Origin of the sequence: Streptomyces sp. NPDC005195 (assembly GCF_040608315.1) — a bacterium.
GTDB classification, from domain to species: Bacteria; Actinomycetota; Actinomycetes; order Streptomycetales; family Streptomycetaceae; genus Streptomyces; species Streptomyces kaempferi.
Window position 1 is genome coordinate 1 of sequence record NZ_JBEXHZ010000011.1, and the last position, 57671, is coordinate 57671.

The 57671-nt window shown below is 72.1% G+C and carries 46 protein-coding genes and 1 pseudogene; 23 read left to right on the forward strand and 24 right to left on the reverse strand.

Going from position 1 to position 57671, the window contains the following annotated elements; translation table 11 throughout:
• Positions 1 to 193: 193 nt before the first annotated feature.
• The 3 genes from ABZV34_RS14805 to ABZV34_RS14815 are packed head-to-tail and all read right to left on the reverse strand — an operon-like array spanning position 194 to position 3016.
• Positions 194 to 1153, reverse strand: coding sequence for a M56 family metallopeptidase (locus ABZV34_RS14805; protein ID WP_356275265.1), 960 nt, complete (start codon positions 1151 to 1153; stop codon positions 194 to 196).
• 6 nt (positions 1154 to 1159) lie between these two features.
• Complete coding sequence (locus ABZV34_RS14810) at positions 1160 to 1588, reverse strand: BlaI/MecI/CopY family transcriptional regulator (RefSeq protein ID WP_356275268.1); 429 nt, start codon at positions 1586 to 1588, stop codon at positions 1160 to 1162.
• Between the two features lie 36 nt (positions 1589 to 1624).
• Positions 1625 to 3016, reverse strand: a complete 1392-nt coding sequence (locus ABZV34_RS14815; protein WP_356275271.1) for a PepSY domain-containing protein — start codon at positions 3014 to 3016, stop codon at positions 1625 to 1627.
• Between the two features lie 203 nt (positions 3017 to 3219).
• Here ABZV34_RS14815 and ABZV34_RS14820 point away from each other — a divergent pair, with 203 nt between their 5' ends.
• Positions 3220 to 3873 carry a peptide deformylase gene (locus ABZV34_RS14820; protein ID WP_356275274.1) on the forward strand — a complete coding sequence of 218 codons (654 nt, stop codon included), beginning with the start codon at positions 3220 to 3222 and terminating at the stop codon, positions 3871 to 3873.
• A gap of 157 nt (positions 3874 to 4030) precedes the next feature.
• Positions 4031 to 4612, forward strand: a pseudogene (locus ABZV34_RS14825) (ATP-binding cassette domain-containing protein); the annotation flags it as partial.
• A 148-nt stretch (positions 4613 to 4760) separates the two neighbouring features.
• On the opposite strand, the gene ABZV34_RS14830 reads toward ABZV34_RS14825, so the two are convergent.
• A complete protein-coding gene (locus tag ABZV34_RS14830) occupies positions 4761 to 6194 on the reverse strand; it encodes an NAD(P)/FAD-dependent oxidoreductase (RefSeq protein ID WP_356275277.1) in 1434 nt (477 codons plus the stop codon).
• A 128-nt stretch (positions 6195 to 6322) separates the two neighbouring features.
• Here ABZV34_RS14830 and trxA point away from each other — a divergent pair, with 128 nt between their 5' ends.
• Positions 6323 to 6703 (forward strand): thioredoxin, encoded by a 381-nt coding sequence (gene trxA, locus ABZV34_RS14835; protein WP_356275280.1) that lies wholly within the window; start codon positions 6323 to 6325, stop codon positions 6701 to 6703.
• Positions 6704 to 6793: 90 nt separating this feature from the next.
• On the opposite strand, the gene ABZV34_RS14840 is transcribed toward trxA, so the two are convergent.
• The 3 genes from ABZV34_RS14840 to ABZV34_RS14850 form a co-directional block, all read right to left on the reverse strand.
• The gene (locus tag ABZV34_RS14840; RefSeq protein WP_356275283.1) at positions 6794 to 8230 is read right to left on the reverse strand and encodes an aldehyde dehydrogenase family protein; all 1437 of its coding nucleotides are present in this window, start codon (positions 8228 to 8230) and stop codon (positions 6794 to 6796) included.
• 38 nt (positions 8231 to 8268) lie between these two features.
• Positions 8269 to 9447 (reverse strand): 4-hydroxybenzoate 3-monooxygenase, encoded by a 1179-nt coding sequence (locus ABZV34_RS14845; RefSeq protein ID WP_356275286.1) that lies wholly within the window; start codon positions 9445 to 9447, stop codon positions 8269 to 8271.
• A gap of 63 nt (positions 9448 to 9510) precedes the next feature.
• The gene (locus tag ABZV34_RS14850; RefSeq protein ID WP_356275289.1) at positions 9511 to 10545 is read right to left on the reverse strand and encodes a LacI family DNA-binding transcriptional regulator; all 1035 of its coding nucleotides are present in this window, start codon (positions 10543 to 10545) and stop codon (positions 9511 to 9513) included.
• 171 nt (positions 10546 to 10716) lie between these two features.
• On the opposite strand from ABZV34_RS14850, the gene ABZV34_RS14855 reads away from it, so the two are divergent.
• The 4 genes from ABZV34_RS14855 (at position 10717) to ABZV34_RS14870 (ending at position 14617) form a co-directional block, all read left to right on the forward strand.
• Positions 10717 to 12141: an amidase gene (locus ABZV34_RS14855; RefSeq protein WP_356275292.1), complete on the forward strand. Its 1425-nt coding sequence runs from the start codon at positions 10717 to 10719 to the stop codon at positions 12139 to 12141.
• A 26-nt stretch (positions 12142 to 12167) separates the two neighbouring features.
• The gene (locus tag ABZV34_RS14860; protein WP_153287454.1) at positions 12168 to 12386 is read left to right on the forward strand and encodes a hypothetical protein; all 219 of its coding nucleotides are present in this window, start codon (positions 12168 to 12170) and stop codon (positions 12384 to 12386) included.
• A gap of 145 nt (positions 12387 to 12531) precedes the next feature.
• Positions 12532 to 14019 carry an SPFH domain-containing protein gene (locus ABZV34_RS14865; RefSeq protein ID WP_356275295.1) on the forward strand — a complete coding sequence of 496 codons (1488 nt, stop codon included), beginning with the start codon at positions 12532 to 12534 and terminating at the stop codon, positions 14017 to 14019.
• Between the two features lie 142 nt (positions 14020 to 14161).
• Positions 14162 to 14617, forward strand: coding sequence for a type II toxin-antitoxin system PemK/MazF family toxin (locus ABZV34_RS14870; protein WP_356275298.1), 456 nt, complete (start codon positions 14162 to 14164; stop codon positions 14615 to 14617).
• A gap of 78 nt (positions 14618 to 14695) precedes the next feature.
• On the opposite strand, the gene ABZV34_RS14875 is transcribed toward ABZV34_RS14870, so the two are convergent.
• Positions 14696 to 15562, reverse strand: a complete 867-nt coding sequence (locus tag ABZV34_RS14875; protein WP_356275300.1) for a TIGR02452 family protein — start codon at positions 15560 to 15562, stop codon at positions 14696 to 14698.
• A 280-nt stretch (positions 15563 to 15842) separates the two neighbouring features.
• On the opposite strand from ABZV34_RS14875, the gene egtA reads away from it, so the two are divergent.
• The 5 genes from egtA to secY all read left to right on the forward strand — a co-directional run bounded on the left by egtA (position 15843) and on the right by secY (position 21999).
• Positions 15843 to 17201 carry an ergothioneine biosynthesis glutamate--cysteine ligase EgtA gene (gene egtA / locus ABZV34_RS14880; RefSeq protein ID WP_356275303.1) on the forward strand — a complete coding sequence of 453 codons (1359 nt, stop codon included), beginning with the start codon at positions 15843 to 15845 and terminating at the stop codon, positions 17199 to 17201.
• Positions 17198 to 18520, forward strand: coding sequence for an ergothioneine biosynthesis protein EgtB (egtB, locus tag ABZV34_RS14885; protein WP_356275306.1), 1323 nt, complete (start codon positions 17198 to 17200; stop codon positions 18518 to 18520). Before egtA ends, egtB begins: the two co-directional genes overlap by 4 nt.
• Positions 18520 to 19347, forward strand: coding sequence for an ergothioneine biosynthesis protein EgtC (gene egtC, locus ABZV34_RS14890; protein ID WP_356275309.1), 828 nt, complete (start codon positions 18520 to 18522; stop codon positions 19345 to 19347). Before egtB ends, egtC begins: the two co-directional genes overlap by 1 nt.
• Positions 19344 to 20306, forward strand: coding sequence for an L-histidine N(alpha)-methyltransferase (gene egtD, locus ABZV34_RS14895; protein ID WP_356275312.1), 963 nt, complete (start codon positions 19344 to 19346; stop codon positions 20304 to 20306). The genes egtC and egtD overlap by 4 nt, the downstream gene beginning before the upstream one ends.
• Positions 20307 to 20691: 385 nt before the next feature.
• Positions 20692 to 21999: a preprotein translocase subunit SecY gene (secY, locus tag ABZV34_RS14900; protein ID WP_356275315.1), complete on the forward strand. Its 1308-nt coding sequence runs from the start codon at positions 20692 to 20694 to the stop codon at positions 21997 to 21999.
• Between the two features lie 31 nt (positions 22000 to 22030).
• On the opposite strand, the gene ABZV34_RS14905 is transcribed toward secY, so the two are convergent.
• The gene (locus tag ABZV34_RS14905) at positions 22031 to 23290 is read right to left on the reverse strand and encodes an extracellular solute-binding protein (protein WP_356275318.1); all 1260 of its coding nucleotides are present in this window, start codon (positions 23288 to 23290) and stop codon (positions 22031 to 22033) included.
• A 217-nt stretch (positions 23291 to 23507) separates the two neighbouring features.
• On the opposite strand from ABZV34_RS14905, the gene ABZV34_RS14910 reads away from it, so the two are divergent.
• A complete protein-coding gene (locus ABZV34_RS14910) occupies positions 23508 to 23723 on the forward strand; it encodes a dodecin (RefSeq protein ID WP_356275321.1) in 216 nt (71 codons plus the stop codon).
• Between the two features lie 516 nt (positions 23724 to 24239).
• Here ABZV34_RS14910 and ABZV34_RS14915 read toward each other — a convergent pair.
• Positions 24240 to 24731 (reverse strand): hypothetical protein, encoded by a 492-nt coding sequence (locus ABZV34_RS14915; RefSeq protein WP_356275324.1) that lies wholly within the window; start codon positions 24729 to 24731, stop codon positions 24240 to 24242.
• A gap of 193 nt (positions 24732 to 24924) precedes the next feature.
• Positions 24925 to 25476 (reverse strand): RNA polymerase sigma factor, encoded by a 552-nt coding sequence (locus ABZV34_RS14920; protein WP_356275327.1) that lies wholly within the window; start codon positions 25474 to 25476, stop codon positions 24925 to 24927.
• 46 nt (positions 25477 to 25522) lie between these two features.
• Between ABZV34_RS14920 and ABZV34_RS14925 the strand changes: the two genes are divergently transcribed.
• The 3 genes from ABZV34_RS14925 (at position 25523) to ABZV34_RS14935 (ending at position 29230) form a co-directional block, all read left to right on the forward strand.
• Positions 25523 to 26905 carry a serine/threonine-protein kinase gene (locus ABZV34_RS14925; RefSeq protein ID WP_356275330.1) on the forward strand — a complete coding sequence of 461 codons (1383 nt, stop codon included), beginning with the start codon at positions 25523 to 25525 and terminating at the stop codon, positions 26903 to 26905.
• Between the two features lie 119 nt (positions 26906 to 27024).
• Positions 27025 to 27735 carry a DUF4232 domain-containing protein gene (locus ABZV34_RS14930; RefSeq protein WP_356275333.1) on the forward strand — a complete coding sequence of 237 codons (711 nt, stop codon included), beginning with the start codon at positions 27025 to 27027 and terminating at the stop codon, positions 27733 to 27735.
• Positions 27736 to 27970: 235 nt separating this feature from the next.
• Positions 27971 to 29230 (forward strand): hypothetical protein, encoded by a 1260-nt coding sequence (locus ABZV34_RS14935; protein ID WP_356275336.1) that lies wholly within the window; start codon positions 27971 to 27973, stop codon positions 29228 to 29230.
• Between the two features lie 83 nt (positions 29231 to 29313).
• On the opposite strand, the gene ABZV34_RS14940 is transcribed toward ABZV34_RS14935, so the two are convergent.
• From ABZV34_RS14940 to ABZV34_RS14950, 3 genes are all read right to left on the reverse strand, one after another.
• Positions 29314 to 31236: an RICIN domain-containing protein gene (locus ABZV34_RS14940; RefSeq protein ID WP_356275339.1), complete on the reverse strand. Its 1923-nt coding sequence runs from the start codon at positions 31234 to 31236 to the stop codon at positions 29314 to 29316.
• Positions 31237 to 31804: 568 nt separating this feature from the next.
• Positions 31805 to 32773 (reverse strand): aldo/keto reductase, encoded by a 969-nt coding sequence (locus ABZV34_RS14945; RefSeq protein ID WP_356275342.1) that lies wholly within the window; start codon positions 32771 to 32773, stop codon positions 31805 to 31807.
• 366 nt (positions 32774 to 33139) lie between these two features.
• Positions 33140 to 34921, reverse strand: a complete 1782-nt coding sequence (locus tag ABZV34_RS14950; RefSeq protein ID WP_356275345.1) for an FAD-binding dehydrogenase — start codon at positions 34919 to 34921, stop codon at positions 33140 to 33142.
• 295 nt (positions 34922 to 35216) lie between these two features.
• Between ABZV34_RS14950 and ABZV34_RS14955 the strand changes: the two genes are divergently transcribed.
• The 3 genes from ABZV34_RS14955 (at position 35217) to ABZV34_RS14965 (ending at position 41468) form a co-directional block, all read left to right on the forward strand.
• Positions 35217 to 36257 carry an LLM class flavin-dependent oxidoreductase gene (locus ABZV34_RS14955; RefSeq protein WP_356275680.1) on the forward strand — a complete coding sequence of 347 codons (1041 nt, stop codon included), beginning with the start codon at positions 35217 to 35219 and terminating at the stop codon, positions 36255 to 36257.
• 134 nt (positions 36258 to 36391) lie between these two features.
• Positions 36392 to 38782, forward strand: a complete 2391-nt coding sequence (locus ABZV34_RS14960) for an excinuclease ABC subunit UvrA (protein WP_356275348.1) — start codon at positions 36392 to 36394, stop codon at positions 38780 to 38782.
• Between the two features lie 319 nt (positions 38783 to 39101).
• Positions 39102 to 41468, forward strand: a complete 2367-nt coding sequence (locus ABZV34_RS14965; RefSeq protein WP_356275350.1) for a glycoside hydrolase N-terminal domain-containing protein — start codon at positions 39102 to 39104, stop codon at positions 41466 to 41468.
• Between the two features lie 480 nt (positions 41469 to 41948).
• Here ABZV34_RS14965 and ABZV34_RS14970 read toward each other — a convergent pair whose 3' ends face one another.
• The 5 genes from ABZV34_RS14970 to ABZV34_RS14990 all read right to left on the reverse strand — a co-directional run bounded on the left by ABZV34_RS14970 (position 41949) and on the right by ABZV34_RS14990 (position 47176).
• Positions 41949 to 42782: a lysophospholipid acyltransferase family protein gene (locus tag ABZV34_RS14970; RefSeq protein WP_356275353.1), complete on the reverse strand. Its 834-nt coding sequence runs from the start codon at positions 42780 to 42782 to the stop codon at positions 41949 to 41951.
• Positions 42782 to 43552: a GNAT family N-acyltransferase gene (locus tag ABZV34_RS14975; protein WP_329292070.1), complete on the reverse strand. Its 771-nt coding sequence runs from the start codon at positions 43550 to 43552 to the stop codon at positions 42782 to 42784. The genes ABZV34_RS14970 and ABZV34_RS14975 overlap by 1 nt, the downstream gene beginning before the upstream one ends.
• 245 nt (positions 43553 to 43797) lie before the next feature.
• Complete coding sequence (locus ABZV34_RS14980; RefSeq protein ID WP_356275356.1) at positions 43798 to 44547, reverse strand: succinate dehydrogenase/fumarate reductase iron-sulfur subunit; 750 nt, start codon at positions 44545 to 44547, stop codon at positions 43798 to 43800.
• Complete coding sequence (locus tag ABZV34_RS14985) at positions 44544 to 46502, reverse strand: fumarate reductase/succinate dehydrogenase flavoprotein subunit (protein WP_356275359.1); 1959 nt, start codon at positions 46500 to 46502, stop codon at positions 44544 to 44546. The genes ABZV34_RS14980 and ABZV34_RS14985 overlap by 4 nt, the downstream gene beginning before the upstream one ends.
• Positions 46503 to 46504: 2 nt before the next feature.
• A complete protein-coding gene (locus ABZV34_RS14990) occupies positions 46505 to 47176 on the reverse strand; it encodes a succinate dehydrogenase (protein WP_356275362.1) in 672 nt (223 codons plus the stop codon).
• Positions 47177 to 47296: 120 nt separating this feature from the next.
• Here ABZV34_RS14990 and ABZV34_RS14995 point away from each other — a divergent pair, with 120 nt between their 5' ends.
• Positions 47297 to 48178, forward strand: coding sequence for a LysR substrate-binding domain-containing protein (locus ABZV34_RS14995; RefSeq protein ID WP_356275365.1), 882 nt, complete (start codon positions 47297 to 47299; stop codon positions 48176 to 48178).
• A gap of 50 nt (positions 48179 to 48228) precedes the next feature.
• Here ABZV34_RS14995 and ABZV34_RS15000 read toward each other — a convergent pair whose 3' ends face one another.
• The 4 genes from ABZV34_RS15000 to ABZV34_RS15015 all read right to left on the reverse strand — a co-directional run bounded on the left by ABZV34_RS15000 (position 48229) and on the right by ABZV34_RS15015 (position 53994).
• Positions 48229 to 49008: an oxidoreductase gene (locus ABZV34_RS15000; protein WP_356275368.1), complete on the reverse strand. Its 780-nt coding sequence runs from the start codon at positions 49006 to 49008 to the stop codon at positions 48229 to 48231.
• A gap of 605 nt (positions 49009 to 49613) precedes the next feature.
• On the reverse strand, positions 49614 to 51749 hold the full coding sequence (locus ABZV34_RS15005; RefSeq protein WP_356275371.1) for an EAL domain-containing protein: 2136 nt from the start codon (positions 51747 to 51749) through the stop codon (positions 49614 to 49616).
• The gene (locus ABZV34_RS15010) at positions 51746 to 52558 is read right to left on the reverse strand and encodes an SAM-dependent methyltransferase (protein WP_356275374.1); all 813 of its coding nucleotides are present in this window, start codon (positions 52556 to 52558) and stop codon (positions 51746 to 51748) included. Before ABZV34_RS15010 ends, ABZV34_RS15005 begins: the two co-directional genes overlap by 4 nt.
• A gap of 494 nt (positions 52559 to 53052) precedes the next feature.
• Positions 53053 to 53994 carry an SCO0930 family lipoprotein gene (locus ABZV34_RS15015; protein WP_356275377.1) on the reverse strand — a complete coding sequence of 314 codons (942 nt, stop codon included), beginning with the start codon at positions 53992 to 53994 and terminating at the stop codon, positions 53053 to 53055.
• Positions 53995 to 54308: 314 nt separating this feature from the next.
• Here ABZV34_RS15015 and ABZV34_RS15020 point away from each other — a divergent pair, with 314 nt between their 5' ends.
• Positions 54309 to 54896: a hypothetical protein gene (locus ABZV34_RS15020; protein WP_356275380.1), complete on the forward strand. Its 588-nt coding sequence runs from the start codon at positions 54309 to 54311 to the stop codon at positions 54894 to 54896.
• Between the two features lie 15 nt (positions 54897 to 54911).
• A complete protein-coding gene (locus tag ABZV34_RS15025; protein WP_356275383.1) occupies positions 54912 to 55676 on the forward strand; it encodes a hypothetical protein in 765 nt (254 codons plus the stop codon).
• A 151-nt stretch (positions 55677 to 55827) separates the two neighbouring features.
• Here ABZV34_RS15025 and ABZV34_RS15030 read toward each other — a convergent pair whose 3' ends face one another.
• Positions 55828 to 56490, reverse strand: a complete 663-nt coding sequence (locus ABZV34_RS15030) for a hypothetical protein (protein ID WP_356275386.1) — start codon at positions 56488 to 56490, stop codon at positions 55828 to 55830.
• Positions 56491 to 56822: 332 nt separating this feature from the next.
• Here ABZV34_RS15030 and ABZV34_RS15035 point away from each other — a divergent pair, with 332 nt between their 5' ends.
• The gene (locus tag ABZV34_RS15035; protein WP_356275388.1) at positions 56823 to 57488 is read left to right on the forward strand and encodes a class F sortase; all 666 of its coding nucleotides are present in this window, start codon (positions 56823 to 56825) and stop codon (positions 57486 to 57488) included.
• The last annotated feature ends 183 nt before the right edge of the window (positions 57489 to 57671 follow it).

Genomic DNA, 57671 nt, shown 5'->3' on the forward strand with positions numbered 1-57671 from the left:
GCGCGCGGGCCGCACCCCGCGGGGCCCGGCCCGCGTCGTGGTGTCCGGCCTCTTCCGTCCGCACCGGCCCCCGACCTGTTGCGGCGCCCGGGTCTCGCGCGGGGCATCGGGCACCGGACGCCCGGCGCTTGCGGACAACACCCGTGCCGCCCGGCGGAAGGCAAGCCCGGACGGGACGGCCAGTGCCGCGGCACTAGAACGGCGTGGCCGCGTGCAGGATCAGGAACATCGTCACGGCCGAGTTCGCGGAGGACATCGCGGAGACCAGCGTGCCGACCGCGGCACCCCAGGCGGCCAGCCCCACGGAGGTGAACACCGGCGGCCAGGTGCGGGCCACGGGCGCGGGCCCCAGCAGGGCGGCGACCCTGCGCGGCACGGGACCCGCGGACGCGAACCCCGAGAGTCCCGGCGATGCGGAGAACCCGGCGAACGCGGGCGCCGCGCCCGCGCCGGACAGCAGCGCGGCCTTGCCGATCGCCCGCGCCACCACCGGGCGGCTTCCCACCGACCGTGCCGCGTCCTCGTCCGCCCACCGCTCCGTGGTGTAGGTGACGGCCGTACGCAGCGGGCGCAGGAAGGGGTTGGCGCGTGCCGCGAGTCGTACGGCGAGCAGATACCGGTGGTGACGGGCGGTCAGGTGGGCCCGCTCGTGCGCGAAGAGGGCGCGGCGCTCGGGCGGGATCAGACCCCGCAGCAGGGCGGTGGTGACCACGACCCGACCGCGGGGCCTGCCGGGCAGGGCGTAGGCGTAGGGCCTCTCCTCCGGGAGCACGACCACCGTCGAGGAGGGCAGTCCGGCGAGCGCCCGGCGGGCGCGGCGGGTGATCCGGTGGTGACGCCACAGGGTCCGCGCGCAGACCGCCAGGACGAGCGCCAGGGCCGGGATCGCCGCCTTGCCCGCGATCTCGTCGTACGGCACGGCCGCGCGCACCTCGGGGTCCGACCAGCCGTCCGGCAGCGGGTTGCCGGGCAGTTGCGCGGTGCCGACGATCATCAGCAGGGCCAGGCAGAGCGTGCTGCACACGGCCATGACGGTGGCGAAGGCCGTCAGCAGGCGGGTGGCCGTGCGCGGGTGCAGATGCGGTTCGGCGAGGCGTGCGACCGGCCAGGCGCTCAGCGGCAGGACCAGCGGCAGAAAGACGAAGACCCCCATGGGACGTCAGTCTTCCGTACCGCCGGCCACTCCTGTCGCGTCGGTCGCGTGCGCCGACTCCAGGAGCGTGCGCAGCACCTGTTCGTCGTCCGGCGGCAGCGCGGTGACGAAGCTGGCGAGGACGGCCTCGCGGTCGCTCTCGCCGTCGAGGAGCCGGCGCATCTTGAGCGCGGCCAGACTCGCGACGTCGGCGGTGGGACGCCAGACGAAGGAGCGTCCCCGCCGTTCGCGGGCCACCGCGTCCTTGGCGAGCAGCCGGGTCAGGATGGTGACGACGGTCGTGTAGGCGAGGTCCCCGCCGAGGCTCTCCTGCACCCAGGCGGCCGTCACCGGGGCGTCCGCCTCGCGCAGCGCGCCGAGGACCTGGCCCTCCAGCTCGCCCTGCCCGCGGCGCCTCGAAGGCCGGTCCGGGACCTCGCGGTTGCGCTGCGCCATGTCCGTCTCCCTCCGGCGTTCGCGTCCACGATCACGCTACCTGGCGACGGGCACGCCCCGGCCCCGCCGGTGGGCGATCTCGCCGAGCGCGACGTCGACGGCGACGAACGCCACCAGCGGGATACCGAGCAGCGGAACGAAGTAGCCGAGAACGGCGACGGCCGCCGTCAGCGGGACGAGGACCAGGGGCGGTACGTGCTGCCAGGCACCGCGCGGGACAGGACGGCCGAACGCCGAGGCGCGGCCGCGCTGCCACCACATGCGGTAACCCCACACGATCAGCAGGATCAGGCAGAGCGCGAGCGCCATGAGGGCGATCTGGTTGGCGAGGCCGAAGAGGACGCCGGTGTGGGCGTCGATGCCCCAGCGGGTCAGCTTGGCGAGCACCGGGTGGTCGGCGAACCGCAGCACGTCGGTGACCTCCCCGGTCGCCGGGTCCACCGCGACCGCGTCCTGCTTCTCCGGCCAGCTCCGCTGGATCTGCCTCACCACGTACGCGGAGGAGGCGTCGGCGGGCGGGACGATCTCCACGGGGTCTCCGAGGCCCTCGGAACGGGCGGCCCCGAGAATCCTGTCGACGTCGGCGGGCCGGGGCGAGACGCTCCCGCGGGCCCCCGTGCCGCCATGGCCCGTGTGCTCACCGCCGGCCGCCGCCGACACGGACGGTGTCGCCTGCCCGAGGGAGGTCCTCAGTTCGTCGATGTGCGCGCCGGCGTACGTGGACCAGGTCAGCCCGGTCGCGGAGAGGAAGAAGAACCCGGCGGCCGCCCAGACGCCGACGGTGCCGTGCAGGCCCAGCGTGCGGCGGCGCCCGGACGTGCCCCGCACCTTGCGCCGGGCGCGCCTGCGTCCGAACCACAGCACGAGGCCGCCGCCCGAGATCACCCACAGCCAACTGGCCGCGAGTTCGCTGTACAGACGCCCTGTCTCGCCGAGCAGGAGGTTGGCGTGGAGCCCGTCGATCCAGGTGCGCAGCGGGAGCGCGCCGGTGGCACCGTACTGTTCGAGGGCTCCGCGCACCTTCGCGGTGTACGGGTCGACGAACACCGCGAGGGTGTGGTCCGGGTCGACGCCCGGCACGCCGGAGAGCAGCACCCGCGTCGTCGCGTCGGCCGCGGGCGAGGGCCGCACGGCGGAGACCGTGCCCTGCGGATGGGCCTTGCGGGCGGCGGCCACCTGTTCGGAGACCGGCAGTCGGCGGTCGCCCACCGGGACGGTCAGTTCGTGCGCGTACACGATCTTCTCGGCCTGGACCGAGGCGGCGTAGAGCAGTCCGGTCACGGCGGCGACCAGGAGGAACGGGGCGACGAGCACTCCGGCGTAGAAGTGCAGGCGCAGTATCAGGGGGCGCAGGGGCGCTTTTCGCGCGGAGGTCGGGGCGACGGGGCGCGGGGTGTCGTCCGTCGTGAGGGTGGGAGCGGTGGGCATCGGCGGGCATCTCCGGTGGGGCTGGGGACGGACTCGGGCCGTGGGCCGCGGAGTTGGGCTCCCCGGCCGGTGGTGGTCCAGTAGTCGGGACAGGAGGCCGCCGAGTTCCCGGGCCGTGGTGTGGTGTGGGTCACAGGCGGGGATCCGCGGGGTGCGGCTCGCGCCGCCTCGCACGGCGCGTTCCCTCTTGGCATGCTGGAGCGATGGCATCCGAACGTGACCGCGCCGCCCGCCCGCTGAACGACCTGGTCGAGGAACTCCTGGACCGGGAAGGCCCGTTGCCCATCGTGACGGCCGGGGACCCGGTGCTGCGCCGCCCCGCCGAGCCGTTCGACGGTCAGCTGGGTCCGGGACTGCTGAGCCGGTTCGTCGCCGCGTTGCGCGCGACCATGCACGCGGCCCCGGGAGTTGGCCTCGCGGCGCCCCAGGTCGGCGTACCGCTGCGGATCGCGGTCATCGAGGATCCGGCGCCGGTGTCCGAGGAGGTGCGGGTCGTACGCGGACGGGTCCCGCAGCCGTTCCGGGTGCTGGTGAATCCGGTGTACGAGGGGGTCGGCACGGCTCGGGCGGCGTTCTTCGAGGGATGCCTGAGCGTGCCGGGGTGGCAGGCGGTGGTGGGCCGGCACGCCGGGGTGCGGCTGACGGCGCTGGACGAGCTGGGCCGTCCGGTCGACGAGGTGTTCACGGGCTGGCCCGCGCGGATCGTGCAGCACGAGACGGACCATCTGGACGGTGTGCTGTACCTCGACCGCGCGGAGATGCGCTCGCTGTCCTCGAACCAGGCGATGGCGGACCGCTGGACACAACCGGACCCGGCGGAGGCGGCGGAGGTCCTGGGCTTCACGCTGCCGGACTGAGGCTCCGCGGTCGCGCCGCGGGTCCTGCGGGGTCCGGGCCTGCCGGGGGTCGAGCGCCCGGAGTTCACCTCCGTCGGCCCCGCTTGACGTCGGGCCCGCCTCACGTCGGCCCCGAGCCTGTCGGGCTCCCGGTGCCGGCCGAAGGTCCGTCCCCCGCGTCCTGGGCGGCGTCGACCTGGCCGTCGACCGGGGCAGCCGTCTGGTGATCCTCGGCCCCAACGGCGCGGGCAAGACGACACTGCTGCGGCTGCTCGCCGGGCGGGAGACCCCGGACGACGGCCGCGTGGTCCGCGGTCACGGGCTGCGGACCGGCTACTTCGCGCAGGAGCACGACACACTCGACGGGACCGACACCGTCCGCGGTCACCTGGCCGCGGCCGCGCCGCACCTCACCGACGGGGAGGTGCGGCGCGTGCTCGGCGCGTTCCTGTTCACCGGGGACGACGCCGACAAACGCGTCGACGTCCTGTCCGGCGGCGAGAAGACCCGCCTCGCCCTGGCGGGGCTGGTCCACTCCGGCGCCAACGTCCTGCTGCTCGACGAGCCCACCAACCACCTGGACCCGGCCTCCCGCGCCGAGGTGCTGACCGCGGTGGGCACGTATCCGGGCGCGATCGTCATGGTCACCCACGACGAGGGCGCGCTCCGGGCCCTGCGCCCGGACCGGGTGCTGCTGCTCCCGGACGCGGACGAGGACCTGTGGAGCGACGAGTACCTGGAGCTGGTGGCACTGGCGTGACCCCGGTGCCACCGGTGTGGCGGCCGGGGCCGGCGCCTGTCCGTCGGATCCGGTGGCGCCGGGACGCGATGCCTTGCCGGCCGGGCCCCGCGTCCCGCGTCCCGCGTCCCGCGTCCCGCGTCCCGCCGCATGATCCGCACGACAGGGCCTACATGTCCCGGTACGCCTCCAGCAGCCGCAGCCACACCTCGCTCACCGTCGGATAGGAGGGCACGGCGTGCCACAGGCGGCTGACCGGGACCTCGCCGGCGACCGCGACCGTCGCCGAGTGGATGAGTTCACCCACTCCGGGTCCGGCGAGGGTGAGGCCGACCACGATCTCGCGGTTGACGTCGACGACCATGCGGGCCTTGCCGCGGTAGCCGTCGGCGTACAGTCCGGCGCCCGCCACGGAGGACATGTCGACGTCGACGGCGCGGACCCGCAGACCGGCGCTCTCGGCCTCGGCGAGGGAGAGGCCCACGGCGGCGACCTCCGGGTCGGTGAAGACGACCTGGGGGACGGCCGCGTGGTCGGCGGTCGCGGCGTGCGCGCCCCAGAGGTCGGTCTCCAGGAGCGGGACGCCGGCGGCGCGCGCGGCGATGGCGGCGCCCGCGATCCTCGCCTGGTATTTGCCCTGGTGGGTGAGGAGCGCGCGGTGGTTGACGTCTCCGACGGCGTACAGCCACTCGCTGCCGGTCACCCGCAGGCTGTCGTCGACGTCGAGCCACGAGCCCGGCTCCAGGCCGACCGTGTCGAGCCCGATGTCCTCGGTGTGGGGCACCCGCCCGGTGGCGAAGAGGATCTCGTCCGCCTCGATGCGGTCGCCGGTGTCCGTCAGGGCCACCACGGTCGCGCCCTCACGCGTCACCCCGGTCACCGCGGTACCGGTGCGGACGTCGGCGCCCGCCTCCTTCAGCGCGTCGGCGACCAGCTCACCGGCGAAGGGCTCCATCCTGGGCAGCAGCGCGTGACCGCGGACGAGGACGGTGACCCGGGAACCGAGCGCCTGCCAGGCCGTGGCCATCTCGACGGCGACCACACCGCCGCCGACCACGATGAGCCGGTCCGGCACCGCGTGGGCGCTGGTGGCCTCGCGGCTGGTCCAGGGCTTGACCCCGGCGAGTCCGGGCAGGCCGGGCAGCAGCGCGCGGGTGCCGGTGCACACGGCGACGGCGTGCCGCGCGGTGAGGAACCGCAGCTCACCGTCCGGGCCCTCGACGCTCACCCGGCGCGGCCCGGCGAGACGCCCGTGTCCGCGGTAGAGATCGGCTCCGATGCCGTTGAGCCAGGCGACCTGTCCGTCGTCCTTCCAGTTCGAGGTGTAGTAGTCACGGTGGGCGAGGACCGCGGGAGCGTCGAGCGGGCCCTGCACGGCCCCGCTCAGGCCGGGCACGCGGCGGGCGTCGGCGCGGGCGATGGCCGGACGCAGGAGGGCCTTGCTGGGCATGCAGGCCCAGTACGAGCACTCGCCTCCGACCAGCTCGTTCTCCACGATCGCGGTGGAGAGGCCGGCCGCGCGGGCGCGGTCGGCGACGTTCTCCCCCACGGGGCCGGCACCGAGCACCACTACGTCGTAGGCGATGGATTCCGTTTCCGTCATGGGCACAGTCTGGTTGTTGGTGTGCGCCGTGGCCACACGGGTACGCGCGCGGAATACGCTGCCGGGGGAAGGTGTTGAGCACACCGGCTTCGCCCCGAGGCCCGAGAGCAGGGAGAGGTAGTCACGCCATGAGCAGGACGATGGAGCTGACCAAGGAGAACTTCGACCAGACGGTCACGGACAACGAGTTCGTCCTGATCGACTTCTGGGCCTCGTGGTGCGGGCCGTGCCGCCAGTTCGCCCCGGTCTACGAGAAGGCCGCCGAGGCCAACCCGGACCTGGTCTTCGCCAAGGTGGACACGGAGGCGCAGCCGGAGCTGGCCGCGGCCTTCGAGATCCAGTCCATCCCGACCCTGATGATCGTCCGCGACCAGGTCGCGATCTTCTCCCAGCCCGGAGCGCTGCCCGAGGCCGCCCTGGAGGACGTCATCGGCCAGGCCCGCAAGCTGGACATGGACGAGGTCCGCAAGTCCGTCGCGGAGCAGCAGCAGGCCCAGCAGGGCGAGTGACCTCGGGGAGGACCCGTGGGCCCCGGCCGGTACGGCTCGGGACGCCGGCCGACAGCATCGCGGCCGTTCCGGCCGGGGCCTTCGCGTGGATCAGAACGGGTACGGTGCCACGTCCCCGCGCACGGTCGTCCAGCGCACCTCGGTGAAGGCCTCCAGGTTGGCCTCGCCGCCGAAGCGGGCGCCGGTGCCGGAGGCGCCCGTGCCGCCGAACGGGGCGACCGCCTCGTCGTTGACGGTCTGGTCGTTGATGTGGGCGATCCCGGTCGGGATGCGCTCCGCCAGGTCCAGGCCGCGCGCGGTGTCCCGGGTGACGATGCCCAGCGAGAGGCCGTACGGGCCCGCCGAGGCGAGGGCCACGGCCTCGTCCGTGTCCGCGAAGGACCGGACCGGCGCGACCGGGCCGAAGACCTCCTCGGTGTACGCGGGGCTCGTGTCGTCGACGCCCGCGAGCACGGTCGGCCGGTAGAACAGCCTCTCGTGCGTGCCGCCCGCCGCGAGCTTCGCCCCGCGCGCCGTACTGGACTCCACCAGCCCCTGGATCTTGGAGAGTTGGGCGCTGTCGATGACGGGCCCGAGGTGCACCTGTTCGCGGTGCGGGTCGCCCACGGCGAGTGAGTCGGCCTTGGCGGCGAGCCGCTCGACGTACTCCTCGTACAGGGAGGCGTGGACCAGGTGGCGGCCTGTCGTCATGCAGATCTGGCCCTGGTGGAAGAACGAGCCCCAGGCCGCCGTCGAGATGACCGCGTCGATGTCGGCGTCCTCCAGGACGACGAGGGCCGAGTTGCCGCCCAGTTCCAGATGCGCGCGCTTGAGGAGCCGGCCGGCCGCCTCGCCGACCGCGCGTCCGGCGGCCGTCGAGCCGGTGAAGGAGATCACCGGGACCAGCGGGTCTTCCACCAGCGCCCGGCCCGTCCCGGCCCCGCCGGGCAGGATGTGCAGCAGTCCTTCCGGGAGGCCCGCCTCGGTGAGGACGGCCGCGAGCGCGAGGCCTCCGCAGACCGCGGTGCGCGGGTCCGGCTTCAGCACCACGGCGTTGCCGAGCGCGAGCGCCGGGGCGACCGAGCGGATGGAGAGGATGAGCGGGGCGTTGAACGGGGCGATCACGCCCACGACGCCGACCGGGACGCGCCGGGTGTATGACAGGCGCGGTGCCTCCGAGGGCAGGATCTGGCCCGTGGGGCGGGAGGCGAGGGCCGCGGCCTCGTAGCACTCCTGGGCGGCGACGTGCAGTTCGAAGTCGGCCTTGCCGGGAACGGATCCGGACTCACGCACGATCCATTCGCGCAGTTCGTCGGCGTGCGCGGCGAACAGGTCGCCGGCCCTGCGCAGGACCGCGGCGCGGACGAAGTGCGGTGTGCCGGCCCACGCGGACCGGGCCGCGTGGGCCTCCCGCGCGGCCGTCGTGACGTCCTCGGCGGCGGCGAGGGTGACGGTCGCGAGCGTCTCGCCGGTGGCGGGTTCGGTGACGGCGTGCTCACCTCCCGCCAGAGTGCGGGACTGCCAGGTCCTGGGGTCGAGCAGCGTCATGTCGGGGCTCCGATCGTTCGCTGATCAGCACGCGGGGCTCACCGTCCCAACGGCAGTCCCGTGTAGTTCGCGGCCAGTTCGGCGGCCGCCGGGCGGGATGTCGTGATCCGTCGGAGCCGGGCGAGCTGGATCCGGTGGTCGAACGCATCCCCGTCTGGTTGAGCATGCAACATCCTAGTCATGTCGTACGAGAAACGTGTGGCCTGCCAGACCCGGTCGAGACACAACTGCGAGTAGCGGTCGAGGAGTTGGGTGGAGCCCGTGCGGTGCAGCTCGATGAGGCCGCGGGCCAGCACCCGTACGTCGGAGACGGCGAGGTTGAGTCCTTTGGCGCCGGTCGGCGGCACGATGTGGGCGGCGTCGCCGGCGAGGAGGAGCCGGCCGTGGCGCATCGGTTCGTGGACACGACTGCGCAACGACGTCACGGACTTGGCCGTGATGGTGCCGCGGTTCAGCCGCCAGTCCCCGTCGACCGCGAAGCGCGCGGCGAGCTCGCCCCAGACTCGCTCGTCGGACCAGTCGTCGGGGTCGGTGCCGTTCGGGACCTGGAGGTAGAGCCGCGAGACCGTGGGCGAGCGCATGCTGTGCAGGGCGAAGCCGGTCGCACCGCGCGCGTAGACCAACTCCCCTCCGGAGGTGGGTACATCGGCGAGGATCCCGAGCCAGGAGTACGGGTAGTCGTGGGCGTAGGTGCGGAACGAACCGGCGGGGAAGGCCTCGCGGGAGACGCCGTGGTCACCGTCGCAGCCCACCACGTAGGCGCAGTCCAGAGTCTGTTCGCGGCCCTCGTGCACAAAACGCACGACGGGCGAGTCGCTCAGCGGACTCTCGACGGCGAGCGCCTCGGCCTCGAACAACAGCGGTGGTCCGCACGCCAGTTGGAGAGAAATCAGGTCCTTCACGATCTCCGTCTGCGGGTAGATCATGACGCCGCGTCCGCCGGTCAGGGCGGGGAAGTCGATGTGGTGGCGCTCACGCTCGAAGCGCAGCTCGATGCCGCGGTGCGGCAGACCCTCGACGTCGAGACGGTCGCCCGCACCGCATTCCCGCAGCGCGTCGACCGTGCCCGGCTCCAGCATTCCGGCGCGCTGGCGGCGTTCGACGTAGGCGCGCGGCCTGCTCTCCAGGACGACGCAGCCGATACCCGCGCGGTGCAGCAGCCGGGCCAGCAGGAGCCCGGCGGGGCCGCCGCCCACGATGCCGACCGTGGTCCGCATGACGCGCCTCCCGTCTCCGGTCCGGTCCGCCTCGCCGCGGTCGGCGACCAGCTACAGCCTCTCTCAGCTCGAGTCGCGGTGCACGACCCGCGCTCCCAGCACCTCGTGGGTCTCGGGCGGCGCGCCGGGTTCACGCACGGCGCGGTCGACCAGCTCCGCGAGGTCCCGACCGGACGGCAGTTCGATGTGGACGGTGCTGAGCCGGGGCCGCAGCAGCCGCCCGAGCATCAGGTCGTCCGCGCCGATGACGGCCGTCTCGTCCGGGACGGCGATGCCCGCGTCCTGGAGCGCCCTCATCAGCAGCATGGCGTACTCGTCGTTGTAGGCGAACACACCGTCCAGGCCGAGCGCCCGCCAGCGGGCCGCGAGCGAGGCCGCGGCCTCCTCCTCGTACGCCAGCGGCAGCTCGGTCGTCGTGGCGCCGGTGCCGAGCAGGGCACGGCGCACACCTTCGAGGCGGGGCTTGGAGAAGATCTCCAGGCCGGGTTCCTCGGGCACCACGACTCCGACGCGCTGCCGGCCGCGGGCCGCCAGATGGGCCCCCGCGCTGTGGCCGACCCGGTCGTGGTCCATCAGGAGCGCGTGCGCGCCCTCGACCCGCTCGGGGCCCAGCGTGACCACGGCGCGGGCCCCGGAGCGCTTGAGGACGGCCACGCCCTCCGGGCCGAGACCACTGCCGGGCACCAGCACGGCGACCGGCCGCAGTTCCGCCCAGGCACGGGCCGCCTCGTCCCCGTGCAGACCGACGCTGCCGTACTGGACGACGGTGTAGTCCAAACGGCCCAGCGCCCACTGGAGCTCGTTGAAGAACTGACCGTAGAGCGGACCCACGGGCACGGTCGGGGCGGGCATCAGGACCATCCGGCTGTGCCCGGCCCGCAGGCTGCGGGCCGCCGCGTGCGGGACGTACCCGAGGTCCTTGGCCGCCTCGTGGACGCGGCGGCGGGTGGGCTCGCTGATCCGGACGGCGCTGGTGTTGTTCAGAACGTACGAGACGGTGGCCCGGGAGACGCCCGCCAGGCGGGCCACATCGGCGCTCGTCGGCACGGGCCGTTGTGCGGGCGACGGCGGGACGGGCTGATTCGGTATCTGCACCATGACGCCCCGCATCCTTGCAGAAGCCCCGCGCACCGCTCGGCGCCGGGGGAACCCCCGGGGCCCGCGGGCCCCGGAACACCCGCTTGCACGAAGGAACTTCCGCCCCTCGTGCGGGATGCCTTCCCGGGCGGTTACGGTGCGGTGGACGACGTGCCTTCGGAGGTGTCCCGTATGGATGACGACCGTGCCGCAGGTCTGGCGGAGTGTGCCCGTGCCCTGGCCGCGGGCGAGGTGAGCTCGCGTGAACTGGTCGAACGGGCGCTGGCCCGCATCGACGCGACCCAGCCCTCGCTGAACGCCTTCCGTGTGGTGCGCGCCGAGGCCGCGCTCGCCGAGGCGGACGCGGCGGACAGGGAACTCGCGGCGGGACACCGCCGGCCGCTGCTGGGGGTGCCGGTGGCGGTGAAGGACGACATGGACGTGGCCGGGGAGCCGACCGCGTTCGGCTGCCGGGGGGTCTTCCCGCCCGTGGCCAAGGACGGGGAGGCGGTGCGCCGGCTGCGCGCCGCCGGAGCGATCGTCATCGGCAAGACCAACACCTGTGAACTCGGCCAGTGGCCGTTCACCGAGGGCCCGGCCTTCGGCGCCACCCGCAATCCCTGGCACGCCGACCACACCCCCGGCGGCTCCTCCGGCGGCTCCGCGGCGGCGGTCGCGGCGGGTCTCGTCCCGGCGGCGCTGGGCTCGGACGGCGCGGGCTCCGTCCGTATCCCGGCCTCCTGGACCCATCTGATCGGGATCAAGCCGCAGCGCGGCCGGATCTCCACCTGGCCGCGCCCGGAGTCCTTCCAGGGCATCACGGTCAACGGCACCCTCGCCCGCTCGGTGGCGGACGCGGCGCTGCTCCTGGACGCGGCGAGCGGCAACCACGACGGCGATCTGCACCGGCCGCCCGTGCTGCGGGTGTCCGACGCGGTGGGCCGCGAGCCGGGCCGGCTGCGGATCGCCCTGTCGCTGAAGCCGCCGTTCACGGCGGTGCCCGCGCGGCTCGACCCGGTCGTACGGGCGAAGGTGGTGGCGCTCGCGGAGCGGATCGCGGCGCTCGGTCACACCGTGGAGGAGGCCGAGCCGCGCTACGGGCGCATCGGGCTCACGTTCGTCCCGCGCGCGACGGCGGGTATCGCCGAACGGGTCCGCGACGCTCCCCACCCGCACCTCCTGGACCCGCGCACCCGGGAAGCGGCCCGCCTCGGCCGGCTGCTCGGGGGCGCGCCCCTGCGGGTCGCCCGGCGCGCCGAGGCGACCCTGCACCGCCGGATCGGCGCCCTCTTCGACACCTACGACGTGCTGCTCGCGCCCACCACGGCCGCTCCCCCGCCACGCGTCGGCTCGATGGCCAACATGAGCGGGCTGGACACCGACCGGGCCATGATCGCCGCCTGTCCGTACGCCTGGCCGTGGAACATCCTGGGGTGGCCGGGTGTGAACGTGCCCGCCGGTTTCGTCGGTGAGGGGCTGCCGGTCGGTGCCCAGCTCCTCGGCCCCGCGCACAGCGAGCCGTTGCTCGTCTCGCTGGCCTCCCAGCTGGAGGACGACCAGCGCTGGCACGAGAGGTGGCCGCCGTACGAGGCGGCGGCGGATTCTCCCGCTGTGTAACCGACTTCGCGCCGTACGCTGGGGTCATGGACGATGCGTCGATGGTCGGATTGATGGGGCGGGTGACCGGGACGGTCGGGCCCGGGCTCGTCGGTGAGGTGATCGTCCGCGTGCGCGGCGGTGCCGAGCACTTCCTCGCGTACCCCGCCGTCGCGCGGGAGCGGATCGAGCGCGGCACGGTGGTGATGGTCGTCGAGTACCTGGCGCCGCGCACGGTGTACGTGTCGGCCGCATACGACAGTTGACAGCTCGTCTGGGCGCGCTCCACCCCAGGTGAGAGCGGTGTGCGTCAAGATTGCAACAAGGAACCGTCAGTGTCTTCACCCCGGTCCCGCACAGGAGCACACTCCCTTCGTTCGGTGCCGACAGGGCACCATCAAAAGGGGGCGTATGCCGATGGTCATCGGCGTCGTGGCGGGGACGGTTGTCCTCGCGCTGATTTTCGTGATCGTGGTCTTCAAGCTCATGTGGCGGGTGGCGGAGCCCAACGAGGCTCTGATCATCTCCGGTTCGAAGCATCGGACCGAGGGCCTCGAAGAGGGCATGGGTTTCCGTATCGTGACGGGACGCGGCACGCTGGTGATTCCGGGCGTGCAGGCGGTACGGAAGATCTCGCTGGACCTCAACGAGACCGAGCTGCACGTGGACTGCGTGACCACCCAGGGCATTCCGCTGAAGGTGCGGGGCGTCGTCATCTTCAAGGTGGGCGACGACTTCGTGTCGATCGCCAACGCGGGACGCCGGTTCCTCGACCAGCAGAAGATGATGTCGGAGCGGGTGCACAACGTGTTCGCCGGTCATCTGCGGTCCATCGTCGGCGGGTTGACCGTCGAGGAGATGATCCGCGACCGGGAGAAACTGACCGGTCAGACGCGGGCCGCGTGCGGGACCGAGATGGAGAAGCTGGGTCTGATCGTCGACTCGCTGCAGATCCACGAGATCGAGGACCCGACCGGCTACATCAAGAACCTCGCGATGCCGCACGCCGCCGCCGTACAGCGCGACGCGCGCATCGCGCAGGCCGAGGCGAACCGTCTCGCCACCGAGGCCGAGCAGAAGGCGGCGGCCCGGATGTCGGAGGCGACCCGGGACAGCGAGATCCTGCAGGCCGGTTACCAGGCCGAGCGCGACAAGGCCGGGGCGAAGGCACAGCAGGCGGGACCGCTCGCCGCGGCCGCCGCCCGGCAGGATGTCGTCGTGCAGGAGACCCGGATCGCCGAACTCGAGGCACAGCGCCGGGAACAGCAGCTTCAGGCGGACGTCCGCAAGCCGGCGGACGCCCAGGCCTACGAGACCCGCGCGCGGGCCGAGGCGGAGCGCGACGCGCGGATCTCCGCCGCGCAGGCCAAGGCCAAGGAGACCGAACTCGCGGCGGCGGCCGAGGCGAACCGGGTGAAGTCCGCCGCGAACGCCGAGGCCGAGGCGACCAAGGCGCGGGGTGCCGCGGCCGCCATGGCCACCAGGGCCACCGGTGAGGCCGAGGCCGCCGCGGCCCAGGCCAAGGGCCTCGCTACCGCCGAGGCGACCCGTGCGCAGGGTCTCGCGGAGGCGGAGACGATCAAGGCGAGGGCCGCGGCCCTCGCCGAGAACCAGGAGGCCGTGGTCGCCCAGCAACTCGCGGAGAACTGGCCGGAGATCGTCCGGGCGGGCGCGAGCGCGTTCGGCAACGTCGACCACATGGTGCTGCTCAACGGCGCCGACGGCATGTCGGACATGTTCGCCAAGGCGCTCACCATGGGCGGCACGGGCCTGGGTCTGGCCCGGCAGTTGCTCTCGTCGATGAACCAGGACGGGGCTGCCGCGGGCAACGGCGCCGCGGGCAACGGATTCGTGCCGCCGCGTGCGGAGAAGGTGCCGGTGGAGGGGGACGGCAAGTGACCGCATGAAGCCTCGGGCGTCCGGGAGTTGCCTCCCGGGCGCCCGAAGTGCTGTCGGCGCGGGAGGCCCTGTGTTCCGCGCCGGGGTCCTCCCGTGGGCCCCGTCGACGAGCCGCGGGCGCGGGGGCTCTAACGTGGCCCGCGTGAACGCCTTTACCGATGAGACCGACGAGCATGTCCCCGGCCGCTACGGCCCTTCGGCCACCACGGAGGCCGAGCCCCGCGAGGTGGGCCGGGTGCGCACGGAGTACTCGCCCGCGCACGACGGCGATCCCGATCCCGGCGAGATCGTCTGGACCTGGGTGCCCTTCGAGGAGAACGACGGACGGGGCAAGGACCGCCCGGTGCTCGTCGTCGCGCGCGAGGACGCGGGCACCCTGCTCGCCGTCCAGTTGTCGAGCAAGCGGCACGACGGCGACCGGGAGTGGGTACCGATAGGCAGCGGTCCGTGGGACCGCACGGGCCGGGACTCGTGGGTGGCCGTGGACCGGGTGCTGCGGCTGCACGAGGACGGCATGCGCCGCGAGGCGTGCGCGCTGGACCGGATGCGGTTCAACCTGGTGGTGCACCGCCTGCGCGAGCGGTACGGCTGGAGCTGACCGCCCGGGACACCTGCGCGGGCCGTGCGGGTGGGGAGCCACGCGGTTCCTCACCCGATCGGCGGAGCGTCCGTGTCCCTACACCGTGGACGCGAACGTCCGTTCGAACACCGCTCGTGTCGCCGCGCCCCGGGTGCGGTCCAGGACACCGAACACCACCTGGTCGAAGTACCCCTCGAAGCGGCCCCCGACCAGCAGGTCACGGAAGGCCGCGGCGACCTGTGCCGGGTCGTTGCGGAAGACGCCGCAGCCCCAGGCCCCCAGGACCAGGCGCCGGTACCCCTCGGCCGCGGCGGTCTCCAGGACCCGCTCGGCGCGGACGGCCAGGGCGCGCGACAGCTCGTCCGCGCGCTCGGGGACCGTGCGCAGCACGACTGAGGCGTTCGGGGCCGCGGCGGTCAGGAATCCGGCGGTGTACGGCTCGTCGAGCAGCTCGCCGCGGCCGTCGCGGATGACGGGCACGGCGGGCGAATGGATGACCCGGTCGGTGTAGAACGGGTCCGGGTGGGCGCGGTGGTGGTCGTAGAACTCGCGGACCCGCAGCAGGCAGGCGTAGAGCGCCGACGCCCGGCACAGGTCCTCCTCCTGCGCCTGCGCGCCCCTCAGATAGCCACCGCCGGGGTTGCGCGCCGAGGCGAAGTTCAGCACGGCGACGGGGCCCGACGGGCCCTGGACCCCCTGGGCGCCCTCGCCCGTCAGCCGTCCCGCGGCCTGCGTGCTGCTCTCGCCCGTGACCTCGAACGACGTGCCGGCGAAGCCCGTGCCGGAGGCCGCCGGACCACCGGCCGGTACCCCGACCGGGCCCGGACCGTACATCCGCGTCCCGGCCCGCGCGGCCTCGACCGCCTCGGCGATCGACACCACCCGTCCGTGCGATCCGCGGTACGAACCCGCCGCCACGGCCTCCTCGGTCTGCCGCGCGATCGCGCGCAGGCGTGCGCTCATGGCGTCACCCCCGTACACGCCATGCGAACGCCCCGCGCGATCTCCCCCGTCGTGCCCACGGACGCATCGTGAGCGATGCTGGTCGTGCGGCGCAACAGGTTTTCGCGGCCCCGCGCGGACGACCGTGCTGGGCCGCCTCCGCGGTGCCCCCGAACCCCGGGCATGACGATTTGCACCCTTGTGCGAACCGGCGAGAGGGTCTTGGGTGGGACGAGCAATGCCGGTCCGGCACCACAGACGTCGGGCCGGCGGCATGGTGGAATCTCAGGAGGATCCCTACATGTCCGATTCGGTGAGTGACTGTACGGAGCGACGCTCCGCCGTCACCGAGGCCGAGGTGGAAGCGCTGGTCCGAGGCATATGCTTCAAGACCGGCCCTCCCCGCACCCTCGGTGTCGAAGTGGAATGGCTCGTCCACGAGCTGCGGCAGCCGCAGCTCCCCGCAACACCAGAACAGCTCGAAGCGGCGTACGCCGCTCTGCGGACCCTGTCCCTGCGTTCGGCGCTCACCGTCGAACCGGGCGGCCAGCTGGAGCTCAGCTCCGCACCCGCCGGCTCCCTGATGGAGTGCGTCGGGTCCGTGTCGGCCGATCTCGACGCGGTGCGCGCGGTACTGCGCGAGGCCGGACTGGGCCTCAGTGGCAACGGCCACGAACCCTGGAACCCCCCGAGCCGATACCTCCGTGAGCCGCGCTACGACGCCATGGAGCGCTACCTGGACCGCACGGGCCCCGAGGGCCGGGCCATGATGTGCTCCTCCGCCTCGGTCCAGGTGTGCCTGGACGCCGGATACGAGGAGCCCGGCCCGCTCGGCCACGGGCGCCGCTGGTGGCTGGCGAACCAGTTGGGCGCGGTCCTGGTGGCCGCGTTCGCGCACTCCCCGCTCGCCCAGGGCCGCTACACCGGCTGGCGCTCCACGCGGCAGTCGCTGTGGACGGCCATGGACCCGGGCCGGTCCGCCGCGCCTCCACTGGACGGCGATCCACGCGCCGCCTGGGCCCGGCACGTCCTGGACGCGCCGGTGATGTGCGTCCGGGCGGACGAAGGCCCCTGGGAGGTACCCGAGGGCCTGACCTTCCGGGAGTGGACCCGGTCCGGCACACCGCCGAACCGGGCGGATCTGGACTACCACCTCACGACCCTGTTCCCGCCGGTCCGCCCCCGCGGCCATCTGGAACTGCGCATGATCGACGCGCAGCCGGGCGAGGACGGGTGGATCGTGCCACTGGCGGTGACGGCGGCGCTGTTCGACGACCCGGAGGCGGCGGAGATCGCCTACCGGACCGTCAAGCCCCTCGCGGAGCGGGCGGAAGGACTGCCGGCTCCGTGCAATCCGCTGTGGATCGGCGCCGCCCGGCACGGCCTGACCGACCCCGAGCTGCGCGAGGCGGCCGTCATCTGCTTCGCGGCCGCCGCCGAGGCGCTTCCCCGCCTCGGTGCGACCACCGAGGTGCTGGAGGCCGTCGCGGAGTTCACGGACCGCTATGTGGCCCGCGGGCGCTGCCCCGCCGACGACCTGCTGAGCCAGTTCCACCGTCAATTCCACGGTCGTCTCCACGACCGGCCCCACGGCCTGTCCGACGACCGGTCCGACGACCGCTCCCAGGACCGGTCACACGGGAAGGACATCCGCACATGACCGCCCCCACCTCACCCACGGACCCCGAGTCGCTCAGGGAGCGCGCGCTCGACGCACTGACCACGGCCCGTGACCGCACCGCGCTCCTCACGTCCTGCGTGGAGGAGCCCGAGCTGACCGCGCAGCACTCGCCGTTGATGTCCCCGCTGGTCTGGGACCTCGCGCACATCGGCAACCAGGAGGAGCTGTGGCTGCTGCGCGCGGTCGCCGGGCGTGACGCCATGCGGCCCGAGATAGACGGGCTGTACGACGCCTTCGAGCATCCGCGCGCCGAGCGGCCCTCACTGCCGCTGCTTCCGCCCGCGGAGGCCCGGCGGTACGCCGCCGAGGTACGCGGCCGCGCGCTGGACGTCCTGGAGGGCACCGCCTTCCGGGGCACTCCGCTGACCGAGGCGGGCTTCGCCTTCGGCATGATCGCGCAGCACGAACAGCAGCACGACGAGACCATGCTGATCACCCATCAGCTGCGCACGGGACCGGCGGCCCTCACCGCGCCGGAGCCCGATCCCGCCCCACCGTTCACGGGACCGGCCGAAGTCCTCGTCCCCGGCGGCCCGTTCACGATGGGCACGTCCACCGAGCCGTGGGCGCTGGACAACGAGCGGCCGGCGCACCGGCGCGAGGTGGCGGCGTTCTTCATCGACACCACCCCGGTGACCAACGCCGCGTACCAGGCCTTCATCGCGGACGGGGGCTACGACTCCGAACGCTGGTGGAGCCCGGAGGGCTGGGCCCACATCCGCACCCACGGCATCGAGGCGCCGCTGTTCTGGCGCCGGGAGGGCGCGCAGTGGCTGCGGCGCCGCTTCGGCGTCACCGAACTCGTACCGCCGGACGAGCCGGTGCTGCACGTGTGCTGGTACGAGGCCGACGCGTACGCCCGCTGGGCGGGACGCCGGCTGCCCACCGAGGCCGAGTGGGAGAAGGCCGCCCGCCACGACCCGGCCACCGGCCGCTCCACCCGCTACCCCTGGGGCGACGCCGACCCCACCCCCGAGCACGCCAATCTCGGCCAGCGCCATCTGCGCCCGGCCCCGGCCGGCAGCTATCCGTCCGGTGAGTCCCCGCTCGGCGTACGGCAGTTGATCGGCGACGTGTGGGAGTGGACGTCGAGCGACCTGCAGCCCTATCCCGGCTTCGCCGCCTTCCCGTACAAGGAGTACTCGGAGGTCTTCTTCGGGCCGGAGCACAAGGTGCTGCGCGGCGGCTCGTTCGCCGTGGACAAGGTCGCCTGCCGGGGCACCTTCCGCAACTGGGACTACCCGATCCGGCGGCAGATCTTCTCCGGGTTCCGCACGGCCCGTGACGGACAAGCCTGATGTGCCGCCATCTGGCCTATGTGGGCCCCGAAGCACCGATCGGCCGGCTGCTGGCGGACCCGCCGCACAGCCTGTTCCGGCAGTCGTGGGCACCCCGGCGGCAGCGGTACGGGACGGTCAACGCCGATGGTTTCGGGATCGGCTGGTACGCCGAGGGGGATCCGGTGCCCGCCCGGTACCGGCGCGCCGGACCCATCTGGGGCGACCAGTCCTTCGCGGACCTGTCCCGTGTCGTACGGACCGGGGCGCTGCTGGGCGCCGTACGGGACGCCACCCGGGCGGGAGCGGACGGGGAGGCCGCGGCGGCGCCGTTCGCCGCGGGCACCTGGCTGTTCAGCCACAACGGTGCCGTCCTCGGCTGGCCGCACTCCCTCGCACCCCTGACCCGCGGCCTGCCCGCCGCGGAGTTGCTGTCCCTGGAGGCCCGTTGCGACTCGGCGCTCGTCTGGGCGCTGGTCCTGCGGCGGCTGCGTACCGGGGACGACGAGAGCCGGGCGCTGGCCGACACCGTCCTGGAGGTCTCCGAGGCCGCCCCGGGCTCCCGGCTCAACCTGCTGCTCACCGACGGCGCCACGATCACCGCGACGGCCTGGGGCGACACCCTGTGGTACCTCGCCGAACCCGGCCGCGGCACCGTCGTGGCCTCCGAGCCGTACGACGACGACCCACGGTGGCAGGAGGTGCCGGACCGCACGCTGCTCGTGGCGACCCGCACCGACGTCCTGCTCACCCCGCTCAAGGACCCGCACGACCGCCAAGGCGTGCCCGACCACGAGGACCCCCACCACCCCATGGCATCCGCACGTCCGAAGGAGCCCAGCACGTGAGTCCGTTCCTTCTCACCCGCACCCTGCCCGAGGACGCCACGGACGCCGCGCTGCGCGCCGACGTCCTGCACGGCCTGTCCCACACGCCCAAGACGCTGCCGCCGAAGTGGTTCTACGACGCGCACGGCAGCGAGCTCTTCGACCAGATCACGGAACTGCCCGAGTACTACCCCACCCGGGCGGAGCGCGAGATCCTGGCCGCCCGGGCCGGCGAGATCGCCCGGGCGACCGGTGCGCGCACCCTCGTCGAACTCGGCTCGGGCTCGTCCGAGAAGACCCGTCATCTGCTCGACGCGCTGCCCGCCCTGCACACGTACGTGCCGGTCGACGTCAGCGAGAGCGCCCTGACCCAGGCCGGGCACGCGCTGATCGCCGAGCGCCCGGAGCTCGGCGTGCACGCGCTGATCGCCGATTTCACGGGCGGCCTCGCGCTTCCGGGTACGCCCGGACCGCGGCTGGTGGCGTTCCTCGGCGGCACCGTCGGCAACCTGCTGCCCACCGAGCGCGCCGCGTTCCTGGCCTCCGTACGGGACCTGCTCTCCCCCGGTGACGCCCTGCTGCTCGGCACGGACCTGGTCAAGGACGAGTCGGTGCTCGTCGCCGCGTACGACGACGCGGCGGGGGTGACGGCCGAGTTCAACAAGAACGTGCTGACGGTCGTCAACCGCGAGCTCGGCGCGGACTTCGATCCGGACGCGTTCGCCCACGTCGCCCTCTGGGACGCCGAGCACGAGTGGATCGAGATGCGGCTGCGTTCGCGGACCGAGCAGACCGTGAAGATCCCCGCCCTCGACCTCGCCGTCGACTTCGCCGACGGTGAGGAGATGCGCACCGAGATCTCGGCGAAGTTCCGCGAGGAGGGAGTACGGCGCGAACTCGCCGCCGCGGGGCTCGACCTGGCCCATTGGTGGACGGACCGGGAGGGCCGGTTCGCGCTGTCGTTGAGCGTGGTCAGGTGATGTCGCAAGCAGGGTGAGAGCGTGCGGGCGCCCGGGTGGTGAACCCGGGCGCCCGGACGAGCACGGGCAACGGGCGCCGGCGATCCACCTCGCCGGCGCCCGTTGCCCGTGTCCGTTCCGGCGCGCTGTGCCCGTGCCGGGCCTGGCGTTCCGCCCGCCGCAAGGGGCCGAGGGCAGGCAGGTCCGGCGGAGAGCGCCGCTGCCGGGTGGTGGACGCGAGAGCCTTTCCGGTTGCCGACCCGGATGTCTCATTCGATGATGGTGCTTGAATTCCCCTACTTCGCGAGGCATTACTTCGCGTTGCGTTCCTGAGCGTGTTCCCTGGCTCGGAAAATCTGCTTCTGTTCACCTCTGGCGTGCTGGCGCGGGGGCGAAGGAGGAACCCTTGCTGAGCGCATTCGCCAAGGTCTTCAGAACCCCGGACCTGCGCAAGAAACTGTTGTTCACGCTCGGCATCATCGTGCTGTACCGCGTGGGATCGCACGTACCGCTCCCCGGCGTGAACTATCGCGACGTCCAGGCATGCGTGGACGCGGCGACGAAGAACGGCGGTCTGCTGGGTCTGGTCAACCTGTTCAGTGGCGGGGCTCTGCTCCAGATCACCGTGTTCGCGCTGGGAATTCTGCCCTACATCACGGCGAGCATCATTCTTCAACTGCTGACGGTGGTCATCCCGAAACTGGAGGCGCTGAAGAAGGAGGGCGCCGCCGGGCAGGGGAAGATCACCCAGTACACCCGTTACCTGACGGTGGCCCTCGCCGTCCTTCAGGGCACGGGTCTGGTCGCGACCGCCCGCAGTGGCGCGCTGTTCCCCAGCTGCCCGACCGCCGCGGGCATCGTCCCCGACCATTCGATCCTGACCACGCTGGTGATGGTGCTCACGATCACCGCGGGGACGGCCTGCGTGATGTGGCTCGGAGAGCTCGTCACCGAACGGGGGATCGGCAACGGAATGTCGATGCTCATCTTCATCTCCATCGCCTCCACGTTTCCCGGCGCGTTGTGGACCGTCAAACAGGAGGGGCAGATCGCCGACGGGTGGTTCGGCTTCGGCGTCGTCATTCTCGTCGGGTTCGCGATGGTGGCCCTGGTCGTCTTCGTGGAACAGGCGCAGCGCCGTATTCCGGTGCAGTACGCGAAACGGATGATCGGCCGTAAGGCGTACGGCGGAACGGCGACCTACATTCCGCTGAAGGTCAACCAGGCCGGTGTGGTTCCGGTCATCTTCGCCTCCTCGCTCCTCTATATTCCCGCGCTGATCGCACAGTTCTCGAACTCGCACGCGCGCTGGGCCACCTGGGTCACACAGAACTTCGTCCGCGGAAACCATCCGTACTACGTCCTCGCGTACTTCCTCCTGATCGTGTTCTTCGCCTTCTTCTATGTGGCGATCACGTTCAATCCGGAGGAGGTGGCGGGAAACATCAAACAGAGCGGCGGGTTCATCCCGGGCCTGCGGGCCGGCCGGCCGACGGCCGAGTACCTCGGTTACGTCCTCAACAGACTCACCTGGCCGGGCGCCCTCTATCTGGGCCTGATCGCCCTCGTCCCCACCGTCGCGTTCGCGAGCTTCGGCGGCGCGAACCAGCTCACCGGCACGAGCATTCTGATCATCGTGAGCGTGGGCCTGGAGACCGTCAAGCAGATCAGCAGCCAGATCGAGCAGCAGAACTACGCGGGCTTCCTTCGGTGACACCCCCCGGGGGAGTACGGCGGCCCTGGACTCATCCCCCGGGCTCCGCCAGCCGTTCCGTGATCAGCCGGGAGGCGCGCCCGGCCTCGGCCGCGGGGTCGGCCCCGGTCAGGACCTTGGTCATATAGGACTTGATCGGGTTGTCGGCCTCGACGGCGGCCCACCGGGGTGAGGCGGGGGTCGCCCGGCCTCGCGCCGCGCCCACCGCCATGGCCGCGGCACCCTCCTCGCCGGACACCGCGCCCGCGAGAGTGGTCTTGTTGGGCACGTAGTTCATCGTCCGCGCCAGTTGGGTCTGCCACTTGGCGCCGACGAGGGCCGAGACGACGGCCGTGGCCGCCCGCCGGTCGTCGGTGTTCTCGGGCACCACGAGGTCGGAGCCGCCGGTGAAGACGGCGCCGGGTTCGGCGGCCGTCCTGCCGGGGACGGGGAAGAACCCGAGTTTCTTCCGCAGCGCCGGGTTCTGCTCCACGATCGCCTGGGCGAGCCCGGGTACGGCCACGATCTGTGCCACATGGCCACCGGCGAACACCCCGGCCTGCGGCGGATGTTCCTCGTCGGCGTCGGCGGGCCCTGAGCCGAGCGCCTGGAGCCGCCGGTAGAAGTCCATGCCGCGCAGGGCCGCGGGCGTCCCCAGCGAGCCCTCCCAGGTTCCGGCGGACTCCGTCGCGAGCTCACCGCCCTCGTCCCATACGAACCCGGCGAAGGTGTACCAGTCCTGCCCGGCCAGGTAGATCCCCTGGTTTCCGGCCGAGTTGAGCCGTCCCGTGTCCTCGATCCACTGCTCGCGGGTCTTCGGCGGCTTCCTGACGCCGGCCCGGTCGAAGAGGTCCTTGCGGTAGATGACGACGCGGTTCGCCGCGTACCACGGGATTCCGTACTGGCGGGTGCTGAACCGGCCCGGCTGGGCGAGGCCGGGGAGCCAGTCGTCCATGCCCCAGTCGCGCACCGACTCGAGCGTCAGATCGCTCAGGCCGCCCCGGTCCACGTACTGCGCCACCTGGGTGTTGCCGACCTCGATGACGTCCGGCCCGTCGCCTCTCCCACCCTCCAGCGCTCCCTGGACCTTCTGCACGATCCCGGTCCACTGCTGGATGCGGATGTCCAGGGCGATGCCCCGGTGGGTCCGTTCGAAGTCCTCGGTGAACCGCTTGAGGAACTCCTCGGACGCGCTGTCCTTCATCAGCCACACCGTCACGGTGTGCCGTCCGCCGCCTTCCCCCGGCAGAGCTCCGCAGGCGGTCAGCAGGAAGGCGGTCACACAGGCGAGGGCGAGCAGACGACGCGTCACGAAGGGGGATCCTGTTCTGTCTTGCGGACAGCGGAAAGGGAACCCGGCGTGGGGGACGAGCTCATCGCTCGTACGGGTGTTCTGATTTTGGTATGGACCAATCAGGCTCGTCAAGGGCGGCCGGTCAGGGCCCCGCTGACATCTCGCGTACCGCGGCGCCGTGAGGCACCGTGGAATGACGCGTGGCACACCCGCCACGGCGGAGAGGAGCACCCGCATGACCGACCACACGTACCGGGTCACCGAGATCGTCGGCACCTCCCCCGAGGGGATCGACCAGGCCGTCCGCAATGGGATCGCCCGCGCCTCGCAGACCCTGCGCAACCTGGACTGGTTCGAGATCACCCAGGTCAGGGGGCAGATCGTGGACGGGGAGGTCGAGCACTACCAGGTGGGCCTGAAGGTCGGCTTCCGCATGGAGGACGGCGCCTGACGCCATCGGACGCACCTTTCCCGGCAGGTGGCCCCGCCCCGGGGCCACCTACCGCTTCCCCGCCGAGCCGGACGCCGATCCGCCCCGATCCACCGATCCGCGGCGGGCCGACGCGATCCGCCGCGAAGTCGTGCGCCGGACGCCACGGACATGCGGCACGGGCCCGTCGCTCCGGCCACCGCTCGCGCCCGCCCGGGAGCGGGATCGCGAGCGGCCCCTCGAACCCCTGAACCCGAACGGCCGACCGGCGGCCTTCGCGTCGTCCCGGACGGGCACCCACGTCGTCCGCCGCCGACCGGTCGTACGCCGACAGCCGCGCACCGGCAGAGGCCGGTGCCGTCGAGCGCAAGCCCGCAACAGGCGATCCGGCCCGTCACACCCCTTCCGGTGGCACACCCGCCGGTTCAGCGCTGTCCGGCCGTCCGCCCATCACCCTCGGGCGGACCGGACCGGACCGGACCAGGACGGGCCGGACGGAGCCGGGCCGGTCACGTCGAGCCGGTCATGTCGCCCCCGTCAGGTCCGCCCCTCGCGCTCCTGCGCGTTCTTCAGGGCCGCCGACGCGGTCGCCCAGCGTGCCCGTACGACCGTGAAACCGGCCCGCTCGGCCTCGTCGCAGACGAGTTCGTCGTCGTCCACGAGGACACGGATCTCACGGTCGCGGGCCAGTCGGCGGAGGATCTCCGGCTTGGTACGGCGGGCCGGCCTGCGGTCGTCGTCGCGCCGCATGAAGACCGGCCCCTCGGGCAGCCCCTGGGCGGCCAGCCACGCGACGGTGTCACGGCGGCAGCGCTCGGGACGGCCGGTCAGGTAGACCACATCGCACTCCCGCGCGCTCTCCATGGCCAGGGTCACACCCTCGGCCAGCGGCGGGTCCTGCGGCGCGGCCGCGAAGAACGCGTCCCAGTCGCGCGGGGTGCGCTCCAGGAACCGCTGCCGGTGCGCGCTGTCCGCGAGCGTGCCGTCGAGGTCGAACACGGCGACCGGTCTGCTGCTCTTCTGCGTCACGCCGACCACCCTAAGGGCCCGCCGCGCCCGGCACGCCGGGCCAGCCGGGACCCCGCGAACCCGCGAACCCGCGAACCCGCCCGGCGGAGGGACCCACGGGCACGCCCGCTCCCCGGCTTGCGACAGCCTCACTCTCGTCGCCAACTCCGCAACTTAGAAGGAGGGTTGACAGAACCGCAGAAGTGTCACGGCGTCACGAGGATTCGGCCAGCCAGGGCCTGACCTGCTTGCGGGCCTCGTGCAGACGGGACTTGAGCGTGCCGAGCGGGATGCCGACCCGTTCGGCGACCTCGGCGTACTCCAGCTGACAGATGTCCCGGTAGACCAGCGGGGCCACCAGATGCGGGTGTTCGCGCTCCAGCCGCTCCAGCGCCTCCAGGAGGTCGACGCGGGAACCGGCGATGACGCTCGTGGTACGGGGGTCGACATGGTGTGAGGCGTCGATGACGTCCGGCTGCTCGGCGGCCCGCCGCTTCAGCTCGCGGTACTTCTGACGGGAACAGTTGGCGACGACCGTGTAGAGCCAGGTACTGAAGCGGCTGCGGCCCTCGAAGCCGGTGATCTTCCGCGCCACCTGGAGGAGGACGTCCTGCGCCGCCTCCTCGGCGTCCTCGCGGCACGGCAGGAAGCGCCCGCAGCGCCGCATGACCTCCGGCCCCAGCCGCTGGAGCAGCAGATCCAGGGCGTCCGGATCGCCCGCGGCCGCGCGCCGCGCGAGCTCCTCGGTTCCCGTGGCGTCCTGCACTGGATGCTCCCCTCGGTGTCGATCAGAGGCCAGGCATGATAGTCGCATGCACCCTCCGCAGCGGATCGGCCGCTACCGTCTGGACCGGCGCCTGGGCTCCGGCGGTTTCGGCGTGGTCTGGCTCGCCCACGACGAGGTACTGGACGCGGTCGTCGCCGTGAAGGTGCTGTCCGACAACTGGGTCGACCACCTGGATGTCCGGGAGCGTTTCCTCTCCGAGGCCCGGCTGCTGCGCAAGGCCGACTCGAACCGGGTCGTCCAGGTCTACGACATCGGTGAACTCCCGGACGGCAGGCCCTACTTCGTCATGGAGTACGCGGACGGGGGCACCCTCGCGGACCGGGTCGACGCTGGGCCGCTGCCGGTCTCCGAGGCCCTGCGGCTGACCGCCCTGGCGGCCCGCGGCGCGGCCGCGCTGCACCAGGCCGGGATCGTGCACCGCGACATCAAGCCGTCCAACGTGCTGCTGCGCACGGCGCCCGGCGCGGGCGAGCGGGTCCTGCTGGCGGACCTCGGTCTCGCCAAGAGCCTGGCACACGCCTCCGGGCTGACGATGGCCGCGGGCTCCGCGGGCTACACCCCGCCGGAGCAGGCCCAGCCCGGGTCGGGGATCGACGCGCGGGCCGACGTGTACAGCCTGGGAGCCCTCGGCTACCACCTGGTCACGGGCACGGTCCCCGGGCCGCCCGGCAAGGTCGTACGTCCCGACCGGATCCGTACCGGCCTCGCGTCGGCCGTCCAGCGGGCGTTGCTGCGTGCCATGGAACCCGACCGGGAGCGGCGCTGGCCCACGGCGCTGGGCCTGGCCGAGGAACTGGAGCGGCTGGCCGAAGTGACGCCGGCTCCGGCCGCCCGGCCGGCCCGGCACCGTCGAAGGACCGTGATCGCCACGGTGGCCGTCGCGGTCGTGGTCGCCGCCGGCGGTGTCACCGCGGCCCTGGTGACCCGGCAGTCCTCCGGCGGGTCCGTGCGGGTCGCGGACGCCTCGGGACGGCTCACGGTGGAGGTGCCGCGCGCCTGGGGCCGCCAACTGCGCGACTCCGGGTGGAATCCGCGGACCGTGGGCCTGTCGGACACCCGCGAACCGGGGCTGGTGGTCGCCGACGACCTGGCCAGGTGGCAGGACCTGCGCTCGGGTGTCGACGGGGTGTTCGTCGGTCTGAGCGAACGCGGAGACGTACGGGCCGAGGTCGCCTCGCTCGCCCACACCGGGTGCCACTACGACGGCAGCCGCGCCTACACCGGCGCGCGCTGGCACGGGCTGGTGAGGACCTGGAGCGACTGTCCGGCCGGTCGCGGCTCGCTCACGGAGGCGGGGCTCACCCCCGCGGGCGGCGCCGCGCAGCCGCAGCTCTACGTACAGATCCGCCAGAAGAGCGGCAGCGACGCCACCGACCGTGTGCTCGGCTCCGTACGGGTAGGCACCTGACGAGAACGCGTGCCGGACTCGCGAACTTTTTCCGGCCGGCGCGCATCGGACACTGATGACGGAGCACGGAGCGCCGTACGCACGAGTCACGGCGTGCGCTGAATTCGAAGGAGTTTGACATGGCGACCTTCCGGCACGGCGACGAGGTTCCCGTACGCCGTACGTCCTCCCCCGCACACTGGGCGGCGGTGGTCGCGGGTGTCGCGCTGCTGGGCACGCTCTCGGCCTGCGGCACCGGCAGCGGTACGAGCGGCACCCCGCAGAAGCTCCCCGGCACGGCGCAGCCGGCCTCCGGCGACACGACCCCGGACGGCTCCGGCACCAGCACCGCGTCGGCCGGAGACGGCAGGACGTCGGCACCGGTGTCGGGCTCGTCCTCCGCCACGGCCTCGACGGGAAGCGGCGCCGCGAGCACCCGCTGCCACACCTCCGAGCTGCGCGCGACGGTCGGCGGCAACGACCCGGGAGCGGGCCAGGAGAACTTCCCCGTCGTCCTCATCAACACCTCCCACCGCACCTGCACCCTGCGCGGCTACCCCGGGGCGGCCTTCGTCGACGCGTCCGGCAAGCAGCTCGGGCCCGACCCGAAGCGCTCCCCCGGCTCGCCGGCCACGCTCACGCTGGCCCCCGGGAAGAGCGCGTGGGCCGGCCTGACGTTCTCCAACCCGGAGATCAGCGGGGCCCGCACGGCCACGCCGGCGTCGCTGGTCGTCACGCCGCCCGACGAGCGGGACCCGCTCAAGGCGGCCTGGAAGGGCGGCAAGGTCCCGGTGTCGGGGAACTCCTCGTCGGTCTCCCTGACGGTCGTCCGGGCCGGCACCGGCGCCTGACCCCGCCGGCCCCGCCGCTCCCCCGCTGTCCGTCCCGCACCTCGTACCCCGCCGCCCGCCCCACGGACGGCGGGGTTTGTCACGGAACGGCAACACGTGCCGCCGCCGGCGACCCTTCCCGGACCTCCGCGCATCACACCGTTCGACACACCCTTCGCGGAGCGGAGCGGCGCGTCGCAGGAACGGAAGCTCCGGCCCGGCGCGGGAGCGGTATCGAGGACATCGGGGGTTCATCATGACCGGCATCTCACGCAGGCGTCTGCTGACCGCGACGGCCGCGGCGGGAGCGCTCGGCGCGCTCTCCGCCTGCTCGGCGAACGACTGGTCCGTGGGCAGCGACGGCAAGGGGACGGTGAAGGACACGCCCCCGCGGCCCCGGCTCATCGGCGACGGTTCCACCGCCGACACGGGGGCCCAGCCGGGGCAGCCGAAGGCCGAGCGGCTGAAGCCCGGCGAGCGTCCGCCGCAGTTCGTGGTGTTCTCCTGGGACGGCGCCGGCGAGCTCAGCAACAACCTGTTCTCGCGGTTCCGCAAGGTCGCCGCCGACCACGGCGCGTCGATGACGTTCTTCCTCAGCGGCATCTACACGCTGCCCGAGTCGAAGAAGCACCTCTACAGCCCGCCGCAGCACCCGGTGGGCGCCTCCGCGATCGGTTACCTCTCCGACCGGCACATCCACGCGACGCTCCAGCAGATCCGGAGCGCCTGGCTGGAGGGGCACGAGATCGGCACCCACTTCAACGGCCACTTCTGCGGCTCGGACGGAGTGCGCCGGTGGTCCCCCGCCGAGTGGCGCAGCGAGATCGACCAGGCGAAGAAGTTCGTCACCGAGTGGAAGACCAACACCGGCTTCACCGATCTCGAACCGCTCCCCTTCGACTACGACAAGGAACTGATCGGCGGCCGCACCCCGTGCTTGGAGGGCCAGTCCAACCTGCTGCCGACGGCCGCCGCCCTCGGCTGGAAGTACGACGCCAGTTCCTCCGGCGGCCTGCAGATGTGGCCGGGCAAGGTCCAGAACGGCCGCGTCTGGGACTTCCCGTTGCAGTCCATCCCCTTCCCCGGCCACACCTTCCAGGTCTTGTCCATGGACTACAACCTGATGGCGAACCAGTCGAACGCCAACCCGCTCGGTGACCGTTCCCAGTACGACGCCTGGCGCGTGCAGGCCCGTGACAGCTATCTCGCCGGCTTCCGCCGGGCCTACGAGAGCAACCGGGCCCCCTTCTTCGTCGGCAACCACTTCGAACGGTGGAACGGGGGCATATACATGGACGCCGTCGAACAGGCCATCGAGCAGATAGCGGGGCACGACGAGGTGCGCCTGGTCTCGTTCCGCCAGCTCGTGGAGTGGCTGGAGGTCCAGGACCCCGCGGTACTGCGCAAGCTGCGCACGCTCGATCCCGGCCGGTCCCCCCTCGGCGGCTGGGCGGAGTTCCTGGGCACGGCCGCCTCCGCGTCGGCCACGGCGGGGTCGGCCACCGCCACGTCGTGACACCTCTCGGCGAAGGCGGTCCGCGCCCGGGGGCCGGTCCCCGGGCGGTGCGGTCCCCGTGGGCGGGACCGGTGGTGACGACGTCAGCGGTGGCCGCCCCGGCCGCCGCCGCCGTAGCCGCCGCCGTAACCGCCGTCTCCGTACCCACCGTTGCCCCAGGAGCCGCCGTCGCCGGATCCCGGGGTGCCGTACTGGCCGTTCCCCGGCTGGCAGCCGTACGGGGAGCAGGAGGACGTGGGACTTGGGGCGGAGGGATCCGCCGCGGGCGTCGACGGTCCGGCCGAGGGCCCCGGGGACGCCTTGGACGCGCCGTCCGGCGAACCCGGCCGTGAGGAGCCGGAGGGTTCCCGGGCCGCGGGCTCCCCGGCCGCTCCGTCGGCGTCCCAGTTCACCGCCGCCATCTGGAGCGAGGGTGACGAAGTGTCCAGGGTCCAGTGCTGGACGGCCTGGTCCTTGCGGAGCTTGAGGACCAGGGCTCCCGCGCCGTTGGTGGCGGCGGGGGTGAGGGCCAGGTCCTGGTTGCCCCGTGGCACCAGCTCCCCCTGAAGGGTGAAGTCGTAGCGCACGTTCTTGCCGGTGGAGCCGGACTCGGCGGTGCAGGAGGCCAGTTGGACCGAGTAGCCGAGGTGGGAGTCGAGACACAGGCCCGGGTCGGCGACGTCGCGCAGCACCCCGTCCGCCTCGTACGACCATTCCTGTGCCGCGTCCGAGGAGCATGAGGTGAGTACCGTCTCGGCCCCCTTCACGAGCTTCCCGCCGACGATGCCGACGCACAGCCCGGTCTCGAGGTTGCGCAAGCGGCCGCGCACGGTGCCGTTCGACGCGTCGCCTATCCAGGACGGCTTCGCACCGGGTGCCTTGGCGGGGCCCGAACTCGGTCTGCCCGAGGGGCCGGCGCCCTCGGCGGTGCCGTCCGAGCCCTGGGCCGCCCACAGGGCCAACGGGACCAGGATCAGGCCGCTCGCGGTCAGTGCGGCCAGCGCGATGTTGCGGCGGCCCGGAACGCGCCGGGGTGCCTTGTGTGTCGCCGGGCGGGAACCGGCGGCCGACTGGCCGCGCGGCGCCGCTCGCGGGGGCCGGCTGGGCGGCGGAGGGGCGTTGGCCGGGAGGGGAGGGGTCGCCTGGCCGCCGGGGCCGCCGGACGCGTCGTCCGTCACCTCCACGATCGCGACGGCGCGTCCGGGGCGGGAGGCGAGATAGGCCTCGGCGCCCCAGCCGAGTACGGACTCGGCAAGTGGCAGGGCGAGTTCGCCGTTGAAGTGGTTCAACTGCTCGGCGGTGTTGCGACAGTGGCGGCAGCGGCCCAAGTGCCGGCGCAGATCGGGGTCGAGGTCGTCACCGCCGCGCCGCAGCGACACGTCCAGCATGCGGTGGTACTGGCGGCACTCCTCCTCGGGGGCCAGTTCGCGGTGGATCTCCAGGCAGCCCTCGCGCAGACGTTCACGTGCCCGCCGCAGCTCGACGAAGGCGGCGTCCTCGCGGATTCCCAACAGAGCCGCGGGCACGACCAGTTGCTCGGCCTCGACCTCGGCATGCCAGAGCAGGCAGCGGGCGGGCTCCGGAAGCCGCTGGAACGCGCGGGACAGCAGTCGCCTGTCCTCCGGCGGAAGGAGCCGGGCCACGACCCCCGCCTCACCGTCCGGACCGGCCAGGAGTTCGGGGTGAAGCGATTCCCGCCGCTGGTCCGCGAGCCATTCGGCGGTCATGCGGCGCACGGTGACCAGCAGCTGAGGCCGCCAGGCGGCCGTCGGCCCGGTCTGCCGCAGGGATTCGCCGAACAGCCGGGTGAATGCGGCCGTGGTGAGCATTCCGGCGGGAGCCACGCCGTTGGTGCACAGCCGCGCGTAGCCGAAGACCGCTTCCCAGTGGCGGTCGAGGAGTTCTCCGACGGGGTGGTGCGCGGGCGTGTTCCCCGAGCTCTTCTTCAGTTCGGCCGCCAGTCGCTCATCCGATATCTCGAACAAGCGGGCGGATTCCGGCGACTGAGACAGGACGGGGTCGTTCACGTCCACTTTCCTCCCAAAGGCAACGCGTGAATTAGTCCATACCAATGGGCAGCCAGCCCGCCCGTTCAGGCGAAGGGGCTGCCCATGGGGGACCGTGCCGCCGCGAGCACCCTCTTCGACGGCTCTCCGGAAGGGGGGCGGGCGGCCACACCGTGCACGCACAGAAGGAAGTAAATATTGTCTGCACGCCAACAAGGCACACCTTTGCACAGCGGACCTTGCCGAAACAAGCCATCCCCTCGTTTTCCCCATTCCGCCGGGAGCGAGGGAGATTGACGAAACGTCAATAGAAGCGACCGCAAAAAGAAATCGGAAATCCCCCGGCCTTCCGCCGGGGGCCGTGCACCACACCCACCTCCCTGAGGACCCCCGGGCGGAATGGGCACTCACCAGGCCACCGACGGCGCGGCATACCCATGCGACGACCGCTATTGGGAGCGCTCCCAATATCCGTCGTCCGCCCCTTGCGACGGCGGCACCGGATTCACCGGCCTCCGGGAGGCGCTCATGTGCGCATTACTTTTGCCCGATGAGAGATTGGGCGTGGCGAACGGATCGGGCCCGTGGGTCAGTGACCGCTGATCGCCCGGGGCGTGTACGGCTGCTCCAGTTCCTCGACCTCCTTCTCGGTGAGTTCCACGTCGAGGGCGGCCACCGCGTCGTCGACGTGACCGGCCCTGGTGGCGCCGATGACGGGAGCGGTCACGGTGCTGCCGCGCAGCAGCCAGGCGAGGGCGATCCGGGCGCGCGGGACGTCACGCCCGGCGGCGATGCGGCCGACGGCGTCGACGATGTCCCGGTCACCCTCCTGGTAGAGCTTCCTGCCGAAGTCGTCGGTCCTGCTGCGCTCGGTGGTGACGTCCCAGGCGCGGGTGAGACGGCCACGCGCGAGCGGGCTCCAGGGCAGCACGCCGACGCCCTGGTCCGCGCAGAGCGGCAGCATCTCGCGCTCCTCCTCGCGATAGAGGAGGTTGTAGTGGTTCTGCATGGACACGAACCGGGTCCAGCCGTGCAGCCGGGCCGTGTACTGCGCCTTGGAGAACTCCCACGCGTACATCGAACTCGCCCCGATGTAACGGGCCTTGCCGGCCTTCACGACGTCGTGCAGGGCCTCCATCGTCTCCTCGACGGGCGTGGCGGAGTCGAAGCGGTGGATCTGGTAGAGGTCCACGTAGTCGGTGCCCAGCCTGCGCAGGCTGTTGTCGATCTCCGTCATGACGGCCTTGCGGGACAGGCCGCGCGCGTTGGGGCCGTCGTGCATCGCACCGTTGACCTTGGTGGCGATGACGATCTCGTCGCGGCGCGCGAACTCGGCCAGCGCGCGGCCGACGATCTCCTCGCTGGTGCCGTCGGAGTAGACGTTCGCCGTGTCGAAGAAGGTGATGCCGGCCTCCAGTGCCCGGCGGATCAGGGGGCGGGACGCCTCGTCGTCGAGGGTCCACTCGTGGGTCCCCCGGCCGGGCACCCCGAAGCTCATGCAGCCGAGGCAGATCCGGGACACGTCCAGGCCCGTCGAACCGAGCTTCACGTACTGCATGCGCACTCCTGCGTTTCGTGGGGGTGGAGCCGTTCCTCGCCTCCGCGTCCGTGTGAGCCGGCGGCAAGGGCTTCGGAAAGCCATTTCCCGATCGCGGTTCGCTTAGTCGCACCGCCACCGCGGATCGGCCGCATGGACGCGGCGACTCGCGCTCCGCGCAGACCCCGGCGCCCCCGTGCCCCGGCCCACGAGATCCCCCTCCGGAACACGCCCGAACACGCCGGAACGGACCGGACCGGGTAAGGACCGGCATACGGACCGGCGTGCAGACCACCGGACTGACCGGCGTACGGACCGGCCGCAGATCCGCCGCAGGCCGGCGTACGGACCGGCGGCGGGTCGGCGTCGGCGGTCCGTACGCCGGGGTCAGATCGCGGCTGCCGCCGCCCGTCCCGCCTGTCGCCCGGAGAACAGGCAGCCACCGAGGAACGTGCCCTCCAGCGAGCGGTATCCGTGCACTCCCCCGCCGCCGAACCCCGCGACCTCACCGGCCGCGTACAGACCGGGAATCGCGGTGCCGGTGGCGTCCAGGACGCGGCCGGAGAGGTCCGTCTGCAGACCACCCAGGGTCTTGCGGGTGAGGATGTTGAGCCGTACGGCGATCAGCGGTCCGGCGCCGGCGTCCAGGATCTTGTGGATCGGCGCGGTGCGGCTGAGCGAGTCCCCGGTGTAGGCGAGCGCGTTGCGGATCCCCATGACCTGGACGTCCTTGGTGTAGGGGTTGTCGATCTCCCGGTCCCGCGCGTCGATCTGCCGCTTGAGGTCCGCGAGATCGATCAGTCCGTCGCCGGTCAGCTTGTTCATGCCGGTGACCAGTTCGGAGAGCGTGGAGGCGACGACGAAGTCGACCCCGTTCTTCTTGAACTTCTCGATCGGTTCGGGGGTCTGCCAGATGCGCGAGAGCAGCATCCAGACGTCCTTGTTGGTGAGGTCCGGGTTCTGCTCCGAGCCGGAGAGCGCGAACTCCTTGGCGATGATCTTCTGCGTCGTCACGAACCAGGAGTAGTCGTAGCCCGTGCCGGTGATCGACTTGAGTGTGTGGAGGGTGTCGTAGCCGGGGAGGTCGGGAGCGGAGAACCGCTTGCCGGTGGCGTCGAACCACATCGACGACGGTCCCGGCAGGATGCGGATGCCGTGGTTGGCCCAGATCGGGTCGTAGTTCCTGAGACCCTCCGTGTAGTGCCACATCCGGTCGGGATTGACGATGCGCCCGCCCGCCGCCTCGGTGATCCCGAGCATCCGGCCGTCCACATGGGCCGGCACGCCGGTGACCATGAACTTGGGCGGAGTGCCGAGCCGGGCCGGCCAGTTCTGCCGCACGAGGTCGTGGTTGGCGCCGATGCCTCCCGAGGTGACGATCACGACCGGCGCGCGGAGTTCGAATTCCCCGACCACCGTGCGCGAACTGGCCTTGCCGCGCGCCGCCGTGCTCGGTTCGAGGACCGCGCCCCGGACGCCCGTCACGGCGCCGCCGGTGCGCACGATCTCGTCGACGCGGTGCCGGAACCTGAAGGTCACCTTCCCGTCCGCGACCGCCGCCCGTACCCGCTTCTCGAACGGCTCGACCACGGCCGGGCCGGTTCCCCAGGTGACATGGAAGCGGGGTACCGAGTTCCCGTGCCCGTCCGCGAGCCCGCCGCCGCGCTCGGCCCAGCCCACGATCGGGAACCACCGCACGCCCAGCCCGTAGAGCCAGGACCTCTTCTCCCCCGCGGCGAAGTCCACGTACGCCTCGGCCCACTTGCGGGCCCAGTGGTCCTGGCCGGCCGGGTCCCCGACGCCGCGGTCGAAACCGGCCGCTCCCAGCCAGTCCTGCCAAGCCAGCTCCCGGGAGTCCTTGACGCCCATCAGACGCTGTTCGTCGGAGTCGACGAGGAAGAGACCGCCGAAGGACCAGAAGGCCTGTCCGCCCAGATTGGTCTCGGGTTCCTGGTCCAGCAGCAGTACCTTGCGCCCCGCGGCGGCCAGTTCGGCCGTCGCGACCAGACCGGCGAGCCCGCCGCCGACGACGATCGCGTCCGCGTCCGACGACCCGGCCGCGAAGGCGGGTGCCGTGTGCGCCGCGAGGGCGGCACCGGCCAGGACACCGCCTGCCGCCGTCAGGGCCCGGCGTCTGCTGAGCGCGGTGGGGGACACTGAATTCTCCATGGGCTGCCTTCCGTAGGAGGTACGTGAGGTGCGGGAGACGCCGCTGGTGTTGCTGCGACACCCGTGTTGTTACCGTCGGTAAGGCCCCGGAAACACCGCGGCGGCCCCGGTGTTGGACCAGAGGCCGCGATGATTCACGACCCCGGGCGCCTCGCGGAGATCACCCTTGCCTTGCCCGTCCCGGAGAGCGGGCGGATCATGGAATCCGCAGGGGAGAGTGAGCACGGTGACGACCGAGAAGAGCGAGACCAGGACCGGGGCGGGGCCAGTCCCCTCCGAGGCGGTGGCGCACGGCCTGGAGCGGCGCGGTGCCGCCGAGGCGGAGGGTCCGGCCGGGGCGGGCGTGCGCTTCTCCGTCCTCGACCGCTCCCGCACCCGCGAGGGGCACGACGCCGCCGAGGCGCTGCGCGACACCGTGCGCCTGGCCCAGGAGCTCGAGCGCCTCGGCTACCACCGGTTCTGGGTCTCGGAGCATCACGGCGTGCCCGGTGTCGCCGGGTCCGCCCCGACGGTGCTGGCCGCCGCGGTCGCCGCCGCCACCCGGACCATCCGGGTCGGCACCGGCGGAGTGATGCTGCCGAATCACCAACCCCTGGTCGTGGCCGAGCAGTTCGGTGTCCTGGAGGCTCTCTTCCCCGGCCGGATCGACATGGGTGTCGGTCGCTCCGTCGGATTCACGGCCGGGGTGCGCAGAGCACTGGGACGGGACAAGGACGCCGCCGAGTCCGCCGATTTCGCGGCCCAGCTCGACGAGCTGCTGGGCTGGTTCCGCGGCACGTCCCCGACCGGGGTGCACGCGCGTCCCACGGAGGGCCTGACGGTGCCGCCCTTCGTGCTCGCCCTGGGCGAGGGCGCGGACATCGCGGCACGGGCGGGCCTCCCGCTGGTCATCGGCGACCTCAGGAACCGGGACAGGATGCGGCGCGGGATCGATCGCTACCGCGCGGCGTTCCGTCCCTCCGACTGGGCGCGCGAGCCGTACGTCGTCGTCTCCGGCACGGTCGCGGTCGCGGCGACGCCGCGGGACGCGCACCGGCTGCTGCTCCCGGAGGCCTGGTCGATGGCGTACGCGCGCACGCACGGCACCTTCCCGCCACTGCCGCCCGCCGAGCGCGTCGAGAGCCTGGTGATGACCGGCAAGGAGCGGGACCTCTACGAGTCCGGGCTCACCGGTCAGCTCGCGGGAACCGAGGAACAGGTGGCCGGGGAGCTGGCGGCGGTGATCAGGGAGACGGGTGCGCAGGAGGTGCTCGTCACGACGAGCACCTACGACCGGAAGGCCCTGCTGGACTCCTTCCGCGGGCTCGCCCGGGTCGCGGGACTCACCCCGGCCTAGAATGGTGTGGTTTGCCCCCTGCCCGTCCGGTCCTGTCCGTTTCACCCCTGTCCATTCACCCCCGTCCGTTCACCGCTCCCCCTTCACCGCTCCCCGTTCGCCCCAGGTCGCAGACCGCTTCAGGAGTCCCCTCGATGTCCGATCCGCACGGCCCCCACGATCCGTACGTCCGTGTGCGCGACGCCCGTGAGCACAATCTGCGCGGTGTGGACGTCGACATTCCGCGGGACGTCCTCGCCGTCTTCACCGGCGTCTCGGGCTCGGGCAAGTCCTCGCTGGCGTTCGGGACGATCTACGCGGAGGCCCAGCGGCGCTACTTCGAGTCGGTCGCGCCGTACGCGCGGCGGCTGATCCACCAGGTCGGGGCGCCGAAGGTCGGGGACATCACCGGGCTGCCGCCCGCGGTCTCGCTCCAGCAGCGCCGTTCGGCACCCACCTCACGCTCGTCCGTCGGCACGGTCACCCACCTCTCCAACTCCCTGCGCATGCTGTTCTCCCGCGCCGGGGACTATCCGGCCGGCGCCGAACGCCTCGACTCGGACTCCTTCTCGCCGAACACGGCGGCCGGAGCCTGCCCGGAGTGCCATGGGCTCGGCCGGGTCCACGGTACGAGCGAGGAGTCGCTGGTGCCTGACCCCTCGCTGTCGATCCGCGAGGGCGCGATCGCCGCGTGGCCCGGTGCCTGGCAGGGCAAGAACCTGCGCGACGTGCTCGACGCACTGGGTCACGACGTGGACCGTCCCTGGCGTGAACTGCCCCCCGAGGAGCGGGAGTGGATCCTGTTCACGGACGAGCAGCCGGTCGTCACCGTGCACCCCGTGCGGGACGCGGAGCGCATCCAACGCCCCTATCAGGGCACGTACATGAGCGCCCGCCGCTATGTCATGAAGACCTTCTCGGACTCGAAGAGCGCGACGCTGCGGGCCAGGGCCGAGCGGTTCCTCAGCAGCGCCCCGTGTCCGGTGTGCGGTGGCGGCCGGCTGCGCCCCGAGGCGCTCGCGGTGACCTTGGCCGGGCGGACGATCGCCGAGCTGGCCGCGCTGCCGCTGACCGAGCTGGCGGGGACTCTGCGCCCCGAGGGGGAGACGGCCAGGGTGCTCACGGACGACCTTCGGGCGCGTATCGCCCCCGTCGCCGAACTCGGCCTCGGATATCTCAGCCTCGACCGCGCCACCCCCACCCTCTCCGCGGGAGAGCTGCAACGGCTGCGGCTGGCCACGCAGTTGCGGTCCGGACTGTTCGGTGTCGTCTACGTCCTCGACGAGCCGTCCGCCGGTCTGCACCCGGCCGACACGGAGGCCCTGCTCACGGTCCTGGAGCGGCTGAAGTCGGCGGGCAACTCGGTGTTCGTGGTGGAGCACCATCTCGATGTCGTGCGCGCCGCGGACTGGCTCGTCGACGTCGGTCCGCGGGCCGGCGAGCACGGCGGCCGGGTGCTGCACAGCGGCCCGGTGGCGGAGCTCGTCGGCGTCGAGGGGTCGGCCACGGCCCGCTTCCTGTTCGGCCGCTCCCCCACGCCGAGACGTGAAGTTCGCTCTCCACAGGGCGAGTTGAAGGTGGGGCCGGTGCACCGGCACAACCTGCGGGGGGTGACCGCCGAGATCCCGCTCGGCGTGTTCACCGCCGTCACGGGCGTGTCCGGTTCCGGCAAGTCCACGCTCATCGGCGAGGTGACGGAGGAGCTGGAGGGGGTCGGCCGGCTCGTCTCGGTCGACCAACGGCCCATCGGGCGCACCCCGCGCTCCAATCTGGCCACGTACACGGGACTCTTCGACGTCGTACGCAAGGTGTTCGCCGGGACCGGGGCGGCGCGCGAGCGGAACTACGGGGTCGGCCGCTTCTCCTTCAACGTCACCGGCGGTCGCTGTGAGACCTGTCAGGGCGAGGGGTTCGTCAGTGTCGAACTGCTCTTCCTGCCGAGCACGTACGCGCCGTGCCCGGACTGCGGCGGGGCGCGCTACAACCCCGAGACGCTCGAAGTGACCCACCGCGGACGGAACATCGCGCAGGTGCTGGACATGACGGTGGAGACCGCGGCGGAGTTCTTCGACGACACCCCGGCCGTGGTCCGCAGCCTCACCACGCTCCTCGACGTGGGTCTCGGCTATCTGCGGCTCGGCCAGCCCGCCACGGAGCTGTCCGGCGGCGAGGCCCAGCGCATCAAGCTGGCCGGCGAGTTGCAGCGGGTCCGCCGGGGGCACACGCTCTACCTCCTCGACGAACCGACGGCCGGGCTCCATCCGGCCGATGTCGAGGTGCTGATGCGCCAGTTGCACGGACTGGTCGACGCGGGGCACACCGTCGTGGTCGTCGAGCACACCATGGCGGTGGTCGCGGGCGCGGACTGGGTGATCGACCTGGGGCCGGGCGGCGGGGAGGCCGGCGGCCGGATCGTGGCGGTGGGACCGCCCGACGAGGTCGCGAGGGCGGCGGGGAGCACGACGGCTCCCTATCTCGCCCGCGCGCTTGCCGTCCCGTCCGGGCGCGAGGGACACCACCCGGGTCGCCCCCGGCAGGGCCGGTAGGGCTTCGGCCTGACCCTCAGCCGTCGGCCGCGAGGCACTTCACCGCCACCGCTGCCCGGCGGGGGTCCTCGTGCGACTCACTCACGCTCCGACGCCCACCAGGCATCCCACCGCCCTGCCTCCACCACGACAGAGGCAACCACCCGTGCCGCTTTCATCGGATGAATGGTTGCGTTTGGCGAGGAAACATCCCCCGCTGAACCCATGTTCCTCGTCGATAGATGGGAGCAATGGCATACGCACCCGTTGACGCGGCAATGACGTGGCTCATATTTTATGAATTAATCTTGCGCGCCTCCCGCTGAAGGGACCCTGAGCCGTGCCTTCTTCCTCTCGTCGTGACTTCCTTCGCCTCACCGGGGCCGCCGGTGGCGGTCTCGCGGTCTTCGGCGGACTGCCGCCGTTCGCCGCGCACGCCGCTCCCGAGCGCCCGGCCCACGTGACCCTCGTTCCGGAAGCCGAGGCCACTACCCTCTGGTATCGCACGCCCGCCGCCGAGTCACGCGTCATCCAGGAGGCCCTGCCCCTGGGCAACGGCCGGCTGGGCGCCCTGGTCGGCTGTGACCCGGCGGACGACTTCCTCTACCTCACCGACGGCTCGTTCTGGACCGGCGGACGCAACGACACTCCGACCGATGACGGCCAACTCCCATATGGACCAGACGACTTCGGCAGTTTCGGCCTGCTGGCCAAGCTCCGCGTCACGCTGCCGGACCACACGGCCCGAACGATCAGCGACTACAGACGCAGCCTCGACCTGAGCAACGGTGTCGTGTCCGCGACCTACCGACACCAGGGCGTCCCCTTCCGCCGGGAGACCTACGCCAGTCATCCGGACGATGTCGTCGTCATCAGACTCACCGGAGGCGGGAGCCACACCGGCACCGTCTCGCTCGAAGGCACCCACGGCGAGTCCACCTCGCACGACGACCACCGACTCTCGTTCGCCGGAACCTTGGAGAACGGCCTGCGGTACGCGGCCTCGGTGAGCGCGGTCAGCACCACGGGCACCATCCGCGCGGACGGCGACAAGCTGTCCTTCTCCGGGTGCCATGAGGTGCTGATCGTCGTGTGCGCGGGCACCGACTACTCGGCCGACGCCGGCAAGGACTTCCGCGAGCCGACCACCGACCCGCTCGCCGTGGCCCGCGGCAAGGTCTCCGCCGCGGCGAAGGTCCCCGGCACCACCCTGCTCGCCACGCACGTGGCCGACTACCGGCGCCTCTACGACCGCTTCTCCCTCGACCTGGGCACATCCTCCGTGGTGCAACGGTCGTTGGACTCCTGGTCACGCATCGCCGTCAGACACACCGACGCCTCCACCCCGGACCCGGAACTGGAGGCGGCCTACGTCCAGTACGGCCGCTACCTGACCATCACCGGTTCCAGGGACTGGCTGCCCATGAACCTCCAGGGTCTGTGGATCCACAACAACAACCCGGACTGGTACGCCGATTACCACACGGACATCAACATCCAGATGAACTACTGGCTGGCCGACCCGGCCGGGCTGGGCGAGAACGCCCAGGCCCTCGCCCGGTACTGCCGGTCCCAACTGCCCGTCTGGACGGACGTCACCCACCGGCTCTACAACAACCCCGACAACCGATTCCGCAACAGCACCGGGAAGATCGCGGGCTGGGCCATCGCCTTCTCGACCAACATCCACGGCGGCAGCGGCTGGGCCTGGCATCCCTCCGGCAACGCCTGGCTCTGCAACTCACTGTGGCGCCACTACGAGTACACCCAGGACCGCGCGTATCTGGAGACCATCTACCCCGTGCTCAAGGGAGCCGCGGAGTTCTGGAAGGCACGGCTCCTCACGACCACGGTCACCGACCAGGACGGTTCCTCGCGCGAGGTCCTCATCGACGACACCGCCTGGTCGCCGGAGCACGGACCGGACGGCAAGGGCAACACGTACGCGCAGGAACTGGCGTGGGAGCTGTTCGGCGAGTTCACGACCGCGGCCCGCGTCCTGGACCGCGACGGGCAGCTCGCCTCGGAACTCGACGGGATGCGGGACAAGCTCTACCTCCCCCGGATCAGCCCGAAGAGCGGCTGGCTCGAGGAGTGGATGAGCCCGGACAACCTCGGCGAGACCACACACCGCCATCTGTCACCCCTCATCGGGTTCTACCCCGGCGACCGGATCGCCGCCGACACCAGCCCTCCCGAACTCATCGACGGCGTACGCAAGCTGCTCACCGCGCGAGGCACGGACAGCTTCGGCTGGGCCTGCGCCTGGCGGTCGCTGTGCTGGTCACGGCTGAAGGACGCGGAAAAGGCGTACCAGCTCTACCTCACCGTCCTGCGGCCGTCGATGAACAACGGCAACGGCACCTCGGCCAACTGGTTCGACATGTACAGCCAGGGCAGCTACACGATCTTCCAGATCGACGCGAACCTCGGCGGCCCCACCGCGGCCTTGGAGATGGTCCTCTACTCACGCCCTGGAGTCGTCGAACTGCTGCCGGCGTTGCCGCGGGCCTGGTCGAAGAAGGGCTCCGTCACCGGAATCGGTGCCCGGGGCGGCTTCGAGGTGGACTTCTCCTGGCGGAACGGCAAGGCGACCACGGCCACGGTCCGCAGCGTCGGCGGTACACGCACCGAACTGCGCGCCGGCGGGTTCCGCCGGCAGATCGCCCTCGAACCCGGGAAGTCCGTGACCGTACACATCCCCTGAACACCCCGGAGCGCCCGGCGCGAGGGTTCGCCGCCGTCGGCCGAGGCCTCATGCGGAGAGCCCTGACCGCGTGGGACAGGGTGCGGTCCCGCACCGCACCCGGTCCGACGGTGGGCCGTACCGGACCGGTGGTCACCCCGACGTCGTCGGGGATGCGGACCGCCGGCGCGAGGAGGGGGTCATCGGGGTCGCCCGACGACCGTTGCGCGCGGGTGCCGCCCACGCGCAGCCGGATCCTCGCCTCACCTCGTCCTGGCCGCCGATGCCCGCGGCCCGTCGCACCGCGGCCTCCGCGAGCCCGCGTCGGCCCGCCGGCACGAAGCCACCCACGACGGTGCGAGAGCCGTTCCCGACGGCCGTCGTGCCACCCGTGCGGACCTTGTCAGCACGTCGCGCCCGGCGCGGGGGCGGCGGCCGTCCGGCGAGGCCGTACGCTCCCGGGTGCCTGTCGGAACGTACGCCCTGGTCCGTGACGGTTCGTCAGAGGTGGAGGGGCGTCGGTGCGAGGTCCTCCCGGGGATACGGGCCTCCCTGCGCCGCGCGGGCCAGGTCACGTCGGTCGGCATGACTGCCCGGCGTGAGCGCGGGCCGCACCTCGACGTCGGCGACGAGCCCGCGCGCCGAGACCACCCGCCACAGCGAGGCGAGCAGGGAGTCGTCCCCGACGAAGGCGGGCGCGGTACTCGCCGCCCCCCGGGCGAACCGGTAGTGCAGACGCACCGGCTGGACCGGCACCCCGGCGTCCAGCGCGGCCTGGAAGACGGCCCGCCGGAAGTGCCCCTGTGCCCTGCCGCACCAGGTGCTGCCCTCGGGGAAGGCCACGACGGCGGCACCCTCGCGCAGCAGCCCGGCGATGTGCGCGACCGTGCCCGGCAGGGCGCGCAGCCGGTCGCGTTCGATGAACAGGACACCGCCGCGCGCGGCCAGGGGGCCCGCGACCGGCCACTGCCGTATCTCGGACTTGGCGAGCATCCTGGCCGGACGGACGGCGGCGAGCAGGGGGATGTCCAGCCACGAGATGTGGTTGGCGACCATCAGCAGACCGCCGCTGGGAGCGGCGGCGCCGGTGATCCGGACCCGGACGCCCGCCGCCCTGGCGACGCCGCGGGCCCAGATCCGCACCACCCGGGACGGGATCCGTCCGCCGACCGGGCAGAACGCGACGCCGACTACGAGCAGGGCGAGCACCGCGGTGAGCCGCAGCACGGCCCGCGGAACGGCCGCGACGGATCCCGTGCGTTCCACGCAGGTCCCCGGGGTGCAGGGCGCGCTGGGCAGCCAGACGCTCCGTACCCCGGCGTCGGTGAGTGTCATCAGGCCGGTACGAGCGAGAGGAAGTGCCGCAGATAGCGCGGGTCGACCCGCCGCATCGACAGCAGCACGTACAGGTCGGCGACCCCGAAGTCCGGGTCGTGCGCGGGTTCGGCGCAGACCCAGGCGCCGAGCCGGAGATAGCCCCGCAGCAGCGGGGGCAGCTCGGTGCGGGACGGGCGGGCGACGCCCTCGGCGGACCAGGGCAGCCGCGGCCGTACCCGGTACTCCTCGGGTGCGAGGTACTTGGCCCGCACCCGGTCCCAGGTGCCCGCCGCGAGCGCGCCGCCGTCGGCGAGCGGGATCGAGCAGCAGCCCGCGAGCCACTCGTGGCCGCCGTCGACCATGTACCGGGCGATGCCGGCCCAGATGAGGCCGATGACCGCGCCGTCGCGGTGGTCGGGGTGCACACAGGAGCGGCCGACCTCGACGAGTCCGGGGCGGATCGCGTCGAGCGGGCCGAGGTCGAACTCGCTCTCCGAGTAGAGGCGGCCGGCGACCGCGGCCCGGTCCGGCGGGAGCAGCCGGTAGGTGCCGACGACCTGGTCCGTCTGCGTGTCGCGGACGAGCAGGTGGTCGCAGTAGGCGTCGAAGGAGTCGATGTCGAGACCCGGCTGCGGAGTGGTCAGCAGGGCGCCCATCTCGCCCGCGAAGACGTCGTGGCGCAGCCGCTGGGCGGCCCGGACGTCCTCCTCGGAGCGAGCGAGGGAGACGGTGTAGCGGGTGGGGGCCAGCGGCTGCGGGGGGCTGTCGAGGGTGGAAACGCCGGTCATGGCACTCTCCTGGTCACGGGCCGGTTCGGCGGTGCGGCGGCGGGCCGTTTCGGTGCGGTCCGCGCGCTCCTGTTCTTCCGATACCGGTTGGCGTGCGCGTGACCTGTGCCCGGAGCCGGGATGTGGGGATGTTGAATGCCAGGGGCTGCCCCCGGATGCGAGACGGGGCCGGGGATGAGCACCACTCCCGGCCCCGCCCGTCCGCACCGTTCCGGCGAACGCTCTGTGAACAAGTGGCCTCGGTGTCAGCGCCGTCCGGCCTTGCGGGTGGCGCGCAGCCACTCCTTGTTCATGCTGGTGATGGAGACCAGCGGGATGCCCTTGGGGCAGGCGGTGGCGCACTCCCCGGCGAGGGTGCACCCGCCGAAGCCCTCCTCGTCCATCTGCGCCACCATGTCGAGCACCCGTGTCTCGCGTTCGGGCGCGCCCTGCGGCAGGACGTTCAGGTGGTTGATCTTCGCGGACGTGAACAGCATCGCCGCGCCGTTCGGGCAGGCCGCCACACACGCCCCGCAGCCGATGCACTCGGCGTGCTCGAAGGCGAAGTCGGCGTCCGGTTTCGGTACGGGTGTGGCGTGGGCCTCGGGCGCGGCGCCGGTCGGGGCGGTGATGTAGCCGCCGGCCTGGATGATCCGGTCGAAGGCCGACCGGTCGACCACGAGGTCCTTCACGACGGGGAAGGCCGCGGCGCGCCAGGGCTCGACGTCGATCGTGTCGCCGTCCCGGAAGGAGCGCATGTGGAGCTGGCAGGACGTCGTGCGCTCGGGGCCGTGCGCGTCACCGTTGATGACGAGCGAGCACGCGCCGCAGATGCCCTCGCGGCAGTCGTGGTCGAAGGCGACGGGGTCCTCGCCCTTGAGGATGAGTTCCTCGTTGAGGGTGTCGAGCATCTCCAGGAAGGACATGTCGGCCGAGATGTCGTCCACCTCGTAGGTGGACATCGCTCCGTCGGCGTCGGCGTTCTGCTGGCGCCAGACGCGCAGGGTGAGCTTCATGCGTAGCTCCGCTGGGTGGGGTGGACGTACTCGAAGACGAGGTCTTCCTTGTGCAGGACGGGTGCGGCACCGGTGTCGGTGAACTCCCAGGCGGCCGCGTACGAGAACTCCTCGTCGCGGCGCTCCGCCTCGCCGTCCGGGGTCTGGGACTCCTCGCGGAAGTGGCCGCCGCAGGACTCCGCGCGGTGCAGTGCGTCGAGGCACATGAGCTCGGCGAGCTCCAGGTAGTCGACGACGCGATTGGCCTTCTCCAGCGACTGGTTGAACTCCTCGCCCGTGCCCGGGACCTTGATGCGCCGCCAGAACTCCTCGCGGATCTGCGGGATGCGCTCCAGGGCCTTGCGCAGTCCCGTCTCCGTGCGGGCCATGCCGCAGAACTCCCACATGAGTTCGCCGAGTTCGCGGTGGAAGGAGTCGGGGGTGCGGTCGCCGTCGACGGCGAGGAGCAGCCGCAGCCGGTCCTCGGTCTCCGCCAGGACCTCCTGCACGGCGGGGTGTTCGTCGGTGACGTCCTCGTGGTGGGGGTTGCGGGCGAGGTAGTCGTTGATCGTGGACGGCAGGACGAAGTAGCCGTCGGCGAGGCCCTGCATCAGCGCCGAGGCGCCGAGGCGGTTGGCTCCGTGGTCGGAGAAGTTGGCCTCGCCGATCGCGAACAGGCCCGGAACGGTGGTCTGGAGGTCGTAGTCGACCCAGAGTCCGCCCATCGTGTAGTGCACGGCCGGGTAGATCCGCATGGGGACGGTGTACGGGTCCTCGGCGGTGATCCGGGCGTACATGTCGAAGAGGTTGCCGTACTTCTCCTCGACCTTCGCCTTGCCCAGGCGCCCGATGGCGTCGGCGAAGTCCAGGTAGACGCCCTGGCCGCCGGGGCCCACTCCCCTGCCCTCGTCGCAGACGTTCTTCGCGGCGCGGGAGGCGATGTCGCGGGGGACCAGGTTGCCGAAGGAGGGGTAGATGCGCTCCAGGTAGTAGTCGCGCTCGTCCTCGGGGATCTCGTTCGGCGGGCGGGTGTCGCCGCTCGCCTTCGGGACCCAGATGCGGCCGTCGTTGCGCAGCGACTCGCTCATCAGCGTCAGCTTGGACTGGTGGTCGCCGGTGCGCGGGATGCAGGTGGGGTGGATCTGGGTGAAGCAGGGGTTGGCGAAGTGGGCGCCGCGCCGGTGGGCCCGCCAGATCGCGGTGGCGTTGGAGTTCATGGCGTTCGTCGAGAGGTAGAAGACGTTGCCGTAGCCGCCGCTGGCCAGGACCACCGCGTCGGCGTAGTACGTCTCGACGCGGCCGGTGACCAGGTCGCGGGCCACGATTCCGCGCGCGCGGCCGTCGACCACGACCAGGTCGAGCATCTCGGTGCGCGGGTGCATCTCGACGGTGCCCGCGGCGATCTGCCGGGACAGTGCCTGGTAGGCGCCGAGCAGCAGTTGCTGGCCGGTCTGGCCGCGGGCGTAGAAGGTCCGGGAGACCTGGACGCCGCCGAAGGAGCGGGTGTCGAGGAGGCCGCCGTATTCACGGGCGAAGGGCACGCCCTGGGCGACGCACTGGTCGATGATCTCGACGGAGATCTGGGCGAGCCGGTGGACGTTGGACTCCCGGGCCCTGAAGTCCCCGCCCTTGACGGTGTCGTAGAACAGGCGGTGGACGGAGTCGCCGTCGTTGCGGTAGTTCTTGGCCGCGTTGATGCCGCCCTGGGCGGCGATCGAGTGGGCCCGGCGGGGTGAGTCCTGGTAGCAGAACTGGACGACGTGGTAGCCCTGTTCGGCGAGTGTGGCGCCGGCGGCACCGCCCGCGAGGCCGGTGCCGACGACGATCACCCGGTGCTTGCGGCGGTTGGCGGGGTTGACCAGCCTGGCCTCGAAACGGCGGGTGTCCCAGCGCTCGTTGACCGGCCCCTGGGGAGCCTTGCCGTCGGCGACCGGCGCACCGGTCGTGTAGTCGGCGTATGCGGACGATGCGGTCATGTTCAGCTCACCACTCCGGTCATCACGGCCACGGGTACGGCGATGAAGCCCGCGGTCAGCACCAGCGCGAGGACGTTGGCGACGGTCTTGAGGGCGCGGTCGCGGGTGCGGCTGCCGGCGCCCAGGGTCTGTGCCGCGCTCCAGAAGCCGTGCCGGATGTGCAGGCCGAGCGCGAGCATGGCGACGATGTAGATCACGTCGCCGTACCAGGTCGAGAAGGTGTCGACGACGTTCTGGTAGGGGTGTCCGGACTGGAAGCCGCCGGAGTGCACGGTGCCGGTCGTCAGGTCGAGGAGGTGCCAGACGATGAACAGGCCGAGGATGATCCCGCCCCAGCGCATGGTGCGGGTGGCGTAGCTCGACCGCGGCTTGCTGTGCACGTACCGGCTGGGGCGCGCCCGGATGTCGCGGCGGCTCAGCTGGTAGGCGGCGGTGGCGTGCGCCACGACGGCGACGACCAGGACCACGCGGATGATCCACAGGGCCCACTCGTAGTGCAGGAGGGGCTCGCCGATGGTGCGCAGCCAGTGCGCGTAGTGGTTGAAGTCGCCCGACCCGAAGAAGATCTTCAGGTTGCCGAGCATGTGGACGACCAGGTAGAGCAGCATGATCAAGCCGCTCACCGCCATCACGGTCTTCTTCCCGAGAGAGCTGTCCCACACGGTGCGGGTCATGGACGGTCGTCGGTCCGTCCGCGTTGCCAGAGCCATAACCCAGCACGCTAGGTCGCGCGGAGCCGATCGGTCCAAGACATGGTGTGGCTCGTTTCGATAGGTGTGGCCTATCGTGGTGGGGTGCAGTTCCAGCAGCTCCAGTACTTCGTGGCGGTCGCCGAGACCCGGCACTTCACCCGGGCCGCCGAGCTGGTGCATGTCGCCCAGCCGTCCCTTTCCCAGCAGATCAGGTCGCTGGAAAGGGAGTTGGGGGCGGATCTCTTCCTGCGGGCACGCGGCAACATCACGCTGACCGACGCGGGCGAGGCACTGCTGCCGCTGGCGCGGCGCATCCTCGCCGACGCCGACACGGCCCGGCACGAGGTGCAGGAGCTGGCCCAGCTGCGCAGCGGCCGGATCCGTCTCGGCGCCACCCCGAGCGTGTGCACCGGTCTGCTGCCCGATGTGCTGCGCGCCTTCCACGACCGCTATCCGGGCATCCGGCTGCTGCTCGAGGAGGGCGGCTCCCACGACCTCGTCCGGGAGCTGGCCCGCGGCGCCCTCGACCTCGCCCTGGTCGTGCTCCCGCTGCCGACTCCGTCTCCCGCGCTGACCACGGTGGAACTGCTGCGCGAGGATCTGGTGGTGGTGTCCTCGCCGGAGTCGCCCGCGCCCGGCCGGGGCCGTACGGTCCGGATCCCCGACCTGGAGGGCGCACGCATGGTCATGTTCCGGCACGGCTACGACCTGCGGGAACTGACCGTGTCCGCCTGCCGCGCCGAGGGGTTCGAGCCGGACTTCGCGGTGGAGGGCGGCGAGATGGACGCCGTACTGGGTTTCGTCCGCTCGGGTCTCGGCCTGGCCGTCGTCCCGCGCATGGTCGCGACGCGGTCCGGGCGGGGCCTGCGGGTCACCCCGCTGGCCCCGCCCGGACTGCACCGGACGATCGCGCTCGCGCACCGCAGCGACGTGGCGCCGCCGCGGGCCGCCCGGGAGCTGCAGCGGATGCTGCTGGAGCGCTGAACCCGTCCGGTCACCGCGTGGGCGGGAAGCTCACCCCCTGGGGATGAAGCTCACCGCGTGGGGATGAAGCCGCCGTCGATCACCAGATCACTGCCGGTGATGTTGCGGGCGCGGTCGCCGGCGAGGAAGAGGACCAGTTCGGCGACCTCGGACGGCTGGGAGAAGCGGCCGGTGACGGTGGCGCCCGACGCCTGCGCGATCACGTCGTCGCGAGTGATTCCGGCGGCGGCCGAGACGGTCTCGGCCACTCCCCCGCCGCCGAGCCACAGCTCGGTCTCCACCGGACCCGGGCTGACGGTGTTGACCCGGATGCCCCGCGGGCCGACCTCCTTCGACAGCGCCTTGGAGAAGGCCACCAGCGCGGCCTTGCCGGCGCTGTAGTCGATCACCAGGGGATCGGGCAGGGTGGCGTTCACCGACGCGACCGTCACGACGGATCCCTGGCCGGCGGCCAGCATCACCGGCAGGGCGGCCCGGGTCACCCGTACGGCGGTCAGCAGGTTCAGGTCGACGGTGCGCCGCCAGTCCTCGTCGGTCACGGAGAGGAAGCCGCCGGTGCGGGCGGGGGCGGCGCCCACGTTGTTGACGAGGATGTCGACACGTCCGCCGGCCGCCGCGACCAGGTGTTCGGCGGCGCCCGGCTCGGCCAGGTCGACCGGGACCCAGGTGACAGGTCCCTCCTTCACCAGCGTGTCCAGCGCCTCCGTCGTGGTGCGGGACCCGGCGACGACCGTCGCGCCCGCTCCGGCCAGCGCCTGGGCGATGGCCAGTCCGATGCCCTTGCTGGCACCGGTGACGATGGCGGTCCGGCCCTGAAGTTCCGTGCTCATTCTTCTCAACTCCTGTGCTGTGGCCCCTGGTTCGAAGGGCGTCGGGTGGAGGTGTGGGTTCCCGCGTGGAGGTGGCTTCGGGGCGGGCTCGGTGCGGTCAGGTGCGCGCGGTGTCGCGGCCCGGGATGCTCCGGCCGGCCACCGCGGGGCGGGCGTGACCGGCCATCGTGCCCCGGCCGTGGCCGACCACCGGGGATGGGCCGCGGTCGGGGTACCGCTCGAGGCCCGGTGGCCTCCGGCGGCTCTCCGCGGGCGGCTGTGGAGCCCGGGTACGAGCGTCCCGGCCGACTCGTCCAGCCTCGGCGGAGTTCGCCGCGGGCGCATCCCGCGGCGAGGCCCGGGAGGGGATGCCGAGCCCGGCGAACACGTGGCAGAGGTGCGCTCCGACCGGGCGCGGCGCGAGGCGGAGCCGGGCGCGGTCTCCGGGCGGACCCGACGTTCGCCACACGCCCCGGGCGTCGCCGTACGCCGTCCGCCGGTCCTGGTGGCCGCTGCCGGTGGTCGTCGGCGCCCACTGGCCGGACCGCCATGCCCCCTACCTCCCGCTCCTGACCCCGACCGCTCGGTGGCCGTCCTGTCCAGGAGGCCACCGAGCGTGCGCGGCCTCAGCCGGCGGCGTCGACCAGGGCCAGTTCGTGCAGGCGCTCCGGCGGGCCCGGCCGGGCGTAGTACCAGCCCTGGGCGGTGTCACAGCCCAGTATCCGCAGCTGTTCGGCCTGAGCGCCCGTCTCGACGCCCTCGACCGTGACCGCGAGGTCGAGGCTGTGGGCGAGCGAGACTATGCCCTCGACGATCTTGAGGTCGACCGGGTCCGCCGGGAACTGCTGCATGCCCTGGGTGAACGAACGGTCCAGCTTGAGGATGCTCACGGGCAGCCGGCGCAGGTTGGCGAGGTTCGAGTAGCCGGTGCCGAAGTCGTCGAGGGCGATGTCCACGCCCATCTCGGCGAGCCTGCGCAACGGCTTGAGGAGGTCGTCGTCGGCGCCGATCAGCGCGGACTCGGTGACCTCCAGGCACAGTGCGCCGGCGTCGAGCCCCTCGCGCTCCAGGATGTCCACGGTGTCCTGGACCAGACCCGGATGGGTCAGCTGGCACGGCGACAGGTTGACGTTGATCCGCAACGGAGCGGGCCCGGCATGCCGTTCCTGCCACTGGCGGGCCTGCCGGACCGACTGTTCCAGAACCCACCGGCCGAGCGGCACGATCAGCCCGGTGTGCTCGGCGAGCGGGATGAACTGGTCGGGTCCGAGCACGCCGTGCTGTGGATGCAGCCAGCGCACCAGCGCCTCCGCGCCGTGCACGCTGCCGTCCCCGAGGTGCACCAGCGGCTGGTACTCGATGAAGAACTCGCCCCGGTCGAGGGCCGCCGGGAGCGCCGTGGTGAGCCCGTGCCGGGTGATGGCGCGGGCGTCGGCCTCGGGGTCGGCGAGCTCGAAGCGGTTGCCGCCCGCGGACTTGGCGCGGTACATCGTGATGTCGGCACTGCGCAGCACCTCCGCCGGGCCGCGCTCGCCCGCGGGTCCCTCGACGATGCCGATGCTCCCGCGCACGGCCAACTCGCGGCCGTCGATGCTGATCGGGGTGACCAGGGCGTTCATGATGCGCCCGGCGAGTTCGTCGACCTCGCGCTCGGTGTCGGGGCCGGTGGTGAGGGCCACGAACTCGTCGCCGCCGAGCCGGGCGACCATCTCGCCCGGCGCGGTCGCGCAGGACTGCAGCCGGTCGGCGACCTCCACGAGCAGCCGGTCCCCGGCCGCGTGACCCAGGCTGTCGTTGATGGTCTTGAAGCCGTCGAGGTCGAGGTAGCACAGGCCGAACCGCTGGTCGTCGCCCGCGGACAGCGCCTTCTCCAGGCGCTCGAAGAACAGGGTCCGGTTGGGCAGTCCGGTGAGCGCGTCGTGCGTGGCCTCGTAGCGCAGCCGCAGGTTGAGCAGCCGGCGCTCGGTGGTGTCCTCCATGAGGGCGAGCTGGTACTGCGGTTCGCCGTCCGCGTCGCGCTGCAGGGACACCGTCAGGTTGGTCCACAGGGCCGTACCGTCGGGCCGGTAGAAGGCCTTTTCGACGTGGTAATGCTCGCGCTCGCCGTTGACCAACTCCTCGTAGAGCTTCCAGACTTGGGGCGCGTCGTCGGGGTGTGTCCACTCGGGGACCCGGCGCCCGCGCATCGTCTGCTCGGAGCCGCCGAACATCCGCAGAAGGGCTCCGTTGGCCTGGAGGATGTTGCCTTCGAGGTCGGCGATGGCGATTCCTATGGCCGCGCCCTCGAAGACCGCGCGGAAGCGGGCCTCACTGGCGTGCAGTGCCTCGGCCACCGTGCTGCGCGCGTTCAACGCGGCCTGGTAGATGGCCTCCTGCTCGCTGAGCGTCCGCTCCCGCAGCGCCTGCGCGAATCCGGCGGCCATGGCGTGCTGCAGGCGTGCCGAGCGGGTACGCAGCGCCTCCTGCGGGCCGTCCTCGCCGCAGTAGAGCACCAAGTAGGCGTCCACACAGTCGAGAGTGCGGCTCAGCGCCTCCGGATCGGTGCAGTGCGCCGAGACGATCGCGGCGCCGACCGCCTGCCCCTCGGCCGCCTGGAAGGTCCTTGCCCGCAGGGCCTCGCTCAACCGCCGTGCCAGCGGTACGAGTTGCCGCTCGAACTCGGGGCGGGTCAGCGAGGTCGAGGTGACCGGGAAGACCGCCCGGCTCCAGATCGTCGCGAACCGGCGGAGTCTGTCCTCCGGCCCGTCCGGCTCCGCGGTCACGCCGTGCGCCCCACGCCCGCGAACCCGGAGAAGGAATAGGGATCCTCGTCCTCGGGCGCGGTGTCGGGCCGCCACATCGGCATCGGCACCAGTCCGGGTTCCACCATGTCGTACCCCTCGAAGAACCGCGCGATCTCGTCGCGCGAACGCATGATCAGCGGGTTGCGAATGTCCTTGTACACGTCGACCGCACCCTCGGCCCGCTCGGACGGGAGCGGGATTCCCTCGTAGGAGGCGTGCGTGACGACGAGCAGGCTGCCGGGCGCGAGCGCGTCGCGCAGTTCGGCCACCGCAGCGTACGGGTCGTCCGCGTCCTCCACGAAGTGAAGCATGGCAACGAGCAGCAGGGCGACCGGCCGGTTCAGGTCGATCAGCCGCTGTACCTCGGCGCTCGCCAGGATCTCCTGGGGCTTGAGCAGATCGGCGGCGACCACGTCCGTGTCCTCGACGTCCCGCAGGACGGCCTGGCTGTGCGCGACGGCGACCGGGTCGTGGTCGACGTACACGACATGGGCTCCGGGACGGGCCGCCCGCGCGACCTCGTGGACGTTGCCGAAGGTCGGGATGCCGGAGCCGATGTCGAGGAACTGCGAGATGCCCTCGTCCGCCGCGAAGCGCACGGCGCGGCGCATGAACGCCCTGTTCGCCTGCATGATCTTGGGGAGTCCGGGCAGGAACTCCATCGCCTTGCGAGCGGCTTCCCGGTCGACCTCGAAGTTGTGCGAACCGCCGAGGTAGTAGTCATAGATACGGGACACGCTCGGCACCGAGATGTCAATGCTGCGTGGGGCCCAGGCGGGACGCTCCATCTATCTCTCCAAGGCGTAGTCGACGGCGTAGGCGATCCGGTGTTCGAGCTGAGGCTACTGATCGCCCGCCAAACCGGCGAGTCAAAACGGAAATTGACCGTCCGTTCACCGGCACTGCCTCCGGCATGTGCCGAATCGGCTGCCGCGCGGGACCTTCGGACACGCCGTCGCGTGTCACCGCGAAATCGATGCGAAGTGTTCCAAAAAGTTCTCGGGAGTCACGAAGCGTCGCCATGCCGTCCGGGGTGGCGGGTATTCCCGGTGTGGAAAATTCTCCGGCTCCGGCTCCGCTCCCGGAGCCGCGGCCGGGGCGGGGGCGGGGCGGGGTGGGCGCACACGCCGAACGGTCCGCCCCCTCCGTGCGGTGCGGAGGGGGCGGACCGGGGTCGCGCGCGTTGTTCTGTTCGTCCGGCACTCTTGCCAGTTCTGATCCACTCTCCCATCCGCGTTCGGTGCTCCGCGGACGAGACGACCAACCCTGGGGAGCTGATCCTCTACTTCGCCGCGCCGACCGGCTTTCCGTCGGGGGCGACGGCGTACCACGTGCCGCCCACGCCCTGACCGTTGGTGTCCCCGGCCTTCGTGTCACCGGAGAAGGTGTAGATCGGCCAGCAGTTGACGGTCATCTGCTTGGCGCCGTCCGGGCGGGTGAAGCCCATCAGGCCCTTCTTCTGGACGCCCTTGGTGTCGTCGGCCTTGACCGGCGCGACGACGGGCCACTTCTCCAGGCACGCGCCGACACAGGCGGACTTGGAGACGGGCCAGGCCTGGTCCTTCATGAAGCGGTAGACCGTCATGCCGTTCTTGTCGACGACGATCTCGCCGAGCTTGGGGTCCTTGCGGGTCGACAGACCCGGCAGGGCGGCCAGGGTGGCCTTCTTGCCGTTGGGGGCGGAGGCGTACCAAATACCGCCGACACCCTGGCCGTTGGTGTCGCCGGCCTTCGTGTCCTTGGCGTAGCGGTACATCGGCCAGCCGGCGATGGTCAGCTGCTTGGTGCCGTCCGTGCGGGTGACCTCGCCGAGCAGGGCCTTGTCCACTCCGGTGGCGGCCGTGGCACCGTCCGCGGGAACGGCGGGCCATGCCTTCGCGCAGTCGCCGTCACAGTTCGACTTCGGCGGCTCGGCGGTGTCCTTCTCGAAGCGGTACAGGGTGAATCCGGCGCTGTCGGTCAGCACCTTGCCGAGCGTCGTGCTCTCGGCGACGGCGAGCTGCCCGGCGGACTCGGCCTGGGCCGCCGCACCCTGCTGGTCGGCGCCGTAGCCGTTCGGGGTCGCGGTGCTGCTGACCTGTCCGTATCCGTTGGCAGCCGCGGCGGCGCCCACGTTCTGGCTGCCCGTCGACTGGGTGCCCGAATCCTGACCACACGCCGTCGTGAGCGCCAGCACGGCCGCAGCTGTCGCTACGAGCGAGGCGCTCCGCCAGGAGGTCTTCATTGGGTAACTCCCACTGTTCGCATAAGGGTTGCAGCGCCCTGCAGCGCCGCGCATGGCCCTAGGTACGGGCGGGGGTGGCCGTTGTGTTCAACCGGCCCACAAAAAACTTTCGGAACGCTGTGACACCCGTCCGCCACCGGAGCCTCGGACGGGTGTCCGACGCGCATCCGTTCTCTCTTTCTCGCACATCTGCGCCCGGCCGGCCGCCGTCTCCCGCACGACCGTCAAACCGCCCCGGCCCACAAGTCCTCCGTTCGGGGCAATACCCCGCCACTCGGGCGTGCGGGGGGACGGCACGCCTCATGATCTCGGTCGTGCATGCACCACAGCGGACTCCGTCCGCCCTCGTCATACGGGTACTGGCGCTGCTGACGCTGACCTGGATCCTCGGCGGTGCGCCGGTCTCGTCCGCGGTCGCGGACGCCTGCGCGTACGCCTCCGTCGGCCCGGACGGCACGGACGCGGTGGCGGTCGCCGGCGACGGTCTCTGCACCGTCAGCCCGGCACCGCCCACTCCCACGCCGACACCCACCCCTGAGCCGCCACCACCTCCACCACCTCCGCCTCCTCCGCCACCACCACCACCACCACCACCGCCGCCGCCGCCCAAACCCAAGCCGACGCCACCACCCCCGCCTCCGCCCGCCCCGCGGCCTGTCGCCGTGGCACCGCCGCCGAGGCCCACGCCTCCACCACCACCGCCGCCCGCTCCGACACCCACACCCACACCCAAGCCGACGCACAAGGCCCGTCCTCAGCCGTCGCCCACCCCGGTGAGCTACCCGGTGTACCGCGCACCGGCGCACAAGCACGCGGTCCGCCGCGGACCGTCCCTGGTCTCGCTCACCCTGCTCGTCACCGTGCCCGCGGTGCTCGCCGTCGCGGCGCTGCGTCCGCGCTGACCCTTGGAGGCAACTTTGTCGGATTGGCTTGTTCTCGTCCTTGCGATGGCGGCCGCGTGCCTCGTGGTCCTCGTCGTGGCACTGCTGCGCAATCGGCGGGCCCCCGAGGACGAGGATCCGTCCGAGACCCCGGACGTGATCGAGTACATGACCATGATGATCGGCGTGGTCTATGCCATCGTCCTGGGGCTGGCCATCGCCGGCGTCTGGGAGGCCCGCAGCGCCGCCCAGGATCATGTGCAGACCGAGGCCCAGGCCCTGCACGAGATCTCGGAGCGGGTCCGGGTCTACCCGGCGGACGTACGGGACCGCATCCGCGGCGACCTGAACGCGTACGTCGGGCATGTCGTCACCACCGAGTGGAAGACCATGGCGGACCACGGTCGTGTGACCGCCGAGGGCGGACGGCTCTTCGACCGCATCCGCGCGGACGTCACCGACTACCAGCCGAAGACGGACTTCGAGGCCCAGGCCTACCAGCCGCTCGTCGACCAGGTGACCGCGGCCGACGCCGCGCGCAACTCACGCGCGGAGTCGACCGGGGCGACCATGCCGGGCGTGGTGTGGTTCGGGCTGATCACCGGCGCCGTCGTCACGATCGGGATGGTCTTCGCGCTGCAGATCCGGCGCACCAGGCGGGAACTGATCCTGGCCGGGCTCTTCTCGGCCCTGATCGCCTTCCTGCTCTTCCTGATCTGGGACTTCGACGCGCCCTACAGCCGGGGCATCGCGGCCTCGGCGGAACCGTTCCTGACGCTGTTCCCCCACCTTCCGGGGTGACGGGACCGTACGGGAGACCCCGATAGCGACCGTGCGGCCGGGGGACGGGCGACATGCCGTGTCCGTCCCCCGGCCGCGCGCGTGGGGCCCCCGCGCGGCCCGCGAGGTCTCCCCGTCCGCGTCACCGCGATCGCGACTCCGCGCGTCCCCGTCAGCTCCGCCGCTCCGGCCCGCGCCGCAGCCACAGGACCGCGCCGCCCAGGACGGCGGCCGCCACCAGTCCGCTGCCGATGGCGATGTCGGTGGGCGTCGCGCCGGTGGAGGTGCCGCCGCCGAGACCACCGCGGACACCGCCGACGACGGTGAAGGCGGCCGGCCGGGTCAGTGTCCGGTCGTCGCCGCAGCGGGCCGTGATGTCGTAGGACCCCGGCCGCACGCCCCGGTCGACGAGGACCCGCGCGGTGGCCGTGCCGCCGCCCCCGCGTCGCAGCCGGGTGGTGCGGAAGGCCCGCGACGAGACCGTACTGCCGTACCCCCGGCACGAGTCGCCGTCGACCGCCACGGTCAGCGGGCCGCCCTGGACGACGACACCGGGCCTGGCCCTGATGTTCCTCGGACCGTCGTCCCGCCGGCTCCCGCCGCTCCCCCGGCCCCAGCCGTCCTCCGGGCTCTCGTCCTCCCAGCGCCCGCTGTCGCCGGAGCGTCCGTAGTCGCCCGGGTCCGCGTCGTCGTACGCTCGTCCGCCGTCGTCCAGGCTTTCACCGGCTCCCCGTTCGCCTTGGCCCGGTTCGCTCCAGGCCATGGCCGTGGGGGCGGCGAACCCCAGCGCGGCGACGGCGGCGGCCGAGACCGCCAGGGCACGGATGGTACGCATGTGATCCTCCGCGGAAGACGCCCCGGGACCCGTCCCCGGTCGATCGGCGAGAAAGCGCCTCCCAGTCAGACCCTCAGTTGTGGTGCGGGGGGCCGCATTTCGAGAATGCTCCGTCCCGGTGAGAAAACACGCCGAATGACTTACACATAATCAGATATTGCCGCAGGTCACGAACTGCCAGAAATATCCTGCACTCGGCAACTCGGATGGCGCACCGCCGTGGTGCTCCCCCGTCCGTCCGCCCATGCCCCGCAGGCCACCAGGCATGCTCCACTTAGCTTTCTCGTATGCGCGACGGACGCGGTGACGGCCGTGTCGAGAGGGGATGGCGAATGTCTTCGTCCGCATGGCCCGAAGAGGAGGAACGGCAGAGGAAGCGGGTCCCCTGGGGCGTGATGGCGCTTGTTCTGCTGACCGGGCTCGCACTGATCCGCAACGGTTCCGGTGAGTTCGACGTGGGCCCCCCGCAGCCCGCGGCGGCGGCAGCGGCGGCTGACGGCCGGACCCCCTCGGGCGCCCTCGCGAAGGCGCCCGCCCCCTTGCCGTACTCCGTCGTGGACCGGGTACGGATCCCGGCGATCCGGGTCGACGCACCGGCCGTGCCGGTCGGTCTCGACACGGACGGCTGGGTCGGCGCGCCGCCTCCCGACGACCCGAATCTCGCGGGGTGGTTCACCGGCGCGGTGTCACCCGGCGAGAAGGGCACCTCCGTCGTCGTGGGCCATGTGGACAACGCGCGGGGCCCCGCCGTCTTCTACGGACTCGGGGCCCTCAAGAAGGGAAACCGTGTCGAGGTCCTGCGCAAGGACGGGAGGACCGCGGCATTCGAGATCTACGACATCCAGGTGTTCCAGAAGAGCGCCTTTCCCGGTGACCGCGTGTACGGCAGCAAGGGCACCCCGGAATTGCGCGTCATCACCTGCGGAGGAGGTTTCTCCGAGGAGCACGGCTACGACGGCAACGTCGTCGTGTTCGCCCGTCTCGCCGGCGTCCGCTGAGCGTGTCGCGCGGAATCCTCCGGTGTTTTCCGGCACGGCGCGGGGGCCGTTCGGACCTGCCGGGGTTCACGGATCGCCGGGGTTCACGGGCCGGCCGGGGTGCGTTCACCGGCCGGCCCAGGAGGAACGGGCCGTCCCGGCCCGCCGGGGGCACGACGGTCACCGGTGCCAGGTGCTGCCCGG

Coding starts and splice junctions, on each gene's coding strand:
- ABZV34_RS14970 (WP_356275353.1), bottom strand. CDS start 42,782: ATGACACTCACCGACGCCGGGGTACGGAGCGTCTGGCTGCCCAGCGCG.
- ABZV34_RS14820 (WP_356275274.1), top strand. CDS start 3,220: ATGGCATCCGAACGTGACCGCGCCGCCCGCCCGCTGAACGACCTGGTC.
- ABZV34_RS14805 (WP_356275265.1), bottom strand. CDS start 1,153: ATGGGGGTCTTCGTCTTTCTGCCGCTGGTCCTGCCGCTGAGCGCCTGG.
- ABZV34_RS14990 (WP_356275362.1), bottom strand. CDS start 47,176: ATGACCCGCACCGTGTGGGACAGCTCTCTCGGGAAGAAGACCGTGATG.
- ABZV34_RS14850 (WP_356275289.1), bottom strand. CDS start 10,545: ATGGTGCAGATACCGAATCAGCCCGTCCCGCCGTCGCCCGCACAACGG.
- trxA (WP_356275280.1), top strand. CDS start 6,323: ATGAGCAGGACGATGGAGCTGACCAAGGAGAACTTCGACCAGACGGTC.
- egtB (WP_356275306.1), top strand. CDS start 17,198: ATGACCGCCCCCACCTCACCCACGGACCCCGAGTCGCTCAGGGAGCGC.
- ABZV34_RS14875 (WP_356275300.1), bottom strand. CDS start 15,562: ATGAGCGCACGCCTGCGCGCGATCGCGCGGCAGACCGAGGAGGCCGTG.
- ABZV34_RS14845 (WP_356275286.1), bottom strand. CDS start 9,447: ATGCGGACCACGGTCGGCATCGTGGGCGGCGGCCCCGCCGGGCTCCTG.
- egtC (WP_356275309.1), top strand. CDS start 18,520: ATGTGCCGCCATCTGGCCTATGTGGGCCCCGAAGCACCGATCGGCCGG.
- ABZV34_RS14960 (WP_356275348.1), top strand. CDS start 36,392: ATGTCCGATCCGCACGGCCCCCACGATCCGTACGTCCGTGTGCGCGAC.
- ABZV34_RS14930 (WP_356275333.1), top strand. CDS start 27,025: ATGGCGACCTTCCGGCACGGCGACGAGGTTCCCGTACGCCGTACGTCC.
- ABZV34_RS15010 (WP_356275374.1), bottom strand. CDS start 52,558: ATGGAGCGTCCCGCCTGGGCCCCACGCAGCATTGACATCTCGGTGCCG.
- ABZV34_RS14985 (WP_356275359.1), bottom strand. CDS start 46,502: ATGACCGCATCGTCCGCATACGCCGACTACACGACCGGTGCGCCGGTC.
- ABZV34_RS15015 (WP_356275377.1), bottom strand. CDS start 53,994: ATGAAGACCTCCTGGCGGAGCGCCTCGCTCGTAGCGACAGCTGCGGCC.
- ABZV34_RS14815 (WP_356275271.1), bottom strand. CDS start 3,016: ATGCCCACCGCTCCCACCCTCACGACGGACGACACCCCGCGCCCCGTC.
- ABZV34_RS14855 (WP_356275292.1), top strand. CDS start 10,717: ATGGATGACGACCGTGCCGCAGGTCTGGCGGAGTGTGCCCGTGCCCTG.
- ABZV34_RS14945 (WP_356275342.1), bottom strand. CDS start 32,773: ATGCAGTACGTGAAGCTCGGTTCGACGGGCCTGGACGTGTCCCGGATC.
- ABZV34_RS14840 (WP_356275283.1), bottom strand. CDS start 8,230: ATGACGCTGCTCGACCCCAGGACCTGGCAGTCCCGCACTCTGGCGGGA.
- ABZV34_RS14865 (WP_356275295.1), top strand. CDS start 12,532: ATGCCGATGGTCATCGGCGTCGTGGCGGGGACGGTTGTCCTCGCGCTG.
- ABZV34_RS14810 (WP_356275268.1), bottom strand. CDS start 1,588: ATGGCGCAGCGCAACCGCGAGGTCCCGGACCGGCCTTCGAGGCGCCGC.
- ABZV34_RS14975 (WP_329292070.1), bottom strand. CDS start 43,552: ATGACCGGCGTTTCCACCCTCGACAGCCCCCCGCAGCCGCTGGCCCCC.
- ABZV34_RS14860 (WP_153287454.1), top strand. CDS start 12,168: ATGGACGATGCGTCGATGGTCGGATTGATGGGGCGGGTGACCGGGACG.
- ABZV34_RS14925 (WP_356275330.1), top strand. CDS start 25,523: ATGCACCCTCCGCAGCGGATCGGCCGCTACCGTCTGGACCGGCGCCTG.
- ABZV34_RS14830 (WP_356275277.1), bottom strand. CDS start 6,194: ATGACGGAAACGGAATCCATCGCCTACGACGTAGTGGTGCTCGGTGCC.
- ABZV34_RS14935 (WP_356275336.1), top strand. CDS start 27,971: ATGACCGGCATCTCACGCAGGCGTCTGCTGACCGCGACGGCCGCGGCG.
- ABZV34_RS14950 (WP_356275345.1), bottom strand. CDS start 34,921: ATGGAGAATTCAGTGTCCCCCACCGCGCTCAGCAGACGCCGGGCCCTG.
- egtA (WP_356275303.1), top strand. CDS start 15,843: ATGTCCGATTCGGTGAGTGACTGTACGGAGCGACGCTCCGCCGTCACC.
- ABZV34_RS14980 (WP_356275356.1), bottom strand. CDS start 44,547: ATGAAGCTCACCCTGCGCGTCTGGCGCCAGCAGAACGCCGACGCCGAC.
- ABZV34_RS14910 (WP_356275321.1), top strand. CDS start 23,508: ATGACCGACCACACGTACCGGGTCACCGAGATCGTCGGCACCTCCCCC.
- ABZV34_RS15000 (WP_356275368.1), bottom strand. CDS start 49,008: ATGAGCACGGAACTTCAGGGCCGGACCGCCATCGTCACCGGTGCCAGC.
- ABZV34_RS15030 (WP_356275386.1), bottom strand. CDS start 56,490: ATGCGTACCATCCGTGCCCTGGCGGTCTCGGCCGCCGCCGTCGCCGCG.
- ABZV34_RS15035 (WP_356275388.1), top strand. CDS start 56,823: ATGTCTTCGTCCGCATGGCCCGAAGAGGAGGAACGGCAGAGGAAGCGG.